The sequence below is a fragment of the Streptomyces lasalocidi genome (genome assembly GCF_005280215.1).
GTDB classification, from domain to species: domain Bacteria; phylum Actinomycetota; class Actinomycetes; order Streptomycetales; family Streptomycetaceae; genus Streptomyces; species Streptomyces longwoodensis.
Genome location: NZ_SZNQ01000001.1, coordinates 7,302,002 through 7,359,467, shown reverse-complemented (window position 1 = coordinate 7,359,467; position 57,466 = coordinate 7,302,002). Strand labels below are relative to the sequence as shown.

48 protein-coding genes and 2 pseudogenes (2 of these 50 cut by a window edge) are annotated in these 57,466 nt (G+C 73.9%); 22 read left to right on the top strand and 28 right to left on the bottom strand.

Going from position 1 to position 57,466, the window contains the following annotated elements; genetic code table 11:
- Positions 1–903: the start of a SpoIIE family protein phosphatase gene (locus E4U91_RS33225; RefSeq protein ID WP_137310240.1), read on the bottom strand. It extends 1,560 nt beyond the left edge of the window; only the first 903 of its 2,463 coding nucleotides appear in the window; the start codon lies at positions 901–903; the stop codon falls past the left edge of the window.
- Between the two features lie 224 nt (positions 904–1,127).
- On the opposite strand from E4U91_RS33225, the gene E4U91_RS33220 reads away from it, so the two are divergent.
- Together E4U91_RS33220 and E4U91_RS33215 are read left to right on the top strand one after the other, a co-directional pair.
- A complete protein-coding gene (locus E4U91_RS33220) occupies positions 1,128–3,197 on the top strand; it encodes a SpoIIE family protein phosphatase (RefSeq protein ID WP_137310239.1) in 2,070 nt (689 codons plus the stop codon).
- A gap of 174 nt (positions 3,198–3,371) precedes the next feature.
- Positions 3,372–4,583: a spore photoproduct lyase family protein gene (locus E4U91_RS33215; protein WP_137310238.1), complete on the top strand. Its 1,212-nt coding sequence runs from the start codon at positions 3,372–3,374 to the stop codon at positions 4,581–4,583.
- Between the two features lie 39 nt (positions 4,584–4,622).
- Here the strand turns inward: E4U91_RS33215 and E4U91_RS33210 are convergent, their stop codons facing one another.
- Positions 4,623–4,829 carry a hypothetical protein gene (locus E4U91_RS33210; protein WP_137310237.1) on the bottom strand — a complete coding sequence of 69 codons (207 nt, stop codon included), beginning with the start codon at positions 4,827–4,829 and terminating at the stop codon, positions 4,623–4,625.
- Between the two features lie 168 nt (positions 4,830–4,997).
- On the opposite strand from E4U91_RS33210, the gene ctaD reads away from it, so the two are divergent.
- Positions 4,998–6,716 carry an aa3-type cytochrome oxidase subunit I gene (ctaD, locus tag E4U91_RS33205; RefSeq protein ID WP_137310236.1) on the top strand — a complete coding sequence of 573 codons (1,719 nt, stop codon included), beginning with the start codon at positions 4,998–5,000 and terminating at the stop codon, positions 6,714–6,716.
- 93 nt (positions 6,717–6,809) lie between these two features.
- Here ctaD and E4U91_RS33200 read toward each other — a convergent pair whose 3' ends face one another.
- Entirely contained in the window at positions 6,810–7,751 is a 942-nt protein-coding gene (locus tag E4U91_RS33200; protein ID WP_137311133.1) for a Rieske (2Fe-2S) protein, read from the bottom strand.
- Positions 7,752–7,892: 141 nt separating this feature from the next.
- Between E4U91_RS33200 and E4U91_RS33195 the strand changes: the two genes are divergently transcribed.
- On the top strand, positions 7,893–9,149 hold the full coding sequence (locus tag E4U91_RS33195) for a cytochrome P450 (RefSeq protein WP_137310235.1): 1,257 nt from the start codon (positions 7,893–7,895) through the stop codon (positions 9,147–9,149).
- A 118-nt stretch (positions 9,150–9,267) separates the two neighbouring features.
- Positions 9,268–9,639: an STAS domain-containing protein gene (locus E4U91_RS33190; RefSeq protein ID WP_137310234.1), complete on the top strand. Its 372-nt coding sequence runs from the start codon at positions 9,268–9,270 to the stop codon at positions 9,637–9,639.
- Here the strand turns inward: E4U91_RS33190 and E4U91_RS33185 are convergent.
- The 4 genes from E4U91_RS33185 to E4U91_RS33170 all read right to left on the bottom strand — a co-directional run bounded on the left by E4U91_RS33185 (position 9,606) and on the right by E4U91_RS33170 (position 12,166).
- Positions 9,606–10,433 carry a cytochrome c oxidase assembly protein gene (locus E4U91_RS33185; RefSeq protein WP_137310233.1) on the bottom strand — a complete coding sequence of 276 codons (828 nt, stop codon included), beginning with the start codon at positions 10,431–10,433 and terminating at the stop codon, positions 9,606–9,608. The genes E4U91_RS33190 and E4U91_RS33185 overlap by 34 nt on opposite strands.
- A complete protein-coding gene (locus E4U91_RS33180) occupies positions 10,430–10,831 on the bottom strand; it encodes a DUF2243 domain-containing protein (RefSeq protein ID WP_137311132.1) in 402 nt (133 codons plus the stop codon). Before E4U91_RS33180 ends, E4U91_RS33185 begins: the two co-directional genes overlap by 4 nt.
- A 184-nt stretch (positions 10,832–11,015) precedes the next feature.
- On the bottom strand, positions 11,016–11,684 hold the full coding sequence (locus E4U91_RS33175) for a hemerythrin domain-containing protein (RefSeq protein ID WP_137310232.1): 669 nt from the start codon (positions 11,682–11,684) through the stop codon (positions 11,016–11,018).
- 11 nt (positions 11,685–11,695) lie between these two features.
- Positions 11,696–12,166, bottom strand: a complete 471-nt coding sequence (locus E4U91_RS33170) for a hypothetical protein (protein ID WP_241678769.1) — start codon at positions 12,164–12,166, stop codon at positions 11,696–11,698.
- Between the two features lie 484 nt (positions 12,167–12,650).
- Between E4U91_RS33170 and E4U91_RS33165 the strand changes: the two genes are divergently transcribed.
- Positions 12,651–13,001 (top strand): hypothetical protein, encoded by a 351-nt coding sequence (locus E4U91_RS33165; RefSeq protein WP_137310231.1) that lies wholly within the window; start codon positions 12,651–12,653, stop codon positions 12,999–13,001.
- A 38-nt stretch (positions 13,002–13,039) separates the two neighbouring features.
- Here E4U91_RS33165 and E4U91_RS33160 read toward each other — a convergent pair whose 3' ends face one another.
- Entirely contained in the window at positions 13,040–14,236 is a 1,197-nt protein-coding gene (locus E4U91_RS33160; protein ID WP_137310230.1) for a cytochrome P450 family protein, read from the bottom strand.
- Between the two features lie 384 nt (positions 14,237–14,620).
- Here E4U91_RS33160 and E4U91_RS33155 point away from each other — a divergent pair, with 384 nt between their 5' ends.
- A complete protein-coding gene (locus tag E4U91_RS33155; RefSeq protein WP_241678768.1) occupies positions 14,621–15,793 on the top strand; it encodes a peptidoglycan recognition protein family protein in 1,173 nt (390 codons plus the stop codon).
- A 13-nt stretch (positions 15,794–15,806) separates the two neighbouring features.
- Entirely contained in the window at positions 15,807–16,004 is a 198-nt protein-coding gene (locus E4U91_RS38480) for a hypothetical protein (protein ID WP_174867896.1), read from the top strand.
- 371 nt (positions 16,005–16,375) lie between these two features.
- On the opposite strand, the gene E4U91_RS33145 is transcribed toward E4U91_RS38480, so the two are convergent.
- The 3 genes from E4U91_RS33145 to E4U91_RS33135 all read right to left on the bottom strand — a co-directional run bounded on the left by E4U91_RS33145 (position 16,376) and on the right by E4U91_RS33135 (position 19,422).
- Complete coding sequence (locus tag E4U91_RS33145; protein ID WP_137310228.1) at positions 16,376–17,179, bottom strand: SDR family NAD(P)-dependent oxidoreductase; 804 nt, start codon at positions 17,177–17,179, stop codon at positions 16,376–16,378.
- Positions 17,180–17,234: 55 nt separating this feature from the next.
- Positions 17,235–18,893 (bottom strand): catalase, encoded by a 1,659-nt coding sequence (locus tag E4U91_RS33140; protein ID WP_137310227.1) that lies wholly within the window; start codon positions 18,891–18,893, stop codon positions 17,235–17,237.
- Positions 18,894–19,056: 163 nt separating this feature from the next.
- Positions 19,057–19,422, bottom strand: coding sequence for an STAS domain-containing protein (locus tag E4U91_RS33135; RefSeq protein ID WP_241678767.1), 366 nt, complete (start codon positions 19,420–19,422; stop codon positions 19,057–19,059).
- A 170-nt stretch (positions 19,423–19,592) separates the two neighbouring features.
- Here E4U91_RS33135 and E4U91_RS33130 point away from each other — a divergent pair, with 170 nt between their 5' ends.
- From E4U91_RS33130 to E4U91_RS38275, 3 genes are all read left to right on the top strand, one after another.
- Positions 19,593–20,069, top strand: a complete 477-nt coding sequence (locus tag E4U91_RS33130; RefSeq protein WP_137310226.1) for an ATP-binding protein — start codon at positions 19,593–19,595, stop codon at positions 20,067–20,069.
- A gap of 220 nt (positions 20,070–20,289) precedes the next feature.
- Positions 20,290–20,820 (top strand): hypothetical protein, encoded by a 531-nt coding sequence (locus tag E4U91_RS33125; RefSeq protein ID WP_174867895.1) that lies wholly within the window; start codon positions 20,290–20,292, stop codon positions 20,818–20,820.
- Between the two features lie 120 nt (positions 20,821–20,940).
- Positions 20,941–21,108: a hypothetical protein gene (locus tag E4U91_RS38275; protein ID WP_168218214.1), complete on the top strand. Its 168-nt coding sequence runs from the start codon at positions 20,941–20,943 to the stop codon at positions 21,106–21,108.
- A gap of 82 nt (positions 21,109–21,190) precedes the next feature.
- On the opposite strand, the gene E4U91_RS33120 is transcribed toward E4U91_RS38275, so the two are convergent.
- Both E4U91_RS33120 and E4U91_RS33115 read right to left on the bottom strand, forming a co-directional pair.
- A complete protein-coding gene (locus tag E4U91_RS33120) occupies positions 21,191–22,681 on the bottom strand; it encodes an MFS transporter (protein WP_241678766.1) in 1,491 nt (496 codons plus the stop codon).
- Between the two features lie 216 nt (positions 22,682–22,897).
- Positions 22,898–25,180 (bottom strand): catalase, encoded by a 2,283-nt coding sequence (locus tag E4U91_RS33115; protein WP_137310225.1) that lies wholly within the window; start codon positions 25,178–25,180, stop codon positions 22,898–22,900.
- A 256-nt stretch (positions 25,181–25,436) separates the two neighbouring features.
- On the opposite strand from E4U91_RS33115, the gene E4U91_RS33110 reads away from it, so the two are divergent.
- On the top strand, positions 25,437–26,348 hold the full coding sequence (locus E4U91_RS33110; protein ID WP_137310224.1) for an SGNH/GDSL hydrolase family protein: 912 nt from the start codon (positions 25,437–25,439) through the stop codon (positions 26,346–26,348).
- 128 nt (positions 26,349–26,476) lie between these two features.
- A complete protein-coding gene (locus E4U91_RS33105; protein WP_137310223.1) occupies positions 26,477–26,968 on the top strand; it encodes a peptidylprolyl isomerase in 492 nt (163 codons plus the stop codon).
- 29 nt (positions 26,969–26,997) lie between these two features.
- Here the strand turns inward: E4U91_RS33105 and E4U91_RS33100 are convergent, their stop codons facing one another.
- Positions 26,998–30,123 (bottom strand): AfsR/SARP family transcriptional regulator, encoded by a 3,126-nt coding sequence (locus E4U91_RS33100; protein ID WP_137310222.1) that lies wholly within the window; start codon positions 30,121–30,123, stop codon positions 26,998–27,000.
- Positions 30,124–30,671: 548 nt separating this feature from the next.
- Here E4U91_RS33100 and E4U91_RS33095 point away from each other — a divergent pair.
- Positions 30,672–31,286: an RNA polymerase sigma factor gene (locus E4U91_RS33095; protein ID WP_422070925.1), complete on the top strand. Its 615-nt coding sequence runs from the start codon at positions 30,672–30,674 to the stop codon at positions 31,284–31,286.
- A 43-nt stretch (positions 31,287–31,329) separates the two neighbouring features.
- Here the strand turns inward: E4U91_RS33095 and E4U91_RS33090 are convergent, their stop codons facing one another.
- On the bottom strand, positions 31,330–32,793 hold the full coding sequence (locus tag E4U91_RS33090) for an aminotransferase class I/II-fold pyridoxal phosphate-dependent enzyme (protein WP_137310221.1): 1,464 nt from the start codon (positions 32,791–32,793) through the stop codon (positions 31,330–31,332).
- Positions 32,794–33,008: 215 nt separating this feature from the next.
- Between E4U91_RS33090 and E4U91_RS33085 the strand changes: the two genes are divergently transcribed.
- The 4 genes from E4U91_RS33085 (at position 33,009) to E4U91_RS33070 (ending at position 37,031) form a co-directional block, all read left to right on the top strand.
- On the top strand, positions 33,009–34,199 hold the full coding sequence (locus E4U91_RS33085) for an amidohydrolase (protein WP_137310220.1): 1,191 nt from the start codon (positions 33,009–33,011) through the stop codon (positions 34,197–34,199).
- Positions 34,200–34,277: 78 nt separating this feature from the next.
- Positions 34,278–34,547, top strand: a complete 270-nt coding sequence (locus E4U91_RS33080; RefSeq protein WP_137310219.1) for a dsRBD fold-containing protein — start codon at positions 34,278–34,280, stop codon at positions 34,545–34,547.
- A gap of 133 nt (positions 34,548–34,680) precedes the next feature.
- Positions 34,681–36,339: a serine/threonine protein kinase gene (locus E4U91_RS33075; RefSeq protein ID WP_137310218.1), complete on the top strand. Its 1,659-nt coding sequence runs from the start codon at positions 34,681–34,683 to the stop codon at positions 36,337–36,339.
- A complete protein-coding gene (locus tag E4U91_RS33070; RefSeq protein WP_137310217.1) occupies positions 36,336–37,031 on the top strand; it encodes a hypothetical protein in 696 nt (231 codons plus the stop codon). Before E4U91_RS33075 ends, E4U91_RS33070 begins: the two co-directional genes overlap by 4 nt.
- Here E4U91_RS33070 and E4U91_RS33065 read toward each other — a convergent pair.
- From E4U91_RS33065 to E4U91_RS33055, 3 genes and pseudogenes are all read right to left on the bottom strand, one after another.
- Entirely contained in the window at positions 37,016–38,569 is a 1,554-nt protein-coding gene (locus E4U91_RS33065) for an MFS transporter (RefSeq protein WP_137310216.1), read from the bottom strand. The genes E4U91_RS33070 and E4U91_RS33065 overlap by 16 nt on opposite strands.
- A gap of 153 nt (positions 38,570–38,722) precedes the next feature.
- Positions 38,723–39,826, bottom strand: a complete 1,104-nt coding sequence (locus E4U91_RS33060; RefSeq protein WP_137310215.1) for an MASE1 domain-containing protein — start codon at positions 39,824–39,826, stop codon at positions 38,723–38,725.
- Between the two features lie 333 nt (positions 39,827–40,159).
- A pseudogene (locus E4U91_RS33055) lies at positions 40,160–40,972 on the bottom strand (PP2C family protein-serine/threonine phosphatase); the annotation flags it as partial.
- Positions 40,973–41,124: 152 nt separating this feature from the next.
- On the opposite strand from E4U91_RS33055, the gene E4U91_RS33050 reads away from it, so the two are divergent.
- A complete protein-coding gene (locus tag E4U91_RS33050) occupies positions 41,125–42,570 on the top strand; it encodes a glyceraldehyde-3-phosphate dehydrogenase (RefSeq protein ID WP_137310213.1) in 1,446 nt (481 codons plus the stop codon).
- A gap of 201 nt (positions 42,571–42,771) precedes the next feature.
- Entirely contained in the window at positions 42,772–43,395 is a 624-nt protein-coding gene (locus E4U91_RS33045) for a GNAT family N-acetyltransferase (RefSeq protein ID WP_137310212.1), read from the top strand.
- A 50-nt stretch (positions 43,396–43,445) separates the two neighbouring features.
- On the opposite strand, the gene E4U91_RS33040 is transcribed toward E4U91_RS33045, so the two are convergent.
- From E4U91_RS33040 to E4U91_RS33000, 10 genes and pseudogenes are all read right to left on the bottom strand, one after another.
- Positions 43,446–46,244: a DUF5682 family protein gene (locus E4U91_RS33040; RefSeq protein ID WP_137310211.1), complete on the bottom strand. Its 2,799-nt coding sequence runs from the start codon at positions 46,242–46,244 to the stop codon at positions 43,446–43,448.
- The gene (locus E4U91_RS33035; RefSeq protein ID WP_137310210.1) at positions 46,241–47,359 is read right to left on the bottom strand and encodes an ATP-binding protein; all 1,119 of its coding nucleotides are present in this window, start codon (positions 47,357–47,359) and stop codon (positions 46,241–46,243) included. Before E4U91_RS33035 ends, E4U91_RS33040 begins: the two co-directional genes overlap by 4 nt.
- 57 nt (positions 47,360–47,416) lie before the next feature.
- Positions 47,417–49,039 carry a VWA domain-containing protein gene (locus E4U91_RS33030; protein ID WP_137310209.1) on the bottom strand — a complete coding sequence of 541 codons (1,623 nt, stop codon included), beginning with the start codon at positions 49,037–49,039 and terminating at the stop codon, positions 47,417–47,419.
- Positions 49,036–50,376 carry a hypothetical protein gene (locus E4U91_RS33025; RefSeq protein WP_241678919.1) on the bottom strand — a complete coding sequence of 447 codons (1,341 nt, stop codon included), beginning with the start codon at positions 50,374–50,376 and terminating at the stop codon, positions 49,036–49,038. Before E4U91_RS33025 ends, E4U91_RS33030 begins: the two co-directional genes overlap by 4 nt.
- Positions 50,377–50,541: 165 nt before the next feature.
- A pseudogene (locus E4U91_RS39290) lies at positions 50,542–51,000 on the bottom strand (hypothetical protein); the annotation flags it as partial.
- Between the two features lie 322 nt (positions 51,001–51,322).
- On the bottom strand, positions 51,323–51,712 hold the full coding sequence (locus tag E4U91_RS33020) for a hypothetical protein (RefSeq protein WP_404766392.1): 390 nt from the start codon (positions 51,710–51,712) through the stop codon (positions 51,323–51,325).
- Positions 51,713–51,756: 44 nt separating this feature from the next.
- Positions 51,757–53,403 (bottom strand): serine/threonine-protein kinase, encoded by a 1,647-nt coding sequence (locus E4U91_RS33015; RefSeq protein WP_137310207.1) that lies wholly within the window; start codon positions 53,401–53,403, stop codon positions 51,757–51,759.
- Between the two features lie 102 nt (positions 53,404–53,505).
- Positions 53,506–53,946, bottom strand: a complete 441-nt coding sequence (locus E4U91_RS33010; RefSeq protein ID WP_137310206.1) for an Lrp/AsnC family transcriptional regulator — start codon at positions 53,944–53,946, stop codon at positions 53,506–53,508.
- Between the two features lie 19 nt (positions 53,947–53,965).
- Positions 53,966–55,315 (bottom strand): transaminase, encoded by a 1,350-nt coding sequence (locus E4U91_RS33005; protein ID WP_137310205.1) that lies wholly within the window; start codon positions 55,313–55,315, stop codon positions 53,966–53,968.
- A 251-nt stretch (positions 55,316–55,566) separates the two neighbouring features.
- Positions 55,567–56,223 (bottom strand): ANTAR domain-containing protein, encoded by a 657-nt coding sequence (locus E4U91_RS33000; RefSeq protein ID WP_241678765.1) that lies wholly within the window; start codon positions 56,221–56,223, stop codon positions 55,567–55,569.
- Between the two features lie 175 nt (positions 56,224–56,398).
- Between E4U91_RS33000 and E4U91_RS32995 the strand changes: the two genes are divergently transcribed.
- Together E4U91_RS32995 and E4U91_RS39680 are read left to right on the top strand one after the other, a co-directional pair.
- Positions 56,399–56,755: a helix-turn-helix transcriptional regulator gene (locus E4U91_RS32995; RefSeq protein ID WP_168218213.1), complete on the top strand. Its 357-nt coding sequence runs from the start codon at positions 56,399–56,401 to the stop codon at positions 56,753–56,755.
- A 286-nt stretch (positions 56,756–57,041) separates the two neighbouring features.
- Positions 57,042–57,466, top strand: the 5' end (the start) of a protein-coding gene (locus tag E4U91_RS39680) for a C40 family peptidase (RefSeq protein WP_277755352.1). 1,438 nt of this gene lie beyond the right edge of the window; the window shows 425 of its 1,863 coding nt (coding positions 1–425); the start codon lies at positions 57,042–57,044; the stop codon falls past the right edge of the window.

The following is a 57,466-nucleotide window of genomic DNA, read 5'->3' as shown; positions in this document are numbered from 1 at the left end:
CAGGACGTGTTCCAGGAGGTCCACGACGACGAAGTCGGCGAAGCGGGGCACCGCGAAGTCGGCCAGCTCCTGGGCCGTGCGCATCACGTCCAGGGTGGTGCCGACGCGGGTCCCGGCCTCGTTGACGAGGGACAGCAGCTGGCGGGCGTTCCACCGCTCGGTGACGTCCAGGACCATGTAACAGACGCCGGTGACGGTGCCGTCGGCGTCGACGAGCGGGAAGAACGACGTCGACCAGGCGTGCCGGCGGTACGGGTCGGCCCAGCTCCAGCCGCCGTACTCGTAGTCCGTGACCGGTGCGCCCGTCTCCAGGACCTTGCGCATCATGCCCTCCAGCGGCTCGGCTTCCAGGCCGGGCAGCACTTCGCTGAGCCGCCGGCCCAGCCGCTGTTCGCGGGGCACGCCGCCGAGGCGTTCGAGGGTGTCGTTGAGCCAGACGAAGCGCAGGTCGCGGTCGACGACGGCCATGCCGACCGGGGAGCGGACCAGGAAGCCGTCCAGGACGGACCGGTCCATCGTCCAGCGCTCGCGCCGCTCCCGGGCCGAGAGCAGGAAGCACTCGCCGCCGCCCATGCCGAACGAGGCCGACACGCGCAGGTCGACGTCGAGCCGGCGGCCGTCGCGGTGGCGCAGCGCGGCCACGCCGCTCCAGCCCACACCGGACCGGCACCGCTCGGCGACGCCCGCGGCGCGCAGCGGCTCCACGGGTGCGTCGAGCAGCCGCGCGGCGGGCCGGCCGACGACCTCGGCGGCCGGGCGGCCGAGGAGCGCCTCGGCGGCCACGCTCCAGCCCAGCACCACGCCGGCCGTGTCCACCACGGCGGCCGCGTCGCTGGACGCGTCGAAGGGCTCGTGCGGTCCGGCGGACGCCGGCGGGTCGCAGCGTTGTCGCGGAGCATCCATGGGCGCCGTCCCTCGCAGGACTGGTACAGGACCATGTTCCTGCCTGGCCGCCCGATCCGCACGGTTCGCCGCCCGTCGGGGTTCCCCAAGCCGCCGGCCCGGCCCCTGACTGGGCAGGGCGCGGCGGCGGGGGCAGCATGGAAGGACCGGCGGGCGGCCCCGGCCCGCGCGCGGCACGACGGACGCGGGCGGCACGGGCCCCGAGCCGGTACGGGAGGTCGTCCATGACAGCCGAATCGTTCGAGTACGGCGACGACGCTCCCGGTGCGCTCCAGGCGTCCCGGCCGACGGGGCTGCTGGACGTCCTCAGCGTCGCGGCGGTCGTGCTGGACAGCGAGGGGCGCATCGTGTTCTGGACCCCGCAGGCGGAGGACCTGTTCGGCTACACCGCGCAGGAGGCGCTGGGCACGTACGCGGCCCGGCTGTTCGTCCACCCCGAGCACCTGCAGTCGGTGGTGAGCCTGTTCGCGGAGGTGCTGGAGACCGGCCGCAGCTGGGCCGGGACGTTCCCGATCCGGCACAAGGACGGCAGCACCCGGCTGACGGAGTTCCGCAACATGCGGCTGCAGGACGACCTCGGGGACATGTACGCGCTGGGCATCGCCGCCGACCACGCGCTGCTGCAGCGCGTGGAGACCGACCTGGCCCTGTGCGAGCGGCTGATCAACCAGTCCCCCATCGGGCTTGCGCTGCTGGACCCGGACCTGCGCTACCTGCTGGTCAACCCCGCGCTGGAACGCATCGACGGGATCCCCGCCGAGGACCACGTCGGCCGTCACCTGCGGGATACGCTGCGGTTCCCCGACGTCGACACGATCGAGTCCGCGCTGCGCCAGGTGATCACCACCGGGACGCCGTTGCTGGACCAGTACCACGTGGGCCGGCCGGCCGCCGATCCCGACCAGGAGCGGGCCTGGTCGCTGTCGTTCTACCGGCTGGAGGACCCCGGTGGCCGGGTGCTGGGTGCGGCCGCGTCGGTGGTGGACGTCACCGAGCGGCACCGCGCGGCCGCCGAGGCCGACCGGGCGCGGCGCCGGCTGGCCCTGATCGCGGACGCCTCCACGCGGGTGGGCACCACCCTGGAGGTCGACCGGACCGCGCACGAACTGGCCGAGATCGCCGCCGCGGAACTCGCCGACGTGGTCGCCGTGGACATCCTCGACTCGGCCCTGGCGTGCCGGACCACCCGTCGGCCGGACAACGGGCCCGAGCTGTTCCGGGCACTCGCCCTGACGGCGGCCCACCCGACGGTCGCGCTGGAGGCCGCCGACGCGCCCGGCGACCTCACCGCCTACGACGGGGACCGGCTGGTGACGCTGTGCGTGCACACGGGCCGGCCGGTGCTGGTGCGGCACGTCGGCGACCGGGACCTGGCCCGCATCGGGCGCGACGAGGAGGCGTCCGGTCTGCTCGCCCGGGCGGGCGTGCACTCCTACCTGGCGGTGCCGTTGATCGCGCACGGCGAGGTGCTGGGCGCCCTGGACCTGAAGCGCACCCGCAATCCGCTGCCGTTCGACCAGGACGACGTGGTGCTGGCCGGGGAGCTGGCCAGCCGGGCCGCCGTCGCCATCGACAACGCCCGCTGGTTCCAGAGCGTGCGCAACACCGCGCTGACGCTGCAGCGCAGCCTGCTGCCCGAGCACGCCCAGCACCGGACCGGCCTGGAACTGGCCTCGCGCTACCAGCCCGCGCAGGCCACCAGCGAGGTGGGCGGCGACTGGTACGACGTCATCCCGCTCACGGGCGACAAGACGGCGCTGGTCGTCGGCGACGTGATGGGCAACGGCATCGACGCCGCCGCCACCATGGGCAGGCTGCGCACCGCCACCTGCGCCTACGCCGACCTGGACCTCGACCCGGGCGCCGTGCTGGAGCACCTGGACCACATCACCTGCGACCTGGAGCACTACATCGTCACGTGCCTGTACGCCGTGTACGACCCGCACACCCGGCAGTGCTGCATCGCCAACGCCGGCCACATGCCGCCCGCACTCGTCGGTCCCGGCCGTCCGCCGAGGCTCCTGCGGCTGCCCTCCGGGGCGCCGCTCGGGGTGGGCGGCGTCACCTTCGAGGCGACGACGGTGACGCTGGAACCCGAGGACCTGCTGGTCCTGTACACCGACGGCCTCGTGGAGACCCGGCAGCACTCGATCGACGACCGGCTGGACGTCATGCTGAGCTTCCTCGACGAACCGCGGCGGCCGTTGGAGGAGACGTGTGACCTGCTGCTGCACGGCCTGCGGCACCCGGACGACCACGACGACGTGGCGCTGCTGATCGCGCGGGCGCGGTAGGACCCCGGGTGCGGTGGGAGGTTCCCGGACGAAGTCCGCGCCGGAGGGGTTTCCGGGCGCCGGCGAGTACGGTGGAAGGACCCGCACCCGTCGGCGCCCCCGCGTCGGTGCCCGGGTGCGTTCCTCGCCGGGCCGCACGGTCACGGCCCCCGCACACCCTTCGACGGAGCAGACATGCCGTACCCCTCCGTGGGGCCGGACAGCAGCGGATCCGACACCCTGTTCGACCTGGACGCCCTAGGGCACCCCGTCCCGGCCGAGGGCGGCGGCGGTCCGTCCCCGCGGCCCGCGGCCACGGAGGGCGACCCGTTCCGGGACAGTGCCGCCGCGCGCCGTCTGCTGCCCGTGCGGACCGTCTACGCCGAGCCGGCGGCCGCCGCGTCACCGCGCGGCCGTGAGGTCCTCGCCCGCTTCCCGGAGGCGGAGGTCATCGAGGTCGACTCGCACTGGCGCATCCCGGGGCTGTACGGCAACGAGGGCAACCTCGAACGCTGGGTGCGCGTCAAGGGCGAGACGCTGGTGCTGGGCGAGCGGAAGTCCCTGGCCACGCGGCCCAACGGCCGCTCCGCGGACTGGATCGCCCCCGGCCCGTCCAACGGCTGCGCCCTGGCCTGCGCCTACTGCTACGTGCCGCGCCGCAAGGGCTACGCCAACCCGATCACCGTGTTCACCAACATCGACCGGATCATCGGGCACCTCGGCCGGCACCTCGCGCGCCTGGGACCCAAGCCCGAGGCCAACCAGTGCGACCCGTCGGCCTGGGTGTACGACATCGGTGAGAACGGCGACTGCTCGGTGGACGCGCTGGTCTGCGACAACACCGCGGACCTCGTCCGGGCCTTCCGCCGGTGGCCCACCGCCAAGGCGTCCTTCGCGACCAAGTTCGTCAACCCCGACCTGCTCGCGCTGGATCCGCGCGGCCGCACGCGCGTCCGCTTCTCGCTGATGCCGCCGCAGGACTCCCGCCTGCTCGACCTGCGCACCTCCCCCGTCGACGAGCGGATCGCCGCCGCGGCGGACTTCCTGGACGCGGGCTACGAGGTGCACTTCAACCTCTCCCCCGTCGTCCTGCGCCCCGGCTGGGAGGAGGACTGGGCCGAGCTGCTGCGCCGGCTCGACGACGTGCTGCCGGAGCGGGTCAAGCGGCAGGCGGCCGCCGAGGTCATCATGCTGACGCACAACCGGGAGCTGCACGAGGTCAACCTGGGCTGGCACCCGCGCGCCGAGGAGCTGCTGTGGCAGCCCGCCCTCCAGCAGGGCAAGCGCTCGGAGAACGGCGCCCTGAACGTCCGCTACCGCAACCAGGTCAAGGCCGACGCCGTGCGGCGCCTGCGCGAGCTGGTCGCGGCCCACTCCCCGTGGCTGCGCATCCGGTACGCCTTCTGACGCACCCGCGACCTGAGACCGAGCGAGACCCAGCGGGGCTCAGCGGGCCCAGGACTCCGGGCCGCCGCCGCGCCACTCGATCCACTCGGCGTCGACGACGTCCCGCGGCTCCACGTCCTCCAGACCGGCCGAGCGGAGGAACTCGACGACGTCGAGCGTCGTGTACGCCATGCCGACGAAGTGCTCGCCGACCCGGACCCGACGGCCCCCGTCGGCTGCGGGGGGATGCACGACCACCTGGGGCATGACGCCCACCCTCGCCCGGGCCGTAGCCCCACGCACCCGGGAGGCGCCCGTACGGGTCGGGACGGGCGGTCCCGCGCCGTGTGCCCCGCCGGATCGCGACGCGGAGGACTAACCTGCCCGGAGTTGGATACGCACTGGCCACCACTGCCCCGCCGCGTGAGGACACCGATGGCCACACACACTGAACCGGCTGCCCCGGTACCCGCGGCCGCGCGCCCCTCGGGCGGCCCGGGCCGCATCGTCATCAGCTGGCTGACCACCACCGATCACAAGAAGATCGGGCACCTCTACCTGATCACCTCGTTCTGCTTCTTCCTGGTGGGCGGGGTGCTCGCCATGGCGATCAGGGCCGAACTCGCCCGGCCCGGACTGCAGTTGCTGTCGCAGGAGCAGTACAACCAGGCGTTCACCATGCACGGCACGATCATGCTGCTGCTGTTCGCGACGCCCACGTTCGCGGGGTTCGCCAACGCGGTCATGCCGTTGCAGATCGGCTCCCCCGACGTCGCCTTCCCGCGGCTGAACATGTTCTCGTACTGGCTGTTCCTGTTCGGCGGCCTGCTCGTGCTGACGAGCTTCCTCACCCCGCAGGGCGCGGCCGACTTCGGCTGGACCGCGTACACCCCGCTCAGCGGCGGGGAGCGCACCGCGTACGTCGGCGGCGACCTGTGGATCATGGGGCTTGCGCTGGCGGGCTTCGGCACCATTCTCGGCGCGGTCAACTTCATCACCACGATCATCTGCATGCGCGCGCCCGGCATGACCATGTTCCGCATGCCGATTTTCACCTGGAACGTGCTGCTCACCTCGGTGCTGGTGCTGCTCGCCTTCCCGGTGCTGGCCGCGGCCCTGTTCGCGCTGGAGGCGGACCGCAAGTTCGGCGCGCACGTCTTCGACCCGGAGAACGGCGGTGCGCTCCTGTGGCAGCACCTGTTCTGGTTCTTCGGGCACCCCGAGGTGTACATCCTGGCCCTGCCGTTCTTCGGGGTGATCACGGAGATCATCCCGGTGTTCTCCCGCAAGCCGATCTTCGGCTACATGGGGCTGGTCGGCGCGACCATCACCATCACCGGTCTGTCCGTCATGGTGTGGGCCCACCACATGTTCGCCACGCAGGCCGTGCTACTGCCGTTCTTCTCCCTGCTGAGCTTCCTGATCGCGGTGCCGACGGGGGTGAAGTTCTTCAACTGGATCGGCACCATGTGGAAGGGCTCCGTGTCCTTCGAACCGCCCATGCTGTGGGCGGCCGGCTTCCTGGTGACCTTCCTGTTCGGCGGGCTCACCGGTGTGCTGCTGGCGTCCCCGCCGATGGACTTCCACGTCACCGACAGCTACTTCGTCGTCGCCCACTTCCACTACGTGCTGTTCGGCACGATCGTCTTCGCCATGTTCGGCGGCTTCAGCTTCTGGTGGCCCAAGATGACGGGCACCATGCTGGACCCGCGCGTGGAGAAGGTCCACTTCTGGACGCTGTTCGTGGGCTTCCACACGACGTTCCTCGTGCAGCACTGGCTGGGCGCCGAGGGGATGCCGCGCCGGTACGCCGACTACCTGGCCGCGGACGGGTTCACCGCGCTCAACACGGTGTCCTCCATCGGCGCGTTCCTGCTGGGGCTGTCCACGCTGCCGTTCCTGTACAACGTCTGGAAGACGGCCCGGCACGGGGAGCGGATCGAGGTCGACGACCCCTGGGGGTACGGCCGTTCGCTGGAGTGGGCGACCTCCTGCCCGCCGCCCCGGCACAACTTCACCGCGCTGCCGCGCATCCGTTCCGAGTCGCCGGCCTTCGACCTGCACCACCCGGAGATCGCGGAAGCCGAGTACGGGGAGCACGGCGGCCGCCGGGACGCGGTGGACGCCGAGGGACACCGGGGCAGGCCGCGGTGAGTCCCTGAGGCGACGGACGGCCCACGGGCATGACGGCATGCCGAAGGCCCCGGCGGGAACTCCCGCCGGGGCCTTCGGCATGCCGTCGCGGGGTCAGGAGGAGCTGCCGTGCGCCCGGTGCGCGCCGGTGCTGCGGCCCTTGAAGTGGGGCATCCAGCCGTTGGCCGACCGCGGGTCGTCGCGGCGGAGGCTGATTTCCACGTGACCGTCGACCTCCCGGGCGTCGAAGGCGGGCTGCGGGGCCGTCGCCGGGCCGCGGACGTTCCAGCCGTCGGAGAGGCGGAAGACGCTGCCGTGCCAGGGGCAGGTGACACAGCCGTCGGCGACGGTCCCCTCGGCCAGCGGACCGGCCAGGTGGCTGCACCGCTCGGCCAGCGCGTGGATGGTTCCGCCCGCCTCCCGCACCAGCAGGACGGGCACGTCATCGACGACGCGGCGCACGGGACGGCCGACGGGGAGGTCGGCGACGGCCCCGACCCGGTGCCAGCCCTCGCGCACGACGTGCGGGACCTCTTCGGCGTGGTTGGCGCCGGACGCCTGCCGGTAGGCCAGGTGGCCGCCGAGCAGGCCGCCGAGCGACACCGCGGTCATACCGAGGAAGCCGAGGGTGCGACCGGCGGCGTCCCGTCCCCGCAGCCGGCAGGTGAGCGAGGCGGCGTACAGGCCGACGCCCGCGACGTTCGCCAGAGCGTGCACCAGTCCGACGCGGGCCTGCTCGGGGCGCAGCTCCGCCCAGTCCACCGCGCCCGCCGCGGCGGCGGGGGCCGCCGCGGCCAGGCCGACGCCCACCAGCAGCGTCGCCTCGCGCGACCGGCCCGGTTTCATGTCCAGCACCGCCGCCGACAACCAGCTGCCGATCGGCACCTGCACCATCAGCGGGTGGACGGGGTGCCCGAGCCACCGGCCGTGGAGCAGGTCCCGGCCGGCGCCGAGCGGCAGCTTGTGGACGCCCGACCGCAGCGCGTCGATGAACGGGTCGGCGCGCGGCTGCCGTTCCAGGCGGTCCAACAGCCACAGCATGCGGTTCTGCTTCATCCGGCGGCGACGTACCGATGCGCTCATGCGCCCCTGTGTTCCCCGCCCGACCTGTACAAAACGGGCGGGGTGGGAGGCGTGCGTCCGGCGGTGTCGGAGCGCCCGGAGTGTCCGCCGGGACGAGGGGGGCACTCGGCGGCCATGCTGACTCCCCGTCGCCCCTGGGCGGATCACACGCTGCCCCTGCTCGCCGAGGGCTACGCCTGGTTGCCCAACCGCATGCGGGAGAGCCCGGACCACGTGGTCCGCACCCGTCTCATGGGGCGTCCCGCCCTGGCCGTGCGCGGTCCCGAGGCGGTGCGGTTCTTCTACGACGAGCGGCACGTGCACCGGCACGGCGCCCTTCCGGAACCGGTGCGGGGCACGCTCTTCGGCAAGGGCGCGGTGCACACGCTCGACGGGGACGCCCACCGGGCCCGCAAGTCGCTCTTCCTGCCCCTGCTGCAGGTGGAACGGATCGCCGGGCTGGTGGAGGAGGTCACCGCGGCGTGGGACGAGGCGGTGACCTCCTGGGCCGGGCGTCCCGGTGTCGTCCTCTTCGACGAGGCCGCCGTGGTGCTCACCCGCGGCGTGTGCCGCTGGGCCGGGGTGCCCCTGCGCGACGACGAGGCGGAGCCCCTGGCCGGCGACCTGGTCGCGCTGGTCGACGGCTTCGCCACCGCGGGCCCCCGCCACTGGCGGGCCCGGCGCGCCCGCGGCCGGCAGGAGGCGCGGCTGGCGCGGCTGGTGGAGGACGTCCGCTCTGGCGCCGTGACCGCCCCGGCGGACTCGGTGCTCGACCGGGTGGCCCGGCACCGCGAGGCCTCGGGTGAACTCCTCGAGCCGGGTACGGCGGCCGTGGAGCTGCTCAACGTCATCCGTCCCACCGTCGCCGTGAGCTGGTTCGTCGCCTTCGCGGCGCACGCGCTGCACCGGTGGCCGCTGCACCGGGAGCGGCTGCGGGCCGGCGACGCCGCCTACGCCGCCGCGTTCGTGCACGAGGTGCGGCGGTTCTACCCCTTCGCCCCGTTCCTCGGCGGCCTGGCCGTGACCGACCTGACCTGGAACGGCGCGGAGCTGCCCCGGGGCGGGCTGGTGCTGCTGGACGTCTACGGGCAGAACCACGACGAGAAGCTGTGGGGCGACCCGTACATCTTCCGCCCCCAGCGGTTCCTGGAGCGTCCGGTCGGGGCCGACGAGCTGATCCCGCAGGGCGGCGGCGACCCGCGCACCGGGCACCGCTGCCCCGGCGAGGGACTCACCATCGGGCTGCTGGAGGCCCTGGCGGTCCGGCTGGCCCGCCTGGAGTACACGGTGCCCGCCCAGGACCTCACCATCTCCCTGCGCCGCATCCCGACACGGCCGCGCAGCGGCTTCGAGATCACCTGCGTCCGTGCCCCGGCGCCCGTGGGCGACTGAGAGGGCCGGTCGCGCGTCCCGCGTCCGCCGCTGGGTACGCGGAAGGCGTCCGGTCACCAGCAGGAGCTCGCCCACGAGCCCCCTGAGCGCCCTGAGCCCCCGTGGGGAGGCCGCCGCCATGACCAGCCACCGTCCAGGCCTGGAAGGTCACACGGGGCTGGACGTGCGCACGGGCCGGCCCACCCCCGACAGCCGTCTGATCACCGTGTCCGGGGAACTGGACCGGGGTACGAGGGACCGCTTCGACCGGGTCGCCCGCGCCGTGCTCGCCGAGCGGCCCGCCACGGTGCTGGTGGAGCTGTCCGGCACCGGCTTCATCGACTCGTCGGGGCTGACGAGCCTGATCAACGCCTACCGCACGGCCCGGCGGACGGGTGTGCGGCTGGCGCTGGTCGCGCCGTCCGAGCCGGTCGCCCGGATCCTGGCGCTGACCGGGATCGACCAGGTCATCGACAGCTACCCCACCTCCGAGGCGGCACTGCGCGCGTGAGCGGCGGGGAGTCGCCGTCCCCGCGCGGCGTCGCCGGTCCGTCGCGGGCGGCGGCCGGCGGCCGTGTACCAGCCCACGGCCAGCACCAGCGCGAGGGCGACCTCCACGGCGTCGCCGCCGTAGTACATGACCTGCGCTCCCGCCCGCAGGTCGGCGGCGGCGAAGGCCGTGCCGGGCGGCCCCGTCGCGTACAGCGTCTTGGCCAGCACCGCGTGCGCCGTCCCGGCGACGAGCAGGGTGGTCGCGCGCAGAGCGGTGCTCCGGCGCCGTCGTACCGGGTCCAGCTGGCAGATCGCCGTGCTGAACAGCAGTCCCGCGGCGGCCAGGTGCAGGTGGAGGGCGCCGTCCAGCCAGGGGCGGTGGTGGGCGGCGGCCATCAGGCCGGTCCGGTACAGCGCCCAGAGACCACCGACGTCCACCACGGCGGCGACGGGCGGGAGCAGCAGCCAGGCGGCGGGCGGGGAATGCGCGGCCCGCAGCAGTCCGCGCCGGACGCCGCCCGGCGGCAGGAGGCGCAGCGCCAGCGTGAGCGGCCGGGCCAGGACCAGCAGGGCCGGGCCCGCCATGCCGACGCACACGTGGCGCAGCGCGTGCCCGGTGAACGGCCCGCCCGGCAGTGGGCCGGCCAGTCCCCAGGCGAGCACCGCGGCACCGGCCGTGACCGCGCAGTCCCGCGGCCACGGCCAGGCGTCGCCCCGGCGCCGCAGTCGGAGGGCGCCCGACAGGTACGCGGCGCATGCCAGGGCGCAGGCGAGGACCGCCGCCGGCCCGAAGGGCGGGTCGGCGGCGGTCACGGGAGCCGCTCCCCCGGCGCACCGGCCCGCCCGGCCCGGACGGCCAGTACCGCGCCGACCAGCAGCAGGGCGACCCCGGCGAGGTTCCACGCCCAGTCGTACGGCGTCACGTCGACGCCGTAGCGGATCTGGTGCACCCGCAGCACCTTGTGGTCGACGAGCCCGTCGACCACCTGGAAGGCGCCCAGGCCGAGGAACAGGCCGCTCCACGCGTGGGCCGGCGACAGGGCGCGGCGCCGCCGCAGGTCGGCGAACAGGAAGAACCCGGCGACCAGCGCGAGCAGTTCGGCGGTGTGCAGCAGGCCGTCCGACACCAGGCCCGCGGCGGTCGTGGAACGGTCGTAGAAGTGGTGCCAGTGCAGGATCTGGTGGAAGACGATCTCGTCGAGGGCGGCCATGACGGCGGCCCCCAGCAGGGCGCACACCAGCAGCGACCGCCGTGCCTCGGGGTGCTGCGGGTCCGCGCCCCGCTCGGGTGTGCCCACGGTCGCCGCCCCCTCAGCCGTTCTTCATGGCCTTGCGGACGGCGTCCTTGGTGCGGTCCATGAGGGCGGCGACGGGGCCTAGGGGGTGTCTCGTCGATCAGGCCGGGCTCGCGGCGCCTGGCACCGCGCCTCGCCGCGTTGTCGTCGGTTGGCGATGCTCCGCATCGCCGCCCTCCTCCGCCTTGCGATGCACGGCACCAGACGCCGCTCTCTGATCCGGCCTGATCGACGAGACACCCCCTAGGGCCACGTTGGCGGTGGCGGACTCGACGCCGGGGTGGGGCCGGGTGGGTGCCATGGCCTCGGCGGCCTTCACCGCCTTGGCCATGGTGGCGAGGTTGGTGACGTCGGTGCTGCGGCGGATGTGCGTGAACTCGTAGCGCTCCTCCGCACGGGCGTGCTCCTGCACGTCCGTGCGCAGCGCCCGCAGCTTCGGCAGGAACTCCGGGTCGTCGGTGTCCAGGTCGTCCAGCGCGGAGAGGGTCTCCTTGGCCGCCCGCTCCTCGGCGAGTCGGTCCTCGACGACCTGCTCACCGCCCTCGAACGCGCGCCGGGCGAAGGGGTGGACGACCTCCTCCTCGGCGGTCTCGTGCACGGCCAGCAGCCGCACCAGGCGGTGGAAGGCGTCGCGGCGCTCGTCGCCCTTGCTCTGCTCGACCTCGTCGAAGAGGTTGCGGATGTCGCCGTGCTGGCGCATCAGGAGGCCCACGACGTCGAGATCCGGGGCGTGGTCGTCGCCGGCCTGGGGGGTGTGGAGTTCGGACATGGTCGGCGGCCTCACTTCTCGCGCATCGCGGGGTCGGGGTGCTCGCCCTCGAACTGCACGCGGTACTCGCGGCCGAACATCTCGTCGTGCTCGGCCATGACCCGGTCGCTGGGCGGTTCCTCGCCGCCGTGGATCTGCTCCTGCATCTTCTCGAACCGCTCGTGGGCCTCGCGGACGTAGCCGGCGCCCAGCGTGGTCAGGTCCATCTGGGTGTCCAGCAGGTGGCGCAGGTACTGCTTGTTGGGCTCGAACGTGAGCACGTCGGGCAGCTCCGGCGCCAGGACCTCCTGCGGCTCGCGCCCGTCGTGACGGCGCATCAGGTCGCAGGCGATGTGCAGGTGCTCCAGCTCCATGTTCAGGTGCAGCTCCCAGACGGCCTTCACCTTCGGGTCGCTCTCCTGCTCCATGAAGGAGTAGTAGAGGTAGCACTCGTTGTACTCGTGGTTGACGAGCTGCTCCCACCAGGTCTCCCCCGGGTCCACCAGGGACTCGTAGTGGCATCGTGATGATGCGGCATCGGGTGTACGGGTCGCAGCGGTCGGGGTCGATCGGCAAGACGTTGAGCTCGCGCCAGCTGCGGAGCTGGCGGTCCAGCGGGATGCCCCGTTGCTCAAGGGGGTTGAACGTCATGGGCGGTGCCTCCTGGGGGTGTGGAACTCGCGCGTCCGCGGAGTACCCCGCCGAGGACGACGAGCACAGGTCCGACACCGCAGTCTGTGCCGCTACGGCGGTTCCCAGCCACCGCACGGGGCGGCGGGCGGCAGGTTTCCCCCGGTCGGCCCGTCCGGCGTGACAGTGCGCTCGGCATGGGGCATGGCCCGAAGACGCCCCCCTTCGTCGCCCTTTCGTGTCCTGCTGCGCACACCCGTGCGCACCCGGTACGGGCAGCTACGGGAACGTATGACGCATTCCGGACCGGGTACCCGTCGGCCAGGCGGGTGACCGCACAGGTGATCGGAGGCCGCGATGCTGTCCCACACACTCGACCGGGACGTCCTCGTCCTGACGGTGCACGACGACGCGGACGTCGGCGGTCGGGGCACGCTGTACACGCGCATCAGCGGCCTGGTCGAGGGGTGCAGGCCGTCCGCCGTCGTCATCGTCCTCGACGCGCGGACCGCGCTGGGCGCGACCGCCGGCGTGGTCCTGCGCGTGCAGCGCCTGTGCTGCCGGCTCGGCATCCTCCTCTCCGTGGCCGCGGCCAGCGCACCCGTCCGGCGCCTGCTGGAGGCGAACGCCGAGGCGTGCGGCATCCACCTGGTGATCCACGCGCGCACCGCCACCGCCGTGGCGACCGCGTACACGGCGGTGGCGTGACGCCGTGACCGGCCGGGGGCGCCCGGCGCGGCCACCGGCTATCCGGCGAACCGCACCGGCAGGCTCTGCGGGCCGCGGATCATCATCCCCTGCCGCCAGGTGAGCGCGGCCGGGTGGACGTCGAGGGTGAGGTCGGGGCAGCGCTCCAGCAGGGTCCGCACGACGATGCGGGCCTCCAGACGGGCGAGGGGTGCTCCCAGGCAGTAGTGGATGCCGTGACCGAAGGCCAGGTGGCCGCGGGCGTCGCGGGTGATGTCGAAACGGTCCGGGGCCGCGAAGCGCGTCGTGTCCCGGTTCGCGTCGGCCAGTGCGACCAGGACGAGTTCGCCCCCGCCGGGGATCTCGGTGCCGCTGAGGGTGACGGGGCCGGTGGTGAAGCGGTAGGTGGGGGTCTCCAGGGGGCCCTCGTAGCGCAGCATCTCCTCGACGGCCTGCTCGGTCAGGTCCAGGTCGGCACGCAGCGCGGCGAGTTGGTCGGGGTGGGTGAGCAGGGCCAGGACGCCGCCCGCGATCAGGTTGACCGTGGTCTCGTGGCCGGCGACCAGCAACAGCCAGGCCATGCCCACCAGTTCGTCCTGCGACAGGCCGTCCGGGTCGTTGCGCGAGCCCTCGATCAGCGCGCTCATCAGGTCGTCGCCCGGGTGCCGGCCCTTCTCCTCCACCAACTCCCGCATGTACTGGGCCATCGCCTCGGCGGCGCTCCTGCGCACCTCGCGGTCGGTGGCGCTGAGCGCGTCGTTCGACCAGGCGCGGAACGGTGCCCGGTCCAGGTCGGGCACCCCGAGGAGGTCGCAGATCACCGTGATGGGCAGCGGGAAGGCCAGCGCCTCCACGAGGTCGGCCCGCCCGTCGGGCGAGGCGAGCATGCGGTCCAGGAGCAGGTCGGTGGTCTTCTGGATGCGCGGGGCGAGGTCGTCGACGCGGCGCGGGGTGAACTCGCGCGCGACGACCTTGCGCAGGCGCGTGTGGTCCGGCGGGTCCACCCGGAGCATGTGCCGGCCCGCCGAGACCGTCCCCAGTCCGAGGTGCGGGGACGCCTTGTCCCAGTCCTTGGACAGCCGGGGGTCGGTGAGCGCCGCGCGGCCGGCCTCGTGGCCGACGACGAGCCAGGCCTCGGTGCCCCCCTCGGGCATCCGGATGCGGTGCACGGGGCCCTGGGCCCGTAAGCGGGCGTAGACGGGGAACGGGTCGCGGGTGAAGGACTCACCGAGTGCGGCGAGATCGACGATGCTCATGCGCGCAATCACCTCTCGGGCGGGAACCTCCGCCCATGGTGCCTTTGCCCCGGCGCCGGTCCCGCACGAACGGCGCACATCGGCCGACTCGGGACGAGGAGTTGGCCGATCGGTGCCGGGCACGGCCGATCGCGGCACGGCACGGCACGGCCGGCCTGCGCGGGCCCGGCCGCAGGGCAGCGGCAGGCGACAGGCGGCAGGCGGCAGGCGGCAGGCGGAGCCGCGCACCGTCTCCCGTGCTCCGTCCGGCCGATCCCGCTCCCCCCTTCGAGGCACGCGGCAGGGCCTCCCCCTGCCGACCCAGGCCGATGATCAGACGATCGTCAAGCAGCAGCCGTACCTGCCGCCCGGCGCCACGGCGTTCCTCGACGGGAGAGTCCATACGTGAACTGGGTACAGATGGCCGCCGCGGCCGTCACCGGGGTCTTCGCCCTGCACGGAGCCCCCGGGCCGGCCGTGCCGTCCGACGGTCCCCGCCCCGTCGCCGCGCACAGCCAGACACGTGCGGTGCCCGTCGCCCTCGACCAGCGCGACGCCGACGTCCGGCTGTCCGAGACGCGCCCCTTCAGCCTGCTCGGCGTGACCTGGGACGACCCGCGGGCGCGGCTCACCGGCACGGCGGAGTTCCGTACGCGCAGCGCCGTCTCGGGCCAGTGGTCCGGCTGGTCGGTACTCGACGCGGACGACGGCCCCGGGGACGCCTCGGCCCGCCGGGGCGGTACGTCGGCGGTGTGGGCCGGCCCGTCCGACGGCGCGGAGGTCCGCATCGTGGCCGACCCGGACGCGACGGCCGTGCTGCCGGCCGGGCTACGGCTGGACCTGATCGACCCCGGCCAGGGTGCCCCGGGCACCCCGGGCGCCCCGGGCGCCCCCGTCCCTCCGGCCGCCGGCAGCCCGGCGGAGCCCGCCGACGGCGGCACGGGGACGCTGGGCGCCGTGCGGCCGGCCATCATCTCGCGGGCCGGATGGGGCGCCGACGAGTCGATCAGCCCGGCGGCTCCGCAGTACCTCCCCGGCGGCAAGGTCAAGGCGGTCGTGGTCCACCACACCGCCGGCAGCAACGCCTACGCCTGCGCCGACGCCCCCGCCGTCGTACGGGGCATCTACGCCTACCACGTACAGCAGTTGGGCTGGCGGGACATCGGCTACAACTTCCTGGTCGACAAGTGCGGCACGCTCTACGAGGGCCGCAAGGGCGGTGTCGACCGGCCGGTGCTCGGCGCCCACGCGTACGGCTTCAACACCGAGACGTCCGGGATCGCGGTGCTCGGCACGTACACCACCGCGGCGCCGGGCGAGGCCGTGACGTCGGCGGTGGCCCGCCTCGCCGCCTGGAAGCTCGGCCAGTACGGCGTCAGCCCGACCGGCACCACCACGCTCACCGCGGGCGCCGACGGCACCAACTACTTCGGCAAGGCGTGGACCCTGGGCACCCGGATCAGCCTGCCGACCATCCACGGCCACCGCGACGGCTACAACACCCAGTGCCCCGGCGACGCGCTCTACGCCGAGCTCACCCGCATCCGCACCCTGGCCGCGCAGGCGGCGGCGGGCTGACCCGATCCCTCAGGTGCTGCTGCCGCAGGACGACGAACTCCCGCAGGACGAGGAGCTGCTGCCGCACGAGGACGGGCCGCCGCCGCAGGACGACGCACTGCCGCACGACGACGGGCTGCTGCCGCAGGACGAGGAGCCGGAGCCGCACGAGGAGTGGTGCGAGGAATGGTGCGAGGAATGGTGCGGGTGGTGCCCGTGGTGGGACCCGTAGAAGGAGCCGCCCCCGTGCGTCTCCGCCACGTACCAGGACGTCCCGAGGACCGCTCCCGTGTCCCCGCCCGTCCCGGGCGTTCCCCCCACCCGTGGCGCGTCCGACGGCCAGCCCCGGCCGCTGCGGAAGGCGCTCCCGGCGCCCGCCGGCCCGGCGTGCCGGCCGGGGTCCGTCCAGGCCCGCCGCCGGGCCCTGCGCACCAGCCGAACGGTCCAGACGACGGCCAGGACCGCGGCCGTTCCCACCAGTACGAGCGTGACCACCATGACGTCTCCCCCCTCCGCCGGGCGTCCGCACCGGCTGCTCCGAGGGTGCCCGCCCCGGTGACCGCCCCAAGCCCATCTTGAGCAAGCCCAGAGGTTCGGGAGCGCTCAGGCGTCGTCGCCGCCGCTGCCCGTCCCCGGCTCCGCCTGATTGCGGTGCATCGCCGCCTTGGCGCTGTCCGGGAGGACCCGGCCGGCCAGGCCCTGGGCCTTGGTCTTCAGGGAGCCGGTGACGATCTTCTTGCGGCCCTTCATGACGGCGTCGAACGCCTGCCGCGCCACCTGGGCCGGGTCGTCCTTGTCCATGGTCCCGATCTGCGTGTCCTGGTCCATGTCGGCCCGGCGGAAGAAGTCGGTGTCGGTGGGCCCCGGCATGAAGGACGTCACGGAGACGCCGGTGTCCTTCAGCTCGTTCTGCAGGGCTTCGGCGAAGGACTGCACGAAGGACTTGGAGGCGTTGTAGATCGGCTGGAAGGGGCCCGGCATGGTGGACGCGACCGACGAGGTGAACACCAGGTGTCCCGCGTCGCGGGCGACCATGTCGCGCAGCAGCGGCTTGGCGAGCCGGACCGTGGCGGTCACGTTCAGGTCGATGACCGACTGGTCGTCGGCGAGGTCGGTGTCCACGAAGGCGCCGCCCTGGCCGACCCCGGCGTTCAGCGCGGCCACGTCGAGGCGCAGGCCGGTGGTGGCGGCGACGAGCCGGTCCACCTCGGCGGGGACCCGCAGGTCCGCCCGTACGGCCCGCACGGCGACGCCCGTCTCGCGCAGTCGCCCGGCGGCGAGCTCGAGACGGGCGTCCTCGGCGTTGATCACCAGGTCGTAGCCGTGCTCCGCGAACTGCCTGGCCAGTTCGTACCCGATACCGCTGGATGCCCCGGTCACCAGGGCGAGGGGCCTGTTGTCGTCCATGGGACCGGGGTAACCACGAGGGGCGGGCCCAACCGCCCGGCGGGGCGGCGCCGGCCTACCGCGTGACGACGTGCCGTTCGTCGGGGACGCAGTGGGTCATGGTCAGGCCCTCGACGTCGCGCGGCGGGTTCTCACCCAGGTTGGCGAGCCGCTTGCGGTCCTCCTCGGAGAGGTCCTGGCTGGCCAGCGGCTCCAGGTGGGCGACGTCGGACGGGGCGATGCCCAGGCCGTCGCCGACCCTGCGGCCCAGGTCGTTCTCGACCAGCAGGAAGTGCCAGACCATGCGCTCCTGCACCGGCCGGTCGCACTGGGACAGCATGGCCGTGAGGTTCTTGACCAGGTCGTCGCGCTCCCAGTCCTCCATCAGCAGGTAGCGCTGGCCGGCCTGGAGGTAGTCGTTGGTCAGCGGGATCCGCTTGCGGGTCAGCCGGCCCCGGATCTCCGGGCCCTGCTCGTCGTGCGTGGGGTACTGGGCCTCACGCAGCCCGCCGGTGATCGACGGCTCGTAGTTGACGATCGGGTTCTCCCCGGCGCCGTCGACGTGGTAGGTCATCTGGCCGTCGCGCTGGTTGGTGCGCACCTCGGCGTTCTTGGCCTGGTTGACGGGCAGCTGGAGGTAGTTCGGGCCGACCCGGTAGCGCTGGGTGTCGCTGTAGGAGAAGGTGCGGCCGACCAGCATCTTGTCGTCGGAGAAGTCCAGGCCGTCGACGAGGACGCCGGTGCCGAAGGAGATCTGCTCGTTCTCGGCGAAGAAGTTCTCCGGCATCCGGTCCAGCACCATCCGGCCCACGGCCTTGGGCGGGAAGTCCTGCTCGGGCCAGGTCTTGGTGTCGTCCAGCGGGTCGAAGTCCAGCTCCGGGTGCTCGCCGTCGTCCATCACCTGCACGAGCAGTTCCCACTCGGGGAAGTCGCCGCGGGCCACGGCCTCGTACAGGTCCTTGGTGGCGTGGCCGAGGGAGTCGGCCTGCACGTTGGCGGCGTCCTCCTCGGTCATGCTGCGCACGCCCTGCTTGGGCATCCAGTGGTACTTCACGAGCTTGGTGTCGCCCTGCTCGTTGACCCACTTGTACGTGTTGACGCCGAAGCCCTGCATGTGGCGGTAGTCGGCGGGGATGCCGCGCGGGCTGAACAGGTTGACCAGCATGTGCATCGACTCGGGGGTCTGCGACATGAAGTCGAAGATGCGCCGGGGCTGCTGCTCGAAGGTCACCGGGTCGGGCTTCAGGGCGTGGATGACGTCCGGGAACTTGATCGCGTCCCGGATGAAGAAGACGCCCAGGTTGTTGCCGACCAGGTCCCAGTTGCCGTCCTCGGTGTAGAACTTCACCGCGAAGCCCCGGGGGTCACGGGCGGCCTCGGAGGAGTCCCGGCCGCCGATCACGGTGGAGAAGCGGACGGCGAGGTCGGTGCGCTTGCCCCGCTCCTGGAACAGCTTGGCGCGCGTGTAGCGGGCGATGGGCTCGTCGCCCCAGGCGCCGTACGCCTCGAAGTAGCCGTAGGCGGTGACGCCGCGGGCGTGGACCACCCGCTCGGGGATGCGCTCGCGGTCGAAGTGGCTGATCTTCTCCAGGAACTGGTAGTTCTCCAGGGTGGCGGGGCCCCGGGCGCCGACGGTGCGCTGGTTCTGGTTGTCGTAGACGGGGTGTCCCTGCCGGTTGGTGAGCACCTCGCGGTCGTCGCCGGGGGCGGGACCCTGGCTCGATACGTCCGTCATGACTGCGGACTCCTTCGGCTCGTCCCCACGGGCACGCGGGGTGCGGGGCCACTGGGGCAGTGGCCGCCGCCTGGTCACAGAGGGAGTCACGGGTACCCGATCGCCACGGGCGAGTCACCTCGATCGGCATATTCCACGCGTTCGGCGGGCGGGCCGGGTCGCGTCACGCCTCCAGCGCCTCGCCGAGGGTGGGGTAGCTGGGGATGATCATGTCCAGGCCGACGAGCTGCATGGTCCGCAGGACCGCCTCGGTGGGGGCGGCCAGGCGCAGCCAGCCCTGGGCGCCGCGGGCCGCCTGGTCCGCGCCGATGAGGAGGTTGATGCCGGTGGAGTCCATGAACGTGACGCCGCTGAGGTCAATCACGGTCCGGGGGGCCGTCACCTCGCGGGGCACCACCAGGGCCCGCGCCAGCGGTGCGCAGCTGTTGAGGTCGATCTCACCGCGGGCGGCGACGATCAGCACGCCGTCGCGGCTGCGGCGGGAGACGGTCAGACCGTTCGCGTCCGCCCATTCGTGGTTGTCTGCCACACTTTCCTCGTCAACGACACTCGGTGAATCCCCGGCCGGCACGTGCCGGTCGTAAGACTGCCCCCATCGGGGCGGAGATGCACCTGGGTGGCCGCGCCTTTTGCGCGGGACGCGACAGGGAACGTGCGCGGCACGTCGGCGGCAGGGAACGGGGTGACGAGGCGGTGGGGATGGAGCCGGTTCTGCTCGGAGGGGACAGGGCCCCGGAACCCGGTCCGCCGCGGCTGACGGCCGACCTGGAACCGGGCGGCGGCCGCATCGCCCACGCCCGGCACCTCACCGCCGGGTTCCTCGACCGGGTGCGGGACGAGCACGGCGTCCCCGTGTCCCCGCGCGTCGCGCAGACCGCGGTGCTGGTGGTCAGCGAACTCGTCACCAACGCGCACAAGTACGCGCCCGGACCCGTCCTGCTGGACCTGCGGGTCACCGGTGACACGGTGGACGTGGCGGTGTGGGACAGCGACCCGGTGCTCCCGGTGGCCCGCGCCGCCGATCCCGGCCGGGTGGGCCAGCACGGGCTGGAGATCGTACGGGCCGTCGCGGACGACTTCGAGGCGCGGCGCGAGGGGGCCGGCAAGCGCGTGGTCGCCCGGATCCGCCTGGCCGAGGACGCCGACGGGGGCGGGGACGGCGGCACCGCGCGGTGACGCACCGCGCTCGTACGGCTCGTGCGGTGACGGCGGTCCGCGGGCCGTGCGGCGTCGCGCGGGACGACGGACCGCGGCCGTGCGGCCCCTGCCGCGTCGCGCGGGACGATGGACCGCGGCCGCCCGTACGGCCCGTGCGGCGCCCCGCGCGGCGGGTACCCGGGGCGTGAGCCCGGGGCCGGGACCGGCCCCGTGGTCCGCCACGACGAAGGGGCACGCGATGACGGCCGAGCAGTCCTCCCGTACCGCCCACTCGGACCGCACGCACGACGGTGGTCCCGCACTCCTGAGCATCTACCTCAACGACCACCTCATGGGCGCCACCGGCGGCGTGGAGCGCATCCGCCGGCTGGCCCGCACGGCGCGCGGAACGGACCTGGGCGCCGCCCTGGAGCCGGTCGCCGCGGAGATCGCCGAGGACCGGGCGGCGCTCCTCGCGATCATGCGGGACCTCGGCCTCCCCGTACGGCGCTACAAGGTCGTGGCGGGCTGGGCGGCCGAGAAGGCGGGCCTGCTGAAGACGAACGGCCGTCTGGTCAGCCGGTCCCCGCTCAGCACGGTCGTGGAACTGGAGGTGCTGGGCGCGGCGGTCGAGGGGAAGGCGGCCGGCTGGCAGGTCCTGCGCCGGCTGGCCGAGACCGACGGCCGCCTGGACGCACACCGTCTGGACACCCTCCTGGAGCGCGCGGCGCGCCAGCGGAAGACCCTGGAGGACTGGCGCGTCCGCCGCGCCGTGGAGGTCTTCGGCTAGGACGCCGACCCAAGTCGCCCTCCCCCGCGAAGACTTCTGTCTGCGGACGCGTCCGCTGGGCATACGGGTCTCACATGAACGACCTGTAGTCCCCTACCGCTCGTCCGAAAGGAGCCCGTGATGCTCGGCATCGTGGCCGCAGTCCTGTTCTTCGTCAGCTTCCTGATCAACGCCGCGGACATCAGCACCAACGACACCTTCTCTTCCGTGAACATCATGCTGCTGGGGCTGACCGCGCTCGCCCTGCACGTCGCGGGGATCGGCTCCGGCTGGGCCCGCAGACGGTGATCCGACGTGGAACGGCGGCCCGGATGGTGCACATCCGGGCCGCCGTTCCACGTCGTGCCGCGCCTCCTTGCGGCGCGCGGTGTCAGCGTCGTCCGGACGCCGTCTCGCTCGCCCGGTACAGGCGCCCGGAGGTGGTGATGAGCTCCTGGCGCTCCTGCTTCGAGCCGACCATCGGCGGCGAGCCCTTCAGCGGCACCTGGGCGCTCTCCGGGAGGAAGCGGACCGTCACCAGACCGATGATCCCGGCCGCGATCAGGTAGTACGCGGGCACCAGGTCGTTGCCGGTGACGTCGACCAGGGCCGCCGTGACCAGCGGGGTGGTGCCGCCGAACGCGGCGACCGCGATGTTGAAGCCGATGCCCATGGCGGCGTAGCGCACCGCCGTGGGGAACAGCGCCGGCAGCGTCGCGGCGCTCGGCGCGGCGAAGCCGGCCAGCAGCGTGGCGAGGATCAGCACGCCGAGGATCGGCAGCCACGTCCCGTGCGCCTTGAGCAGCAGGAACGACGGGACGGCGAGGAGGATCATGCCGATCGCCGAGACCGCGTACACCGGGCGCCGTCCGACGCGGTCGCTGAGCCGGCCCACGAAGGTGATCAGCACCACGATCCAGACCATCGCCACCAGCACCAGCACGTCGGCGGAGCCGCTGGAGCGGCCCAGGGTCTCCGTCTGGTAGGTGGGCAGGTAGCCGGTGACCATGTAGTTGGTGACGTTGTAGAGCAGCACCAGCCCCATGCAGACCAGCAGGGGCCGCCAGTGGTCCTTGACGATCGACCGCAGCTCGCTGCCCGCGGACGCCTGGGCGAGGCTCTTCTCGTGCGTGTCGAGCTGCTGCTGGAAGGCCGGCGACTCCTCCAGCTTGAGCCGCATGTAGAGGCCGATCACGCCCAGCGGACCAGCGATGAGGAAGGGCACGCGCCAGCCCCAGGCCAGCATCTGGTCGTCGGTGAGCGCGGCGTTCAGCGCGGTGACCAGGGCCGAGCCGAGCGCGTAGCCGACGAACGTGCCGAAGTCGAGCCAGCTGGAGAGGAAGCCGCGCCGCCGGTCCGGCGAGTACTCGGCGACGAAGGTGGTCGCGCCGCCGTACTCGCCGCCGGTGGAGAAGCCCTGCACCATGCGGGCGACCAGCAGCAGGATCGGCGCGGCCACGCCGATGGTGGCGTAGCTGGGGATCAGGCCGATGGCGAAGGTGCCGGCCGCCATCAGGATCATGGTGGTGGCGAGCACCTTCTGGCGGCCCAGCTTGTCGCCGAGCGGCCCGAAGACCAGACCGCCGAGCGGACGCACCACGAACGCCGCGGCGAACGTGGCGAAGGACGAGATCACCTGCGCCGCGGGGGACGCCCCGGGGAAGAACACCTTGCCGAGGGTGGCGGCCAGGTAGCTGTACACGCCGAAGTCGAACCACTCCATGCAGTTGCCGAGCGCCGAGGCGCCGACCGCACGGCGCAGCAGGGGGCGCTCCACGACCTGCACGTCGTCCTCGCGGAAGGCGCGCTTGTGGCGCCTCAGCCTGCGCAGGAGGTCGGTGCGTACCTGTTCGGGGAGTTCCGCCGGATGTGCGTCGGCCACAGCATGGTGCCTTTCGTGTGGGGTCAGGGGCGCGTCGGCGCGGGCCGTGGCACCGGCGGGGGGCCGGTCAGGGCCGCGGGGCACGCGAGACCGCGTGCGAGCCGACGACAACGGGGGCGGCGCAGACCTCCCCAGGCAGCGCCGCCCCCATCTCCGTTCGTGCGTGTGCCCACGCGTGACCGGACCACACCTGTGTCGGTGATCACATGACCCGGGTCACCCCTGGACGGCTGCCGGGAAGCGTTCCCAGACACGGTGGGCGCCGAGCAGGCCCACCACCTGCCGGAGCGTGTCCGTGCCGCTGCCGGCCAGGACCACACCGGGAGCGTCGGCGGGCACGCCCGCCGCCTCCAGGACCGCCTCGGCCCCCTGCCAGGCGCCGATCGCCTTGCCATGCCGGAAGGCCTCCGACAGCAGCAGCCCCACCCGCGGGTCGGTCACGCCGGGCGCGCCGACGCCGAAGCCCGCCTTGGCGTCCCGCGCGCCGTACGCGTCGGCGCCCGCGCCGGGCACGCCCGCGACCAGCAGCGCGTCGAACTCCACGGACCGCGCCGTGGCGTAGGTGCGCTGCACGGTCAGGGCCTCCTCGCCCGAGCCGAGCTTGCCGCCGGCCGGGGCGATGACCAGCGGCACCATGTCCGCGGCCAGGACGGCCTCCCGCACGGCGCGCACTCCCTCCAGGTCGCCGTCGGGGCCGGCGACGATGCCCACGATCCGGCCGTCGACCGGCCAGGTCTGCCCGACCTGCGACAGCGCCGGGCTCGGCTCGACGTCGACGAGCGGCACGGTGGGCTCGGGCGCCGGCAGGCCGAGGCCCGCGGCGACCTCCGAGCACAGCACCGGGTCGATGTTGGCGAGGACCTGCAGCGTGCGCTCCTTGACGGCCTGCTCGTAGCACTTGCCCAGCTCGAAGGTGTACGCGGCGATGATGTGCTCGCGCTCGACCGGGGTCATGCTGAGCCAGAACCGGCGCGGCTGGCTGAAGTGGTCCGCGAACGACTCCGGCGCCGCGCGGACCTTGGTCGCCTCCGGCACGCGGACCGGCGTCTCGACGTACGCGCCCATGTCGGCGCCGGCGGTGAACGGGCAGCCGCCGTCGAGGGAGTTGGGCCGGTAGGGCGCGACTCCCCGGTGGACGGCGGTCTGGTGCATCCCGTCGCGCAGCATGTCGTTGACGGGCGCGTGCGGGCGGTTGATCGGCAGCTGCGGGAAGTTGGGGCCGCCGAGCCGGGTGATCTGCGTGTCGAGGTAGGAGAAGAGCCGGCCGGCCAGCAGCGGGTCGTCGGTGACGTCGATGCCGGGCACCAGGTGGCCGACGTGGAAGGCGACCTGCTCGGTCTCGGCGAAGAAGTTCGACGGGTTGCGGTTCAGGGTGAGCAGGCCCACCGGCTGCACCGGCGCCAGCTCCTCCGGCACCAGGTTGGTGGGGTCGAGCAGGTCGATGCCCTCGAACGTCTGGTCGGGCGTGTCGGGGAACGTCTGGATGCCGAGCTCCCACTGCGGGTAGGCCCCGGCCTCGATGGCGTCCGCGAGGTCACGGCGGTGGAAGTCGGGGTCCACGCCGTTGATGATCTGCGCTTCCTCCCACACCAGGGAGTGCACGCCCAGCTTGGGCTTCCAGTGGAACTTCACCAGCGTGGTCCCGCCCTCGGCGTCCACCAGCCGGAAGGTGTGGACGCCGAAGCCCTCCATCGTGCGGTACGAGCGGGGGATGCCCCGGTCGGACATGTTCCACAGCGTGTGGTGGGTGGCCTCGGTGTGCAGGCTGACGAAGTCCCAGAACGTGTCGTGGGCGCTCTGCGCCTGCGGGATCTCCCGGTCGGGGTGCGGCTTGCCGGCGTGCACGATGTCCGGGAACTTGATCGCGTCCTGGACGAAGAACACCGGGATGTTGTTGCCGACCAGGTCGAAGACGCCCTCGGTGGTGTAGAACTTCGTGGCGAACCCACGGGTGTCACGGACGGTGTCGGACGAGCCGCGCGAGCCGAGGACCGTGGAGAACCGGACGAACACCGGCGTCTCGGCGTCGGGGGCCAGGAACGCCGCCCGGGTGACGGTGGCGGCCGTGCCGTAGCTCTGGAAGACGCCGTGCGCGGCGGCGCCCCGGGCGTGGACGACCCGCTCCGGGATGCGCTCGTGGTCGAAGTGCATGACCTTCTCGCGCAGGTGGTGGTCCTGGAGCAGCACCGGGCCGCGCGGTCCCGCCTTCAGCGAGTGGTCGGTGTCGTACAGGCGGGCGCCCTGGGCGGTGGTGAGCCGGCTGCCGGACTGGGCGACGTCGGCCTGGTCGGCGCCGGTCGGGTGGCCGGTGGGCGACATGGTGGCCGGGCCGCTCTGGTCGGGCTTGGGCGGCAGCGGGTCGCGCGGTTCGGTGGGCTCCGCCACCGGCGGCGACTGCGGTCCCGGCTTGCCGGGGATCCCCTCCTCGGGCCCTGCCATGCCCTGCAGGGTGTCCGAGACCTTCCGTACGGCTCGCTTGAGCGGGTTCTCTTCGGTCATGGCCGTGGTTACCTCACATCACATGCGCTGGGGGGACCCGCGACGCGTACCCGAGTCGCGTTGATCGAAGCATCGCGAGGGCACAATCACCCGACCGCCCGCCCCGGCTTGCGCAGTCGGCCCGCCATATTCGGCCGTGCCGACCCCTGGCTCTCACTACATACCGGCCGGTATACATGCGCAGTCGACGTGCGTGAGCCGCCCCCGCGTCCCGGGGGCGTGCCGCGCCGTGACCCGATCGAGGGGGAGGACTGCAATGGCGTACGGCACAGCGGACGCGGGCGGGCGCGGACGGGGCCGACGGGCCGCCACCTGGGCGGCGGCGCTGGGGGGCTGCGCCCTCGTGGCGGCCTCGACCGCACCGGCGGCGGCCCACGGCTCCGGCCGGACCACCGACTACGCCGCCCTCGGCGACTCCTACACCTCCGGGCCGCTCATCCCCCGGCAGGTCGACGCGAACTGCGCGCGCTCGGACCACAACTACCCGTCGCTGGTGGCCGCGACGCTGCCCGGCGTGGTGTTCAAGGACGTCAGCTGCGCCGGCGCCACCACCGAGCACATGTGGAAGGCGCAGGGCACCAACGGCCCCCAGCTCGACGCCGTGCGGCGCGACACCGACCTGGTGACGGTGCAGATCGGCGGCAACGACATGGGGTTCGGCTCCATCATCGCCACCTGTGCCCAGGTCGCCGCCCAGGACCCGGCCGGTGCCCCCTGCCGGCAGCACTACGGCGCCGACGGCGTCGACGAGCTGACCGTCGCCATCGCCCGGACCGCGCCCAAGGTCGCCCGCGTCCTGCGGGCGGTCCATGCCCGCGCGCCGCACGCCCGGGTGCTGCTCGTGGGCTACCCGGACCTGCTGCCCGACGACGGCAGCGGCTGCGCCCCCACGGTGCCGTTCGCCACCGGCGACTTCCCCTACCTGCGCGACACCGGCAGGCGCCTGAACCTGATGCTCCAGCTGGTGGCGCGCTGGAACGGCGCCGAGTACGTCGACACCTACGGCCCCACGGTCGGCCACGACATGTGCAAGGCCCCCGGGGACCGCTGGATCGAGCCGCTGCGGCCCACCTCGCCCGCCGCTCCCGCCCACCCGAACGCCCGGGGCGAGGAGGCGATGGCGGGCGCCGTGCTGGACCGCCTGCGCACGGGCCGCGGACACCACTGACCGGGCCGTCCGCACGCCGGGGCCGACCGCCGCGCCCCGGCACCGGCTCACCCTGCCGGGTGGTGGGCACGTCCCCCTGACGTGCCCCTCCCGTCACGCCGGCACCGCACGACGGTAGGTTGAACGGCATGAGCGAGAACGTCTACTTCGACATCACCATCAACGACGAGCCGGCCGGCCGGATCACCTTCAAGCTGTTCGACGACGTGGTGCCCAAGACCACCAGGAACTTCCGCGAGCTGGCCACCGGCCAGCACGGCTTCGGCTACGCCGGCTCCTCGTTCCACCGGATCATCCCCCAGTTCATGCTCCAGGGCGGCGACTTCACCGCGGGCAACGGCACCGGCGGCAAGAGCATCTACGGCGAGAAGTTCGCGGACGAGAACTTCACCCTCAAGCACGACCGCCCCTACCTGCTGAGCATGGCCAACGCGGGCCGCAACACCAACGGCTCGCAGTTCTTCATCACCACGGTCGTGACCAGCTGGCTGGACGGCAAGCACGTGGTCTTCGGCGAGGTCGTCGAGGGGTCGGACATCGTCGACCGCATCGAGTCCCTCGGCTCCAGCAGCGGCTCCCCGAAGGCGAAGGTCACCATCGCGGCCAGCGGCACGGTCTGAGCAACGGTCACCGGGGGGCGTGACGGGGGCTACCGCTCCTCGTCCGCCTCCCGGCACCCCAGCGCGCGGAAGAGGCGCAGGGCCTCCTCGCGCAGCGCGCGGCCGGTGCGGGTCGCGCCCCGGCGCAGTTCCGCGGTGCCCAGGTCGTGCAGGGTGCGGGCGCGCCACTGCGGCAGCTCCAGCTCCTCCCACAGGCCGAGCGCCCGGCGCAGGTCCTCGATGGCGGACTCCTCGTCCCGGACCGCCAGGTGCCACTCCCCGCGGGTGCGCAGCACCAGGGCCTCACCGAACAGGTCCCGGCGCTCCCGGGTCACCGCCAGGCAGCGGTCGAGGCGGGCGCGTGCCGGCGCCGTGCGGCCCCGGCGCAGCTCCACCTTGGCGAGCGCCTGCTCGGCGTACACGACCCCGAAGGCGTCGTCGGCCTCCTCGAACAGGTCCAGCGCCTGCCGCAGCACCCGTTCCGCGGCCTGCAGGTCGCCGCGCGCCCGGTGGCACAGGCCCAGCCCGCGCAGGGTGAGCGCCTCGCCGTGCCGATCACCGGCGGCCACGTACAGCCGGTGGGCGCGGGTCAGGGTGTCCCACGCCTCCTGGTGGCGCCCCTGGTCCCGGTACACGCTCCCGACGCCGTACAGCGCGTACGCCGTCGCGGCGCCGTCCTCCGGCTCCCGGTACAGGGCGAGGGCGGACTCCAGCAGGGTCAGGGCCTCGTCGAAGGAGGCCTGCTCACGGCGGGCGGAGCCCATCCCGGCCAGCGCCTGCGCCCGGCCCGGCCGTACGTCCCGCTCCTCGAACAGCCGCAGCGCCGCGGCGAAGAAGGCGTGGGCCTCGTCGAACCGGTCCTGCTCCAGCCGGAGTTGACCGAGCCCGTGCAGCAGCCACGCCTCGCCCTCCACGTCGCCGCCGCGGCGGACCGCGGCCAGGGCCACCTCGTGGGAACGGGACCAGGCCTCGAACTCGTTGTAGAGCGTGGCGGAGGCGGCCATGAGGGCGGCGGCCAGGTCGCGGGCGGCCTCGAACAGGCCGCGTTCCGCGCAGTGGGCCACCGCGGCGAGCAGGCAGCCCTGTTCGGCGGCGAACCAGGCGGTCGGATCGTCCTCCAGCGCGCAGGGCCCGTCGGTGCCGACGGCCGGCAGCAGGCGGGACGCACCGCCGGGGCCCCGGGCGGCGGCGGAACGGGCCATCGCGCGCCAGCGGTCGACCAGCCGCAGTATCGCCGCGTGCCGCTCGTCGCGGACCTCGTCGGCGAGGCCGCGCTCACGGGCGTACTCGCGGGCCAGGTCGTGGATGCGGTAGCGGGTGCGGCCGGTCTCGTCGGTGCGCACGACCTCGAGGAAGTGGTAGTCGACGAGTCGTTCCACGGCCTCCTCCGCCTCCTCGGAGGTGACGTCGAGGAGCGGGGCGGCCACCCAGGCGGCGAAGTCGGGCAGGTCCATCAGGGCCAGGCGCCGCAGGGCGCACTGCTCCTGCGCGCCGAGGTCCGCGTAACCGAGCCGCAGGCTGGCCCGCACCTCCAGGTCGCCGGCCTGGAGTTCGTCGAGGCGGCGGCGCTCGTCGCGCAGCCGTGCGGCCAGGCGGGAGGGGGTCCAGTGGGGGCGGGCGGCGAGGCGCGCGCCGGCGATGCGCACGGCGAGCGGGAGCCGTCCGCACAGGGTGACGATCTCGGCGGCCTGGGCGGGCTCGTCGGAGGGGCGGGCCGGTCCGGCCACCCGCGCCAGCAGGTCCAGCGCCTCGGTGGGGGACGGGACGTCCAGGTCGAGGTGGGCGGCGCCCTCCAACGCGACGAGCCGGCGGCGGCTGGTGACCAGGGCCGCCGAGCCGCCGCCCGGGGGCAGCAGGGGGCGCAGCAGGGCCTCGTTGACAGCGTTATCGAGGATCAGCAGGACGCGGCGGCGGGCGATGTGGGTGCGGTAGAGGCCGAGCAGGTCCTCCTCGTCGCGGGGCGACGGGTCGGGGTCCACGCCGAGGGCGCGCAGCAGCCGGGCGAGGGCGTCGGCGGTGCGCACCGGGGCGGAGTCGGAGGCACGCAGGTCCACGAAGAGGCGGCCGTCGGGGAACAGGCCGGCGGTGCGGTGGGCGACGTGGACGGCGAGCTCGGTCTTACCGGTGCCGGAGCGGCCGGAGATCACGCCGATGGGCGGCGCCGTGCGCCGCGGGTCGCGGACCTCCCCCAGCAGGGCGGTGGCCCAGTCGATCTGCTCGGCGCGTCCGACGAAGTCGGCCACGTCGGGCGGGAGGTGGGAGGGAGCGGGAGGGTGGGTGGTCAGGTTCGGCGGGTGCTCGGTCGCCCTGCGCGGCGAGGGCAGCAGCGGGACCGCTCCCCCGCCGCGCCCGGGAGCGGATCCCCGGGGCGGGTCCGCGGGTCCGGCGGCGGGGCGCGGCGCGGAGGGCGGGCCGCCCGGGGTGCCGAGCACGGCGGTGTCGGACCGCAGCAGGGCCAGGTGCAGGGCGCGCAGTTCGGGGCCCGGGTCGACCCCGAGCTCCGTGCGCAGCAGCCGGCGGCCCTCTTCGTAGCACCGCAGGGCCTCGGCGACCCGGCCGGTGCGGAACAGCGCGGTCATCAGCTGGCCGCGCGGGCGTTCGCGCAGGGGGTGGGCGGCGACGTGGGCGAGGAGTTCGGCGACGAGGTCCGCGCGGCGGTCCAGGTCCAGTTCGGCGGCGAAGCGGAACTCCTGCGCCTCCAGGCGCAGTTCGGCGAGGCGCAACGCCTCGACCCGGGCGAAGGACTGGCCGAGGCCCTCCAGGGCGCCGCGTCCGCGCCACAGGCCAAGCGCCGTGTCCAGGACGGTCACGGCGTCCTCGGCGCGTCCGGCGAGCACCGCGTCGCGCCCGGCCGTGAACGCCTCCTCGAAGCGCCGGGCGTCGACGGCGGACGGGGGCAGGTCCGCGACGTAGCCCGGGGAGCGGGTGCGGACCAGGTGCTCGGCCCCCGTGCCCGCGAGGGCGCGGCGCAACCCGGACACGTGCGAGGCGACGAGCGCGCGGGCGGTGGCCGGGGGCTCCTCCTCCCACACCAGGTCCACCAGGCGGTCCACGGACAGCACTTCCCCGAGGTGCACCACGAGGGCCGCGAGGATCGCCGTCGGCCGGGCGCCGTTCAGCGGGAGTCGGCGGCCCGCGCTCGACACCTCGACCGGTCCCAGAAGGCGAACGTCCACCGTGTCCCCCCGCAAGTCGCGTTGCCGCACGTCGGGGACAACATACCGGCGGCCGTGGACCGGCACGCCCGGCTCCGGACCGCCCTTCCGTACGGCGGTCCGGTGGGCGTGGCGGGGTGGCCGGAACGCGTCGGGTGTCCGGTGGACGGTCCGCCGTTCGACGCAGCGGGCGCACGCCTCCCGCCCCGGGACGGGGCGTGGCGGGTCGCCGTACGAGCGGGGTGCGGACGGCGTCGCCGTGCGCCGTCACCCGTTCGAGTACCGGGAAGAATGGCGCGAAAGGCCGTCACCGGGAAGGGTGAACGGCCCTCTCCCCGGCAGGCGGCCGTTCTGCAGGACGGCCGGGTCGCGCCTGCAGAGGATCTGCGTCGTTCCTGCAGGAGTCCGGTCCACGCTGTCGGGGGTGGCGGACGTCACCACGGCGGCGGGCTTCGTCACCTGCCGACCCGGAGGAACCGCACGGCGGGTGCGTCCGGCAGCGGGCGGAGCCGCCACGACGAGTCGCCGGCGCGACCACGCCGCGCGACGGAGCAACGGGGGAACACACCGTGGAGAGCACCTGCGCCGCGGCGACCACGACCACGTCGCCGACGGCTGGACCCACCTTCCCGACCGGACGGGGCGCGTCGTCGGCCGGGCACGCCGACCTGACCGCCGACGAGTTCGACGCCGCGTTCACCGCCCTCATGCCGAGGCTGCGGCTCCGGCTGATCGCCCTGACCGGCAATCCGCACGACGCCGACGACCTCCTCCAGGAGACCTACCTCCGGCTGTCCCGGCGCGCCCGCGCCCGCACGCTCGCCCGGCAGCAGCAGCCGTACGCCTACGCCTGCGCGACCGCGCTGAACCTGCTGCGGGACCACTGGCGCCGGCCCGCGCGCCGGGAGCGCTGCACCGACCGGCTGCCCGAGCCGAGCTGGGACGGCGGCTTCGCACGCAAGGAGGCCGAGGCGGTGGCGACCGCGCTGCTGAGGGCGCTGTCGCCCAAGGAGGCCGCCGCGGTGATCCTCGTCGACCTCGAGGGGCTCACCCACGACCTGGCGGCGGCACGGCTCGGCGCCCACCGCGGCACCGTGCAGCGCAACCGCATGCGTGGCCTCGCCAAGATCCGGGCGGCGGTCGGCGCACACGGGGACCGTCCCGCCGCCGTCTCCCCCACGTGACCAGGGCTCACAGGGGGCACCTGACGACGCGCTTGACGAGGTGTCAGTCGCGGGCCACCACGCGCAGCGTCTTCACCGTCGGGTCGGCCGCGTCCGAGATGAGGAAGCCGTGGTCGACGCCGCTGCGCAGGTAGTCCACCACCTCGGCGGTGATCACCTCGCCCGGGGCCACCACGGGCACGCCGGGCGGGTAGGGGCTGATCGTCTCCGCCGCGATGCGCCCCACGGCCTGTTCGGCGGACACGTGTTCCACCGTCGCGAAGAAGGCGTCCCGGGGCCGCATGGCCTGCTCCAGTTCGAGGACGCCCGGCTGCGGCAGGCGCACCTCGGGCAGCTTCTCCATCTCGTCCGCGTGCTCGGTCAGCGTGCGCAGGGCGTCGGTCAGCCGCTTCTCGGTGATGTCGTCGTCGGCGTAGGTGATCGACGCGCTGATCCGGCAGGTGTCCGAACCGCCCACGTCGATGTGGCAGTTGGCGCGCAGCCACTCCGCGGCCTGCATGCCGCTCACACCGAGCTCGCGGACGTCGATGACGATCTTCAACGGGTCGAAGGAGGCGGCGAGGCCCTCGTCCACGATCTCCTGCCCCATCACGCGCAGCCCGGGCAGCCCGTCGGCCAGCTCGCGGACCCGCTTCGCCCGCACGATGGCCCCGTCCAGCAGGTCGTGGCCCTGCTCGACCATCTGGCGCCGCCAGCCGTCGAGCGACGCGTAGACCAGCGAGGAGGCGCTGGTGGTGCCGAGCAGGTCCTCGCGCTGCTTGAGCACCTCGGGCGCCACCCGGTCGTACTGGAGGTGGAAGACGGAGCTCTGCTCGACGGCCCCGCCCATCTTGTGGACGCTGGTGACCACGAGGTCCGCGCCCGCGTACATGCCCCAGGGCGGCAGGCCGGGGTGAAAGGGCAGGTGGGCGCCCCACGCCTCGTCCACGATGAGGGGCACGTCGAAGGCGTGGCACGCCTCGGCCACCCCGGCGACGTCCGCGCACGTGCCCCAGTCGGTGGGGGTGATCAGCAACATGCCCTTGGCGTCGGGGTGTTCCCGCAGCCGCCGGCGAACGTCGTCCGGCTCGGGCGGGTGGGCCAGGTGCCGTTCGCCGTCGAACTTGGGGTGGACCCAGACCGGTTCGACGCCGTTGATGATGACCGCCGCGATCACCGCCTTGTGGGCGTTGCGCGACAGCAGCAGCTTCTCCCCCGGCCCGGCCACCGACAGCATCGCCGTCTTGACCGAGAGGGAGCTGCCGCAGGTGGAGAAGAACGCCTGGTCGGCGCCGACCGCGTCGGCCATCAGCTCCTGCGCCTGGGCGAGCACCCCCTGCGACTGGCGCCGGTCGTCCAGGCCGTTCAGGCTGAGCACGTCGGAGCGGAAGACGTCGATGCCGAGGACCTCGGCCACGCGGGGGTCCGTGCCCCGGCCCTGCTTGTGTCCCGGCGGCCCGTAGGCGATGTCGCCCCGGCGCCGGAACTCCTCCAGGGCCTCGAGTACGGGTACGCGTGAATGATCCATGGTGCCTCCCGGGCGGACTCCGTCGTGGGCCGCACCGCCCCCGCGGGGACGGTGCGGCCCAGCCACCGTGTTGCACCGGGCGCCCGGTCCAAACCCCGGGGCGGTGTCGGCGCCGCGTCGTGTCGGCGCCGCGTCGTGTCGGCGCCGCGTCGTGTCGTTGCGACGTTCGGTGGAACCCGGACGGTGCCGAAAGCCGCCGACCCGAGGAGGCCCGTGTGTCGTCCACGCCCGATGCCGTGCACCACCGCGTCCGCCAGGAGGTGGCCGCCCGGACGGACCTGCTGTGGGAGGTCGCGAGCGCGCTGCACGCCGACCCCGAGTGCGCCTTCGCCGAGCACCGCGCGGCGGCCCTGCTGACCGGCGAGCTGCGCCGGGCCGGGTTCGACGTGCGCCAGGACGTGCCCGGACTGCCGACCGCGTTCACCGCCCGCGCGGGCGGTGGCCGGCCCACCGTGGCGCTGCTCCTCGAATACGACGCCCTGCCCGGCCTCGGGCACGCCTGCGGCCACCACCTCATCGCCGCCGCCGGGCTGGGCGCCGCGCTCGCCGCCCACGCGGCTCGGGGCGACGCCCCCGGGACGGTGCTGGCGGTGGGCACCCCCGCGGAGGAGGGCGGCGGTGGCAAGGCCCTGGAGGCGGAGGCGGGCGTCTTCGACGAGGTGGACGCCGCGCTGATGTTCCACCCGGGCGTGCACGACTGGGTCCGCGCGCCGCTCACGGCCCAGGAGCAGTACCGGGTCGGCTTCCACGGCCGGGCCGCGCACCCGACGGGCAACCCCACCGAGGGCATCGACGCGCTCGCGGCCCTGATCGAGCTGTTCAACGTGCTGGCGGGCCTCACCCACCGGCTGCCGGAGGCGTCCCACGTGCAGGGCATCATCACCCACGGCGGCACGGCCACCAACATCGTCCCGGAGTACGCCGAGGGCGTGTTCGGGCTGCGGGCGGCGACGACCGGGGCGCTGGACGACCTCGCCGGGCGGCTGCGCACGGCGGCCGCCGGGGTCGCCCAGGCCACCGGCACCACGGTGACCGTCGAGCGGGCGACCGTCCGCTACGAGCACTTCCGCGACAGCGAGCCGCTGTCCGCCCGTTTCGCGGCGCACCTCTCGCGCGCCGGGATCGACCTGACCCCGCCCACGCCCGGCGTGTACCTGGGCTCCTCGGACATCGGGAACGTCAGCGGGCTGGTGCCGGCCATCCACCCGTTCGTCGCCATCATGGACGCCGACGGCTCCGACCACACACCCGAGTTCGCCGAGGCCGGCCTGTCGGAGCGGGCCCGGGGCGTGCTGGCCTCGGTCACCGAGGCGCTGGCCTGCACGGCCGTCGACGTCCTCGCCGACGACCCGCTGCGCACCGCCGCGTGGCGGGCGCACGGCCCCGCGCCCGTGGCCGTGCGCTGAGCGGTCCGCGTGGACCGGCCGCCGTCCCGGCCGCAGTCTGGAGGAGGAGCGGGACGGCCCGACCCGGAGGTGAACACCGTGGAAGGCAAGCAGTGGACCGTGCGGGTCCACATCACCGAGGACGGCGACGAGACGCGGGCGCGGGCCGTGCTGTCGGGCCGGGACACGTCGGGTGTCACGGGGACCGGCGTCGCGCACCGCAACCCGGACGATCCGCCCGCGCCCGAGATCGGCGACGAACTCGCCGTCTGCCGCGCCCTGGAGGACCTCGCGGCCCGGCTGCGCGCCCTGGCCGCCGACGGCGCCGCGCGTCCCCCCGCGCCCGCCCGGGCGTGGAGCGTCGACTGACCCGCACCGCGGGGCCGGGCCCACGAGCGGGTGCGTGTCTGCAACCGCTCCGGCCGAAAGCGTGTCTTCCTCCCCGTGGTCCACCGCGCCACGCACCACGCGGCGGTGACGCGCCACGGCAGGGGGGACGGCTGTGAACGCATGGGCGGTACCGGGGTACTCCGAGTCGCTGGAACTCGGCTTCGGGGCGAGCGGGCGGGTGGTGCTCGCCGTGCACGAGGAGACCGGTGTGCCGGTCGCCGTGAAGTACCTGAGCGAGGCGCTGCGCACCCGGCCCGGCTTCGTGCACGGCTTCCGCGCCGAGGCGGAACTCCTGGGCGGCCTGGAGAGCCCGTACGTGGCCGGATTCTACGAGTACGTCGAGGCGCCCCGGGGCGCGGCGATCGTGATGGAGCTGGTCGACGGCGTCTCCCTGCGCACGCTGCTGACCCGGCAGGGCCCGCTGGCGCCGGAGGCGGCCCTGGTCGTGCTGAAGGGGTCGCTGCTCGGGCTGGCCGACGCGCACCGGCTGGGCGTCGTGCACCGCGACTACAAGCCGGACAACGTGCTGGTCACCACGGACGGCCTGTCCAAGCTGGTCGACTTCGGCATCGCCGTCGACTCCGGCGTCGACGCGGGGATCGCCGGGACGCCCGCCTACATGGCGCCCGAGCAGTGGACCGGCGCGCCCGCCTCGCCCGCCGGAGACGTGTACGCCGCGACGGCCACCTTCTTCGAGTGCCTCACGGGACGCAAGCCCTACCCGGGCGGCAACCTCGCCGAGCTCGCGCTCCAGCACCTCGAACACCCAGTCCCGGCCGACGAGGTGCCCCCGGCGCTCCGGCCGCTGCTGCGCCGGGGGCTGGCCAAGGCACCCGGGGAACGGCCCGCGGACGCCGCCGCGTTCGTCGCCGACCTGGAGCGGGCCGCCGTCGGCCGCTACGGGCCCGACTGGGAGACGCGCGGCCGCGCCCGGCTGGCCTCGCTCGTCGCGCTGCTGCTGTTCCTGCGGCCCCCGCGGCACCAGCGGACGGCACGCACCACCACCGACACCGCCCGCACCGTCCTGGGTTCGGGGCACGGGCGGCTCACCGCGTGGCGGCCCACCTGGCCGGGTCTCGCGGTGGCCGCGGCCGCGCTGCTCCTGGCGGTCCTCGCGACCCAGGGCATCGGTCCGATCGCCGGTGCGGACACCGCCGGGCGGGTGACGGACGTCCTCGCCACCACCAGCGCCGACCCGGCCGTCACCGGCGCGGACGCGGGTCCGACGCCGAGCGGACCGGCCACCCCGACGGCGACCCCGTCCGGCACGGCCGCGGCCACGCCCTCGCCGGCCGAGTCGGTCCCCGGCCCCTCCCCGTCCCCCGCGGCCTCCGGCCCGGACACCGCGTCCCCGGCCGCGCCCACCACGAGCCCGGGCACCGGCACGACCTCCGCGCCGGGCTCCCCCGGCCCGTCCGCCGACACGTCCTCCCCGCCGGCCGCGCCCGCGGTGAAGGACGTCTCCGTCAGCGCGTTCCGGCAGACCGGTCCCACCACGGCGACCGCGACGCTGACCGTGACCACCGACGGCACCGGACCGGTCACCCTGACCGCCGCCTGGTTCGGGGGCGACGCCGCCGGACAGCCCGGGGCGGCCGACGGGGCCGCCACCTCGTTCCGGCGCAGCGGTGCCACGCAGTACATGGTCACCGTCGACCACACCTTTTCGTCCACCGGCTGCTACTGGACCGTCCAGGCCACGACGAGCCCCGCCTCCGCCGACGGCGGTGCCACGCAGCAGCTCCTGATCCGGCAGTGCGAGATCCGATGAGCGCCCCCCAGGACCCCCGCGCCCTGCCCGGCCCCACGGCGCCGGACGACGACTACAGCGCGACCGTGCTGGCCAGCCACTGGATCCAGCGGCCGGTGGGCGACCCGCCGCCGGAGGACGCCACACCGGTCGACACCACGCTGGTCGACACCACGCTGGTCGACCCCACGGTGCCGGTCGGGCCGGCCGGGCCCGGCGAGGAGACCGTGCTGCGGTTCGGGCCGGGGGTCACCACGGCCCTGGCCCACCGGGTCGACGTCCCGGCGGCCGTCGGGGCGGCTCCCGCGCCGCGGCGGCGCGGACGGTGGCGCCGGCACGTCGTACCGGTGTGCGTGCTGGCCGTCGTGCTGGTGTTCCTGTGGTGGCGGGACCACTCCTCGGCGCCGCTGTCGGTGCGCGGGGTCGCGGTGCGGGCCGACCGGACGCACCTGGTCTGCGACGGCACGGCGGACGTCGTCGGCGTCGTGCGGACCGACGGGCACGAGGGCACCGTCACCTACCGGTGGGTGCGCGGCGGGGGATCCACCTCACCGGTGCGGCACGCCTCGCTGGACCAGGGTCAGCGCACCGTGCGCGTGCACCTGCGGTGGACGTTCCAGGGGCACGGCCGGCAGAGCACCACCGCCACGCTGCGCGTCCTGTCCCCCGCCCCGCACACGGCGAGCCTGCGCCTGGCCTACGACTGCCCCTGAACGGCGCCGCCCTGGAGCCGCTCCAGGTCCGACGGGCGCACCTGGATGACGAGCAGCGCGATCACCGCGGCGACCGCGGCGAGCACGGCGGCCGTGACGAAGGCGCCGGAGACCCCGGCCGTCAGGACCTCGTCCGACCAGGGCGGGGGCAGCACGCCGGTGCGCTGGAAGCGCAGCCGTTCCAGCGGGGTCGCCTGGGACAGGAACGCCGGGATCTGGCGGTGGGCCTCGTTGGTGCTGGCCGTACCGAACACGGTGACCAGGATGGACAGACCGAGCGAACCGCCCACCTGCTGGGTGGCGTTGAGCAGCCCCGAGGCCGCACCCGACTCGTGGACGGGCACGTTGGACAGGGCCATCAGCGTCAGCGACACGAACTCCATGCCCATGCCGAAGCTGAACACCAGCATCGGGCCGAGGATGCTGCCCGCGTAGGTGGAGTGGACGTCGGTGAGCGTGAGCCAGGCGAGGCCGGCCGCCGCCAGCAGCGCCCCGACGACCATGAAGGGCTTCGGGCCGTACACCGGCAGGAAGCGGGAGGCGAGGCCCGCGCCGACCGCGATCACCGCGCTCACCGGGAGGAACGCGAAGCCCGCCTTCAGCGGGCTGAAGTTCAGCACGTCCTGCACGAACAGGGTCAGGAAGAAGAACATCCCGAACATGGCGGCGGCCAGGCAGAGCATCATGCCGTAGGTGCCGGCGCGGTTGCGGTCGGCGAACATGTGCAGCGGTGTGATGGGTTGCTTGGAGCGCCGTTCGGTCAGTACGAACAGGCCGAGCAGGACGATCGCGGCCGCGAACGACGCCAGGGTCCAGGCGTCCCGCCAGCCCTCCTGGGCGGCGCGGATGAAGCCGTAGACGAGCAGGACCATGCCGGCCGTCGAGGTCAGGGCGCCCGCGATGTCGAAGTGGCCCGGGTGGCGTTCGGACTCCTTGATCCAGCGGGGCGTGGCCAGGGCGATGAGGATGCCGATGGGGACGTTGACGAAGAGCACCCACCGCCAGTTCAGCCACTCGACGAGCATCCCGCCGGCCATCAGTCCGATCGCCCCGCCGCCCGCCGAGACGGCCGCGAACACCCCGAACGCCCGGTTGCGCGCCGGGCCTTCGCGGAACGTGGTGCTGATCAGCGCGAGGGACGTGGGTGACGCGATGGCCCCGCCGACGCCCTGGAGGGCGCGGGCGGCGAGGAGCTGGCCGCTGTTCTGCGCGAGCCCGCCGAGCAGGGAGGCGACGACGAACAGCAGCACGCCGAACACGAAGACGCGGCGTCGGCCGAGGATGTCACCGGCCCGGCCGCCGAGCAGCAACAGGCCGCCGAAGGTCAGAGTGTAGGCGTTGACCACCCACGACAGGCTGGTGGTGGAGAAGTCCAGCGAGCGCTGGATGTGCGGCAGCGCGATGTTCACGATGGTGATGTCGAGGACCACCATCAGCTGGCACGAGGCGATGACGAGCAGCGCCATCGCGTTCCCGCCACCGCCTGGTGCCGGGGCGGTGGTCGTGGGGGCGGACGTGGGCTGCGGGCTGCTGCTCATATCGGTTCCACGCTCGGGGACGGGCGTCGGGGCGGACCGGGAACCGGGGCGCCCACCGGCGCGTACACCGTTCGACCGTACGCCGGTCGTGGAGGGGTCACCACTCGGGTGCGGGAAGGCTCCGCGGGCTGCCGGAAGGGGCGGGGGGCGGGGTCAGCGGGTCTCGCGCGGGCGGTGCGCGCCGTGGTCCGGGCCGTCGTCGGCGTCGAGGAGGGGCGCATCGGGGCCGGCGCGTCCAGGGTGGGGACCGCGGCCGTCCCCCTGGTCGGCGTCGTACGTCTCCTCGGCGGGGCGGGGTGGTGGGGGTTCGCCCGCCGTGAGGTGCTCCAGGACCTCGACCAGTTCCTGGCAGGCCCGCTCCACCGAGCGCCTGGTGTTGCGCTGCTCCGTGATCACCGCCGACAGCAGCAGCGCGGTGAGGGCCATCGCGCCGTTGAAGGCCTGGAGCTTCGCCATCACCTCGATGCGGCTCAGGCCCGCGAAGGGCCCGGTGCCGTCGGTGGCAGCGAGGGTGGCCAGCACGGAGGCGAGCAGGGCGCACAGCATCGTCCCGGCGAGCTGGAAGCGCAGGGCGCCCCAGATCAGCAGCGGGTAGACGAGGAACAGCAGGCTGACGCTGCTGTAGGTGGCCAGCGGCACCAGGGCGGCGACGGCGATGACGAGCGCGGTGGCCTCCTTCCAGCGCCACCGGGCGGGGTGCGGGTGCCACCGGGCGTTGTACAGCAGCAGCAGGACCGGCGTGACGATCAGGACGCCCATCGCGTCGCCCACCCACCAGGCGAGCCACACCGGCCAGAAGTCCCCCGCGGCGAGCCGGCCGGTCAGGACGGGGATCCCCACCCCGGTCGTCGCGCTGATCGTCATGGCCGCCAGCGCGCCGAGGAAGACCAGGGCGAGGCCGTCCCGGAGCCGGCTGAGCTCGGTGCGGAAGCCGACGCGGTTCAGCAGCAGGTACGCGCACAGGGGCGCAAGGGTGCTGCCGGCCAGGGTGCCGATGACGGCCGGGGTCAGCGAGGTGGTGATCGACAGGATGACGAGGAAGGCCCCGAGGGCGATACCGGGCCAGCAGCTCAGCCCGAAGACCAGCAGCGCGGCCACGGCCACGCCGGTGGGCGGCCAGATGGGGCTGAACACCGCTCCCTCGACCACCAGGTGCCGCAGCAGGCCGAGGCGTCCGGCGCCGTAGTAGCAGGCGGTGACGGCCAGCGTCCGCAGCAAGAAGACGGCTGGTCGGCGCAGCTGCTCGGTACCCACCACAGAGCCATCAGACACCGTCGCGCCGGGGACGGCGAGGCGAGGACGGCCCTCGTCCGGCCCTCCGGCTGAACACCCGCCCGGCTCCCCGGCTCCACGACGGGGGTCCGGGCTCCGGGTGCCGCCCGGCGGGAGCGCGCGCGTCCGGCGTTACGGCCGTGGTCGCCCGTCGGGGCCGTACACGTCGCCGCTGTCGTCGCTGCGGCGGCCGTCGGGCCGACCAGGGCGGTCGCGACCGCCGTGGCCGCCGTCGCCGTCGCCGTCGCCGTCGCCGCCCAGCGTGGCCTGACCACCGTCCCGATCGTCGTCGCCGTCCCGATCGTCATCGTCGTCATGACCGTCGTGGCCGATGACCAGGACGGCCGCGTCGTCCTCGTGGCCGACGCGTGCGGCGCCCTTGATCACGGCCGCGGCCAGGGAGGACGCCTCGAGGCCGGCGACGGCGGCGATGCCGGCGAGCCGCACGACCTGGTCCAGGCCCTCGTCGAGGTTCATGGAGGGCCCCTCCACGACGCCGTCCGTGAGGAGGACGAACACACCCCCCGTGGTGAGGCGGAAGCGGGTGACCGGGTACTCCATGCCCGCCACGACGCCGAGCGGCGGCCCGCCCTCGTCGTCGGCGATGCCGGACTTGCCGTCGGCCGTGGCCCACACGCACGGTATGTGCCCGGCGCGGGCGCTCTCCAGGACGCCGGTGACGGGGTCCAGGCGCAGGAAGGTGCAGGTGGCGAAGAGGTCGCCGCCCAGGGACAGCAGCAGGTCGTTGGTCCGTGAGAGGAGTTCCCCGGGGTGGCTGGTGACCGAGGCGAGGGCGCGCAGGCCGACGCGGACCTGGCCCATGAAGGCCGCCGCCTCGATGTTGTGGCCCTGGACGTCGCCGATGGACAGGCCGATGCCGCCGTCGGGCAGCACGAAGGCGTCGTACCAGTCGCCGCCCACGTTCAGGCCGTGGAAGGCGGGCGCGTACTGGACGGCCAGGTGCAGGCGGGGGGCGACGGGCAGGTCGCGGGGCAGCATGCCCCGCTGCAGGGCGATGGCCAGTTCCACCTGCGTGCGCTGCAGCTCCGCCCGATGGCGGGCCTGGGCGGTGAGCGAGCCGAGTCTGGCGAGCAGCTCGTCACCGTCGTCCGTGGGGCGCTTGCGGGGCATCGGTCACTCCGGCCAGGGCTGTCACCCGTTTCGGGACAAATCGCTCGATTTTATCGCGTTACCGGCCATACCGGTTGTGATCACACCGGCTGCGGACCCCGAGCGAGGGTGTGGTTAGCATATGAGCGCCACCTAGCTCGAAAGATGGATCCGTGACTGTCAACGACGACTCGTTCACCAACTGGAAGAACCGCGAGGAAACCGCGGAGGCGATGATCCCGATCATCGGGAAGCTGCACCGGGAGCGGGACGTCACCGTCCTCCTGCACAGCCGCTCCCTGGTGAACAAGTCGGTGGTCAGCATCCTCAAGACCCACCGCTTCGCCCGGCAGATCGCCGGCGAGGAGCTCTCGGTCACCGAGACGATGCCGTTCCTGCGGGCGCTCACCACGCTCGACCTCGGCCCCTCGCAGATCGACATCGGCATGCTCGCCGCGACCCACAAGGCGGACGACCAAGGCCTGTCGGTCGAGGAGTTCACCGCGCAGGCGGTGGCGGGCGCCACCGGCAGCAACAAGATCGAGCGCCGCGAGGGCCGCGACGTCGTCCTCTACGGCTTCGGCCGCATCGGCCGCCTCGTCGCCCGCCTGCTCATCGAGAAGGCCGGCTCCGGCAACGGCCTGCGCCTGCGCGCCATCGTGGTGCGCGGCGGCGGCGAGCAGGACATCGTCAAGCGGGCCTCGCTGCTGCGCCGCGACTCGATCCACGGCCAGTTCCAGGGCACCATCACCGTCGACGAGGCGAACAGCACGATCGTCGCCAACGGCAACGCGATCCGGGTCATCTACGCGAACGACCCCAGCGAGGTCGACTACACGGCGTACGGCATCAAGAACGCCATCCTGATCGACAACACCGGCAAGTGGCGCGACCGCGCGGGGCTGTCGCTGCACCTGCGCCCGGGCATCGACAAGGTCGTGCTGACCGCGCCCGGCAAGGGCGACGTCCCGAACATCGTGCACGGCGTCAACCACGACACCGTCAAGCCGGACGAGCGGATCCTGTCCTGCGCGTCCTGCACCACGAACGCGATCGTGCCGCCGCTGAAGGCGATGGACGACGAGTACGGCGTCCTGCGCGGGCACGTGGAGACGGTCCACTCGTTCACCAACGACCAGAACCTGCTGGACAACTACCACAAGTCCGAGCGGCGGGGCCGGTCCGCGCCGCTCAACATGGTCATCACGGAGACCGGCGCGGCCTCCGCGGTCGCCAAGGCGCTGCCGGACCTGAAGGCGCGCATCACCGGCAGCTCGATCCGGGTCCCGGTGCCGGACGTGTCGATCGCCATCCTGAACCTCCAGCTCGCCCGCGAGGCGTCTCGCGAGGAGGTCCTGGACTACCTGCGCGACGTGTCGCTTACCTCGCCGCTGCGCCGCCAGATCGACTTCATCAGCGCGCCGGACGCCGTCTCCAGCGACTTCATCGGCTCCCGCCACGCCTCGATCGTCGACGCGGGCGCGCTGAAGGTCGAGGGTGACAACGCGATCCTCTACCTCTGGTACGACAACGAGTTCGGCTACTCGTGCCAGGTCATCCGGGTCGTCCAGCACGCCTCGGGCGTCGAGTACCCGACGTTCCCGGCCCCGGCCGCCTGACCCGTACGGCGCCCGTACGGCATCCGTTCCGCACACGCCCGTCGCCCCGGTGAGCCAAGTGCCGCCGGGGCGGCCGGCGTTCGCGGTTCGGACGGCGGCGTTCGCGCTTCCGGACGGCGGGCGTGCGCGGTGCCCGGCGGCGGTCGGGAAGGTGCCCGCCGTCGCTTGTGGGAGCGCTCCCCCGGCGGGATGATCGGGGGCATGAAGCCGATGCCCTTCGTGCGGCCGTACCGGGTGTCCGATCGTCCGGCGCTCGGGGAGGTCTGCGTCCTGACCGCCCACAACGGGCAGGACTCCTCGGGGATCTACCCCGACCGGGAGTTGATGCCCACGCTGTTCGCCTACCCGTACGTCGACCACGAGCCGGAGCTGACCCGGGTGCTCGACGACGGATACGGGCGGGCCGTGGGGTACATCGTGGGGACGGCCGACACACCCCGGTTCGTGCAGTGGTTCCGCGACGCGTGGCTGCCCGCGGTCGCCGACCGGTACCCCCGGCCCGGCGGGGCGCCCCGCACGCCGACCGACGAGATGACCGGCCTGCTGCACGACCCGGAGCGGATGGTGCAGCCCCAGCTCGCGCCCTTCCCGGCCCACCTGCACATCGACCTGCTGCCGCCGTGGCAGGGCCGGGGGTACGGGCGCGCCCTGATGGAGGCGTTCCTCGACGCGCTGCACGAGAAGGGGGTGCCCGCGGTGCACCTGTGCATGGCGCGGGCGAACACCCCGGCGCGCGCCTTCTACGACCGGCTGGGGTTCCGGGAGATCGACGTCCCGCAGGAGCAGGGGCCGGTCTGGTACCTGGGACGGCCGACCACGCGGTGACGGCGTCCCCGGTCCGCGGCGAGGCGCGGACCGGGGCGGCCGTCGGCCGGTCAGCCGGTGGTGAGCAGCGCCGCCAGGGCCTCCCCCGTGGCAGGGTGCTCGCTCAGCAGCACGGCGCCCCGGGTCGTGGCCGCCGGTGCCGGCCGCCAGGGGTCGTCGCAGCCCAGCAGCCCGGCCAGCGCGTCGCAGGCCGCGGGGTGCGCGGCGAGGAGCGCGACGCCCTGCCCGGCGTGCGGGCCCGCGGCCCCCTGCTCCCCCACCGGTGACGGTGGTGCCTCCCACGGCGGCGTCCAGGAGTCCAGTGCCGCGAGCCGCCCGGGGAACAGCCGGTCGGCCTCGCGGATGAGCAGCGGGGCCAGCTCCGTGCCGCCGGAGCGCAGGGAGGTGATCAGGCTCGGCAGCCACGGCAGCAGCACCTGGTCGGGCAGGCGGGCGAACGCCTGCGAGACGGCCTCCACCACGAAGTCGGCCAGCGCCGGCACCGGTTCCAGCGCGTGCAGGAAACCACTGAGGTAGCGGGGGTACGACGGCACGACCAGCGGGTTGCCGAGCAGGTCGGCGCAGCGGGCGCGCAGCTCCGTGCGCGAGAGCGTGCCCAGGTGGGTCCGGGCCGCCCAGAGCAGGGCGGTCTTCGCCGGGTCCTCGGGCCGCGACTGGGCGACGGCGAGCTCCAGTTGGGTGCGGTCGCAGCCCAGGGACAGGGCCAGGCCCTCCATGCTGAACAGGAAGCCCAGCATCGCCCCGACCTGGCGGACGGTGGCGTCCTCGTCGGTGAACGCCGTCGGCAACAGCGTGCAGTAGTGCGCGTACCCGGTGGTGACGAAGGACTCGATCCACGCGGGCAGCGCGGGCTCGTGCGTGCGGTGGTACGCGAGCAGCCGGCGCACCCGGCGCAGCACCTCGGGGGCGCCGTCGACGCTGCGCTCGCGGGAGAGGACCTCCAGGGCGCGGGTGCCGAGCTCGTCGGCGAGGCGCCGGCTGCGCAGGTGGAGCAGGGCGTCCTCGACGGTCTCCAGGACGGCGCCGGTGGTCGCCCGGGGGTCGTAGGCGGTGCGGCGCAGGCGCTGCTCCAGCACCTGCTCGATGCTGACGCCCTCGTAGCCGAGCTCGATCAGGGCCCGCTGGTGGGTGCCCAGGGCCAGGTCCCAGGACTCCTGGATGGGGCGTTCGCCGAGCCGCCGCTCACCCATGATCGGCCGGGCGGCGCCCTGGGGCAGCAGGCGGCGCAGGATCCACAGGACGTCGGAGCAGGCCTCCAGCTCCGGGCGGGAGGCGACGTCCAGCAGGGCGCGCTGGACGCCGCGCTGCTGGAGCCTGAGGGCCAGCGGGGCGAGCCGGTCGTGGACGTCGCGGGCCAGGGGCGGCAGCGCGTCGTAGCCGACCTGGCCGACGCGGTCGCCGCCCATCATGCTCTCGACGAGCCGCCGCACGTCCCGCCGGCCCGGTACGACGTCCTTCTCGATGCAGGTGACGGCCGCGTCCTGGAAGTCGTACGGCGTCGGCTTGGCGCGGTCGCGCATCCCCGCGAGGAGGATGGACGTCTCGAACACGGCGATGGCGTCCGCGGTGGAGGCGAGGTAGCCGTTGCGGCGGGCGGCGCGCACGATGTCCACGGACCAGCCCAGCAGTTCGGCCTCGTCGAGGCGGTCCAGGGCGGGCGGGCGGCCCAGGAACCCCGAGAGCTTGTCGGCGGGCGCCCCGGACGGTGCAGGTGACGGCAGTCGAGCCTTGCGGCCCTGCTTCTTGGTGCCGGCCTGGCCCTGGAGCCGGAACGGCTTCACGCCGGTGCGCCGGACGTTCTTGGCCCATTCGGCGGCGGCGATCGACACCGAGCCGCCGGCCAGGCCGAACTGGGCCTCGATGGCCGCGTGGCTGGAGGGGATCAGGCCGTGGCGCCACCGGGTGCCGCTGGGCGGGGTGATGGTGAAGGTGTCGGTGCCGTGGACGCCGAACTCCTCGACGCGGCTGGCCGCGTGGAAGGCGCCGCACACGTAGAGGCAGTCGCCGGGGTCGGTGCCGGTGGCGGTGAGGTGGCCACGGATGCGGGTCCACATGTACCGCTCGCGGTCCTCGTCCACGCGGACCCGGCGCGGGTCGCCGGGGGCCAGGCGGCGGAAGAGGCTGCCGATGAGCAGCATCACCTGGCGGTAGGTGTCGTGGTCGCCGTCACCGAGGGGCACCTCGACGTACTGGTGCCACCACTCCGACCAGTGCCGCACCCGGCCGTGGCGCAGCAGGTGCTCCTCCAGCTCGGCGAACCGCGGGCGCAGGTCGCCGATCTCCACGCCGACCGCGTCGCCGTGCAGCGCGGCACCGTCCTCGCCGTGCGGAGCGTCGGGGTCGGCGGGCTCACCGGGGGCGGGCGGGTGCGCGTCGCGGGCCTCCCACTGGAAGACGTGGTCGGAGGAGCGGTCGACGAGGACCAGCTCGACGCCGGGGGTGTCCAGGGCGTAGGCGATGGCCTGGTACTCGGCGGACGCCTCGGTGATCGGGGCGACCACCGAGAGCGGCGACCAGTCGGCGGGGAAGCCCACGACCTCGCCCGCGAACGCCTGCACCGCCACCGGCAGGCGGCAGTTGCGCAGCTCGGTGAGCAACGGGGCCATGTCCTCGCACAGTTCGAGGTAGACCACCTTCGGCTGCTTCGCGCGCAGCCGCCGGGCCATGGCGAGGGCGGAGGCCGGCGAGTGGTGGCAGACGGGGAAGATCTCCAGGGGTTCGCCCAGGGCGCGGTCGACGTCGTCGACGATGCCGCGCAGGATGCCCTCCAGCGCACCGGGGCCGTCGGCGAACGCGGTGGCCGCCTCGTGGAGTTGGCCGCGCAGGGCCTCGAAGGTGCCGGCGCTCACGACAGGGTCGCGATCGCGTCGCGGCCGCCCTCCAGGAACTCCGGCCAGGAGCCCCCCTCCTCCTTGCTGCGCGGCTCGACCACGCCGTGCAGATACTTGTTCAGCAGGGCCAGGTCCTCCGGGTCGCGGCGGGCGAGCGAGCCCACGAGGGAGGAGGCGAGGGTGTGGGCGCTCAGGGTGCGCTCGCCGAAGAAGGTGCTGTGCAGGACCGCGTCCTCCAGCACGCCGATCTGCTCGGCGGTGGACAGGGCCGACTCCAGCTTCTCGTCGTCGCTGGTGGCGGCGGCCGCGGAGGCCCGCAGGTCGGCGAAGCTCTGCAGCAGCACGTCGAGCAGGGTGGGCGGCACCTCCAGCTCGATGCGGTGCCGCCGCAGCAGCTCCTCGGTGCGGAAGCGGACGATCTCCGCCTCGCTCTTCTTGTTCGTCACCACCGGGATGCGCACGAAGTTGAAGCGGCGCTTGAGCGCCGAGGACAGGTCGTTGACACCCCGGTCGCGGCTGTTGGCGGTGGCGATGACGGAGAAGCCCGGCTGCGCGAACACGATGTTGTCGCTGTCGCTGTCGAGTTCGGGCACCGAGATGTACTTCTCGGACAGGATGGAGATCAGCGCGTCCTGGACGTCGCTGGTGGCGCGGGTCAGCTCCTCGAAGCGGCCGATGGCGCCGCGCTCCATCGCGGTCATGATCGGCGAGGGGATCATCGACGCCCGGGACTGGCCCTTGGCGATGACCATGGAGACGTTCCACGAGTACTTGATGTGGTCCTCGGTGGTGCCGGCCGTGCCCTGCACGACGAGCGTTGAGTTGCGGCAGATGGCGGCCGACAGCAGCTCCGCGAGCCAGCTCTTGCCGGTGCCGGGGTCGCCGATCAGCAGCAGGCCGCGGTCGGAGGCGAGGGTGACGATGGACCGCTCGACGAAGCTGCGGTCGCCGAACCACTTCTGGGAGATCTCCCGGTCGAGCCCGTCGGCGCGCTCGGAGCCGAGGACGAACAGCCGGACCATCTTGGGCGACAGCCTCCAGGAGAAGGGCTTGGGGCCGTCGTCGACCGACTCCAGCCAGTCCAGCTCCTCGGCGTACTTGATCTCGGCGGGGGCGCGCAGCAGGTCGGACATGCGGGGGCCTTTCTGAGGTACGGGTGAGGTCGGTACGTGCGTGCTCGTGCGGTCCCGCTACGAGGCGAGGAACGTCTTCAGTTCGTGGACGAGCTTGCGGATGTGGCCGGAGAGCACCGGTGTGCCGAGGTCCTTGAAGCGCTCCCGGAACCACGGGTTGACGCTGCCGCGGCCGGAGCTGGTCACCGAGCCGACCGGGATGAACCGGGTGCCCGAGCGGTGCAGGGCGGCCATGCTGTCGAACAGCGGCTGGCTCTGCCACTCGTAGAAGTCGGAGATCCACACCACGACCGTGTTGCGCGGCTCGGCGATCTTCGGCTGGGCGAGGGCCATGGCGACCGTGCCGTCGGTGCCGCCGCCGAGGTTCGTGCGCAGCAGCGTCTCGAACGGGTCGTGCACCCACGGCGTGAGGTCCAGCGCCTGCGTGTCGTACGCGATGAGGTGGACGTCGACCCGGGGCAGCCCGGCGAAGATGGACGCCAGGATGGTGCAGTTGACCATGGAGTCGACCATCGAGCCCGACTGGTCCACCACGACGATCAGCCGCTGCGGTGTGGTCTTGCGCGCGGTGTGGCGGTAGTAGAGGCGGTCGACGTAGAGCCGTTCCTCCTCGGGGCTGTAGTTGGTGAGGTTCTTCCAGATGGTGCGGTCCAGGTCGAGGTTGCGGAAGACCCGCTTGGGCGGGACGGAGCGGTCGATCGCGCCGACCGACGTCTTCTCCACCTGGGTGCGCAGCACCTGGGCGACCTCGTCGACGAAGCGGCGGATCAGCGCCTTGGCGTTGGCGAGGGCCACTCCGGAGAGGTTGTTCTTGTCGCGCAGGAGCTGCTCGATCAGCGACATGCTGGGGGTGAGGCGCGCGGCCAGCTGCGGGTCGGCCAGCACCTCGCGCAGCCGCATCCGCTTGACCAGGTCCGCTTCCAGCGCGCCCAGTTCGGGCCCGATCTGCGGGATCAGCCGGCTCAGGTCCGGTGTGGCGCCGCCGAGGCCGGTGCCGGTCGGGGCGACACCGCCCGGGACGCTCGTCCGGCCGCCGCGCAGGTCGCCGGGGGCGCAGCCGAGGGCGCGCTCCAGCCAGCCGGCGTCGGACTGCCAGCGCGCCAACTGCCCGGCGCTGACGGCTCCGGAGCCGGTGGCGAAGACGTTGAGCAGCACCTTGGAGACGAGGGCGGCACGACGGACCTCGGCGGCACGGTCGCGGCGGTCGCCGTCGGTGGTGGTGTCGTGGGGGGCGGGGCGGCCGGGGCTGTCGCCGTCGGCGGTGTCGCCCTGCCGGCCGGTGCGGTCGTCGCCCTCGCCGGTGTCGCCCTGTCGGTCGGTGCGGTCGTCGCCGTCGGCGGTGTCGTCCTGCCGGCCGGTGCGGTCGTCGCCCTCGCCGGTGTCGCCCTGTCGGTCGGTGCGGTCGTCGCTGTCGGCCGTGTCGTGCTGGGGGTCGGCGCCGTCCGGGGTCATCAGGCCGTCGAGTTCGGCCGCCAGGTCCGGGTGGCGCTGCACGATCGAGTCGATCGAGACCTGCGGGTCGAGCAGCGTGGCCGGCAGGCTGATGTCCTCGACGACGGCGAGGCTCGCGGCTTCCAGGGAGGCCCGCTCCTCGGGGTCGAAGAGGCGGGCGAGCAGGCGCCAGTAGAGGACCTGGCGGCGGTGGTCGTGGGCGTCCGGGGCGGGTGTGGTCTCGGTCATTTCCGCAGCAGCCTTCCGGCGCGCTCGCGCAGCACGGTCACGGCGTCCGTGGCGGCCTTCTCCGCCTTGACGGCCGCCTTGTCGGTGGTGCCGCCGGCCCACGCACCCGCGTGCACGGACACCGTCCTGCGGCGCACGGTGCTCTCCACGGCGAGCGGCTGCAGGCGGTGCGTCCCGGCGTCCCAGCGCAGCAGCGCGATGCAGGCGGCGGACGCGGCGACCGTGTCGGGAGTGAGGGGACCGGCCGCGGGTGCCCGGTCGGTGTCGACGGCCAGGGTGTGTCCGGCGACGGTGAACGCCACGGTGTCCTCGTGCCGTTGGACGGTGTAGCCCTCCAGGAACACGGGGACGGCGAGGCCCGCCGGGTGCCGGTCGAGCGGTGCCGTCACGGCGGCGGTGGCGGTCGGCAGGGCGACGCGGGCCGTCGCGAACGGGTCGGCCGGTTCGCCCGGGCGGGCGTGCGCGTCGTCCCAGAGGAGGTCGCCGTCGCTGGTGGCCGGCATGTCGGTCAGCTCCATCGCACGGCCCTCCCCGGCGGCGGCGAGGAGCGTCATGTGCGGGCGCAGCAGCTGCCAGACGCCGGCGCCGACCACGGTGTCCGGCTTGGGGGCGGACACACTGGCGCGCACCAGGCGGGACGGGCCGCCGTCGGCCGGCTCGAACACGGCGTGCACCTGGGCCTGGACGGCGGTCGCGTGTTCGTGCAGGTCCGTGCCCAGGGGCAGCAGGCGGCCGGTGAGCCGGTCGGGGGCGGCGGTGCCGAGCGCGCCCGGCAGGGTGAGCAGCAGGGCCCGTGACCACAGGTCGCCCCAGCGGCGGGCCGGTATGCGCTCCAGCGTCGCTCCGGGGCAGGAGGCGGCGAGCTCGGCGGCGAAGCCGTCGAGGAGGACCGCGGGGCGGCGCAGCGCGGGGTCGGGCAGCAGCGCAGAGACGATGGGCGCGGCCCCGGCGACCAGTTCGTGGTCGATGCCCTGCCAGCCGCTGCGTGCCAGGTCGCACAGCCAGGAGCGGGCGGCGGCGAGGACGTTCGCCGCGTCCGGCGCGTCGGCCGCCGACGGCTCCCGCTCGGCGGGCGTACGGCCGGTGAACTCCTGGACGCGGTCGGAGAGGGCGTCGTGGACGGCGCCGAAGAGCGCGGCGCGGGCGGCGGCGAGCGCGACGAAGTGCTCCTCCCCGGCGGCTCCGGCCGACGCCTTGTCGGCGGCCTCGGCGACCCGGGAGGCGAGCGGGGACGCGGCGGCGGCGTGCGCGAGGTGCGTGAGGTCGGCGGCCTGCTCGGGCCCGGGGCGCAGGAGGCCGCCGGTGAGGGCACGGTCGAGTGCGTCGACGGCGGCCAGGGCGTCGTCGAGGCCGTCGACGGGCTGGGCGAGGGGGTGCGCGGACGCCGCCTCGTCCGGGGCGGGCCCGGTCCCTGCCGCGTCCGCTCCGGCCGCGGCCCCTTCCGTCTCCGTCTCCGTATGCGTCTGCGCCTGTGTCTGTGTCTCGGGTGCGGCCTCGCCCTGCCGGGAGGGCGGGAACCAGTGCATCTCGGGCAACGGTGCGGTGGCCGGGGCGAGTTCGAGGTAGGCCAGGTGGCGCAGGAAGCGGCTGAAGACGGCGGCGGCCGCCGTGCGGTCGGCCTGGGGCGGGTGGCCGGCGGTCATCGCGCCGGTCAGGGCGGGTGCGTCCGCCGCCGTGTCACCGGTGTCCACGCGCAGGTAGCGGGCGACGCGCAGGCCGCCGTACTGGAGGACCGCCTCGGTGATCAGCGCGCGGATGTGGTTGCAGAACCCGCCGCGGGCGCCGCCGCAGGGGCGGTTGTTGTTGGTGCTGCACGCGAAGGCGAAGGTGCCCGCGGCGACCGACGAGACGTAGACCCGCTCGATGTCCGAGCCGCTGGACACGACGCCCTGCAGGCGTCCGTCGGCCAGTTCGACGAACGGGACCTTGGCGAGCTTGCGGGGCCGTGCGGGTGGGACCACCCGCGCGGCGCTCGACTTCTCCCAGAGCGACAACGCACCAGCTCCTTTGCAGCAGCACGAGGGAATGCCGTCGCCGGATCGGCGAGACGTGATCGAACTTAGTGGCGACCACTGACAACGCCGTGCGGAGCGGGTGCGCGGGCCGGGCGGGTTGACTCACCCACTGTGCCGTGGCGTCCAGAAGGGCGCGCACGTACATCCTCGACGCCTCGGCCGCCGTCGACCCGGTGGGGCGGTCCTGGGTGAACACGACGTAGCGGCCGGAGCCGCTGATCCGGGCGCCGGACGGGCAACCCCCGGCGAAGCCACCGGGGTCGAGGTCCTACGGCTTACGGGAGACGTAGGCGTACAGCACGCCAAGGCCGGTGACCGTCACCGCAGTTGCCGCCACGACGGCGGCGGCGCGGGTGCGGTGGTGGGTGCGCCAGGACAGGGCCGCGCCCGACGAACGGGCGGACAGCGCCGAGCCCGTGCTCAGCCAGCTGCCCACCGAGGCGAAGGACGCGGCGGAGCCGACGGAGCCCACGGACAGGAAGCTGCCGACCGAGGCGACCGACAGGGCACTGCCGACGGAGCCGATCGACAGGAACGAGTCCACCGAGCCGATCGACAGGGCCGAGCCCTTCGACCACAGCGAACGCCACGAGCTGTGCGAGCCGTGGGGAACGGACGGAAGGCGCATCAGGCCGGAGGGGAGACGCTGGACGCTCATGCGCCGATCCTGCCAGAGCGCGCCGCGCTCCTGGGGGCGCGGCGTCAGGAAGTCGGCGTGCGGCGCAGGGCGGAGGGGGCTCCCGCCGCCTGGGCGCCCTCCTCGCCGAGCGTCATGGTGTCGTCGCCCGTGAGCCGGACGACGTACACGTTGCCCGTCGGGCACGAGAGTCCCGGGGCCGAGCGGTCGGTGGGATGGCTGGTCACCGCCTCGAACGTGGCGGTGGAGCCGTGGACCTCCCGCACTTCCAGCGCCTCGGTGCAGCCGACCTCCCGGCCGGTGCCGACCTCGCTGACGTTGCTGACCTGTTTCCCGGCGAGCTCTCCCCGGGCCGCCGTGTGCAGGGTCAGGGTGACGCGGAAGGAGCTGGTGCGGGGCTGCAGCCGGCCGTCGGCGTCCGGGTTCCCGGTGCCCTCGCCGGTCCAGGTGCCGGCCCAGGCCGTGGAGAGGGCGGCGGACGCGGACCCGGGCGTCGAGCCGGACGCGGGCGCGGAGGTGACGTCGTCGTTCCGGGCGTCGTCGCCGTCGTCCGGGCCCAGGAGGTTCACCCACAGGACCGTCGCCACGGCGACCGCCGTGACGACTCCCGCGGCGCTCCACAGCAGGGCGCCACGGGAGCGCCGGGCGGGGGGCGGCCCGGCGGGCGGCACCGGCGTGGGGGGCCACGTACCCGAGGGGGCCGGGGAGGTGGCGAACGACGGGGCCGTGTGGGTCGGGGGCAACGGCGGGGCCGCGTGCGCCGGGGGCAGCGGCGGGACCGCGCGTGCCGGGGGCGACGGCGGCGCGCACAGCCGGGCCACCTCGGCCGCGCGGGCGTCCAGGTCGGCGGTGAGGCCGGGCGGCAGGGCGTCCTCCCAGCCGGCTCCGGTGCCGCGTCCGGGGCGGGGCCACAGCGCGGTCAGTTCCGCAGTGGTGGGCCGCTGCCCGGGGTCCTTGGCGAGACACCGTCGTACGACCGGCAGCAGGTCCTCGGGTACGCCGTCCAGGCGGGGTTCCTCGTGCACGATCCGGTAGAGCAGCGAGGCCGCCGAGACCTGCTCACCGGGGTGTTCGAACGGGCCACGGCCGGTGGCGGCGTACGCCAGCACGGCGCCCAGCGAGAACAGGTCGCCTGACGGGCCGGCCGCCCCGTGGGACGCCTGCTCGGGGGCGAGGTAGCCCGGGGATCCGACGACCCCTCCGGTGCGGGTGTGCCGGGACTCGTCGGCGGCGCGGGCGATGCCGAAGTCGATCAGGACGGGGCGTTCCCGGGCCGGGAGCACGTTCGAGGGCTTGACGTCGCGGTGGGCGAGGTCGCACGCGTGCACCGCGGCCAGGGCGGCGGCGAGTTCGGCGGCCAGGGCGCGGACCGCCGCGGGCGGCAGGGGGCCGTACGCGGTGACCCAGTCGGCGAGGGAGGGCGCGGTGACGTACTCGACGGCCAGCCACTGCGGGTGTCCGCCGGGCGGGCTGAAGTCGACGACGGAGGCGGTCCACGGGGTGCGGACGCGGTCGCTGTTGCGGATCTCGCGGGCGAAGCGCGGCCCGAAGTCCGGGTCGGCCGCGAGGTCGGGCCGGATCGTCTTCAGCGCCAGGGGCCGCCCGGCGGGCGTGCGCGAGAGGTAGACCTGTCCCATGCCGCCGGCGCCGAGCCGGGCCAGCAGGGGGTAGCCGCCGACCGCGTGCGGGTCGCCGGGTTCCAGTGGTCGCACGTACGGTCTCCCCCTCGTCGCCAACTCCCCCACGGCCCCGGCCCGTCGGCCCGCGGGGGCGCCAGCAGGATACGTCCCGGCCGGTGTGCCCGGCGCGGCTGCTCAGCCGACGTCCCACAGGAAGCGGTGGGTGTGGATGCCGAAGTAGGGGAAGGACTGGACGCCGCTCACGCCCTCGACGGTGCGGACGACGTCGTTGACGAAGTCCAGCAGGTCCTTGGCGCCGGGCGCGACGACCTCGGCGAACAGGTCGAAGCCGCCGGAGGTCAGCACCGAGTACACCACCTCGGGGTGGGTCGCCAGGGCGTCGGCGACCGGGCGGGGGTCGCCGTCGACGGTGATGCCGAGCAGCGCCATGGCCTGGCCGCCCATCGCCATCGGGTCGGTCACTCCGACGACCTGCACGGCCCGGGAGTCCAGCAGGCGTTGCAGGCGCTGGCGGGCGGCCGAGGCGGACAGGCCGACCTTCGGGCCGAGGTCGGCGTACGCGATGCGTCCGTCGGTCTGGAGCTCCCGCAGGATGGCCCGGTCGATCTCGTCCACGGGTGGTCCTCTCCGCCGGTCAGCCGGCCAGTGCCGCCAGGGCGGCGGCGAACAGCTCGGTGTGCCGGTCCACGTCCTGCTCGGTGGTGTCGGGGCACATCAGCGCCATGTTGTGGAAGGGGGTGAGCAGGATGCCACGGTTGGCGAGGTAGAGGTGGAGGAAGTCCTCCAGTTCCGTGTCGCCCGCGGCCGCCGCCTCGGTCCCGGTGCGGGGCGCCGGGGAGCTGAACCGGTACTCGGTACGGGCCCCCAGCCGGCTCACCGACCAGGGCAGCGCGTGCTTCTCGATGCCCGCGCCGACGCCCGCCTCGAAGCGCTCGGCGAGCTGGTGCATGTGGGCGAACGCGCCGTCGGTCAGGACGTGTTCGAGCGTGGCGCGCATGGCGGCGACGGACAGGGCGTTGCCCGCGAGGGTGCCGCCGACGCCGCCCATGTCGACCAGGTCGAGGTCGTCGCGGCCGAGCAGCCGGTCGGCGAGCTCGGCGGACAGTCCGTAGGCGCCGGCGGGGATGCCGCCGCCGATCGCCTTGCCGATGGTCAGGACGTCCGGCTCGAGGCCCCAGGCCGCGGTGCAGCCGCCGGGTCCGGCGGAGAAGGTGTGCGTCTCGTCGTTGATCAGCAAGGTGCCGTGCCGGCGGGTCAGTTCGCGGACGCCGTCGAGGTAGCCGGGCTCGGGCAGGACGATCCCGATGTTGGTGAGGGCGGGCTCCATGAGGACGGCGGCCACGTCGCCGTGGGCGAGTTCGCGCTCCAGCTGGTCCAGGTCGTTGAACTCGGCGACGCGGCTGGTGAGGGTGACGTCGTAGGGCGCGCCGACATTGCCCGGGCGGGCGGTGCCCGCACCGTCGGGGCCGGTCACGATCAGGGACTCGTCGACGCTGCCGTGGTAGCAGTAGCTGTTCACGAGGATCTTCGGCCGGCCGGTGACCGCGCGGGCGAGGCGGATGGCCCAGCGGTTGGCGTCGGTCGCGGTGAGCGAGAAGCTCCAGCGGGTGAGGCCGAACCGGCAGGTGAGCTCGGCGCCGACCCACTCGGCGTCCTCGGTCGGCAGCATGGCCGTCGCTCCGCCCAGCTCGGCGAACCGGTGCTGCACGGCGGCGGTGACCGCGGCCGGCGAGTGTCCCGTCATGGCGCCGGTGTCACCGAGGCAGAAGTCGACGTACTCGTGCCCGTCGATGTCGGTCACCCGCGCGCCGCGCGCGGTGGCCAGGTAGCGCGGGAAGGCCCCGGCCGTCTTGTTCATCCAGGTCATCGGCACGCGGCCGAAGAGGTGGTCGGCGCGGGCGTAGGCGGCCTGCGAACGGGGGTTGCGCGCCTCGGCCTCCGCGCTCTCGCGGGCCAGCAGGTGACGCAGTCGGGCTCGGTCCATGGCGCACCCCGATCGGAGGGAAGGAGAAAGCGGAGAGGAATGAGGGAAACGTACGATCGGATGCGTGATGGAAGCAAGAGTGGACGCTCGATTCGGTTGTGAGGACGCGTGAATCGAGCGAGGCGTTCCATGTCCGGCCGACGGCCGTCCGAGTGACCCTCGGGCCTCAGTGGGCTCTCCGGGTGCGGCCGCCGGAGCAGGCGTCGTGCCTCAGCGGCTGCCCGTGCGGCCGTCCGAGTGCGCCTCGGGCCTCAGGGGCTCTCCGTGCGGACGCGGGTGACCGCCGCGGCGAGCTGGTCCCGGACCTGTTCGCGGGGCTCACCGCCCTCCGCGGTCGAGACGATGTCCCGGGCCAGGTGGTGGAGCTTGGTGTTGGCGTGCTGGGAGGCGGTGACGAGGACCCGCCACGCCTCCTCGGAGCTCAGCCCGAACGACGCCATCAGGATGCCCCGGGCGAGGTCGATCACTGGACGGGTCTGCATGGCGCGCCGCAGCTGGACCACCTCGACGCGCAGCTCCCGCAGGGCCTCCCCGTCGGCGCCCTGCTCCGTCGCGCCGTCGGGGTCCGCGAACAGGGACCGGGTGCCGGTGAGGTCGAGGACCCGGTCGACGGTCGGGGCGGTCGCCCTCAGGTCCAGCGTCTTGCCTTCCGCCAGGGCCCGCCGACGGGCCGCGAGCAGGACGTTGAGCGCGGAGCAGTCGCAGAAGCCGACCTCCGACAGGTCCAGGTCGACACCGTGGGCCGACGAGACGAGGGCGGTGCGCAGGCCTCTCTCCAGCGGCCGTGTCGCATCCAGGTCCAGGTCACCGCGCACCCTGACGACGGCACGGTCACCCTCGGGGCGGACGTCGATCACCGGTCCGGGCGCGGCCCGCACCGCCGACACACCATCCACCTCTGCCCGCACGGCGGCCTCCCTGCTCCGGGGGTCGTGTCGTGCGCAGGCTCTGGCATGACCGCCTCCCCCGGTCTCTTCCGTTCTCAGCTCAAGCGTGGCTCGGTTACCCACAACACGTCAATCAATACATGAACAGTAGTTCCGTCTTTTGAGTTCATGAACAAGAGGCCATAGAATCCCCTCCATGGAGGGAGTGCCCGAGTCGCACACAGGATGGACGTTCCTCACCAACCACGCGCGCGTCCTGGCGGCCATCGCAGACAATCGCACCGCCCGGATCCGTGACATCGCCGCGCACTGCCGGCTCACGGAACGCGCCGTTCAGAAGATCATCGCCGACCTGGAGCAGGACGGCTACCTGTCCCACACCCGCACCGGGCGCGGCAACACCTACATCATCGAGCCCGCCAAGGTCCTGCGCCATCCGGCGGAGGCCGGGCTGACCGTGGCCGCACTGCTGTCCCTGCTCGTCCACGACGAGGCGGCCCGCCGACAGGTACTGGACGCCCACCCCAAGGGGCCCGACCCGCTCGCCACTTGAAACCGCACGAGACGAAGGTCACGAAAACGTATCGGACATTCGAGGCGTGAATCTTCACACCAGTCACACAAGTTGGCTAGGTTGACGCCCGGGCCGCACGACCGACTCCGGCGAACCCCGCCGGACCGCGCGACCCCCACCGAGTCCGCGGCACCCTGACGGGTGCGGGTACCGCTGGTACCGCCTTGCGCTGCCGGCACCACCCGCACCGCCGGCACTGCGGGGACGTCTCCCCCGCACCGCGCCGAACGCTCGACCGGTGGAGCACGGAAGGAGCACGTCCGCCATGCCGACGGACCGCAGCCAGGACCTCATGGGCACCGACCTCGTCGGCCTGAGCGGCTCCGCCCCCGCCGTGACGACCCTCCCCTCCGTGCCGGCCCAGCCCACCGGCTCCACCCTCCTCGAGGAGCTCGTACCGCCCAGCCGGGCCGAGGTCCAGCAGAGGGTCAACGCCCTGTACGACCGCGCCGAGTCCGACACCGGCACCTTCAACGCCACCCGCGCCATGGCGTCCGGCGCGCGCCGCGGCTCCCCTGCCGGGCGCACGAGCGACGCCGACGTCAGCGCCGTGGCCCGGCAGTGGTTCGACTCGGCCCGCAGCGCGTTCGGGCCGATCGTGCCGGCCGTCCTGCCCCGCGACCGCACACCCGAACGCCCCGCGGTGGCGCCGCGTCCGCCACGGGCCGTGGAGCCCGCGGGCGCACGGGC

Bases quoted from the DNA above. Each gene is read 5' to 3' on its own strand.
- E4U91_RS33195 (WP_137310235.1), top strand. From the start codon at position 7,893: ATGCTGACTCCCCGTCGCCCCTGGGCGGATCACACGCTGCCCCTGCTC.
- E4U91_RS33145 (WP_137310228.1), bottom strand. From the start codon at position 17,179: ATGGACGACAACAGGCCCCTCGCCCTGGTGACCGGGGCATCCAGCGGT.
- E4U91_RS33130 (WP_137310226.1), top strand. From the start codon at position 19,593: ATGGAGCCGGTTCTGCTCGGAGGGGACAGGGCCCCGGAACCCGGTCCG.
- E4U91_RS33005 (WP_137310205.1), bottom strand. From the start codon at position 55,315: ATGGACCGAGCCCGACTGCGTCACCTGCTGGCCCGCGAGAGCGCGGAG.
- E4U91_RS33160 (WP_137310230.1), bottom strand. From the start codon at position 14,236: ATGAGCATCGTCGATCTCGCCGCACTCGGTGAGTCCTTCACCCGCGAC.
- E4U91_RS33215 (WP_137310238.1), top strand. From the start codon at position 3,372: ATGCCGTACCCCTCCGTGGGGCCGGACAGCAGCGGATCCGACACCCTG.
- E4U91_RS33210 (WP_137310237.1), bottom strand. From the start codon at position 4,829: ATGCCCCAGGTGGTCGTGCATCCCCCCGCAGCCGACGGGGGCCGTCGG.
- E4U91_RS33035 (WP_137310210.1), bottom strand. From the start codon at position 47,359: ATGTCCGACCTGCTGCGCGCCCCCGCCGAGATCAAGTACGCCGAGGAG.
- E4U91_RS32995 (WP_168218213.1), top strand. From the start codon at position 56,399: ATGGAGGGAGTGCCCGAGTCGCACACAGGATGGACGTTCCTCACCAAC.
- E4U91_RS33175 (WP_137310232.1), bottom strand. From the start codon at position 11,684: ATGTCCGAACTCCACACCCCCCAGGCCGGCGACGACCACGCCCCGGAT.
- E4U91_RS33045 (WP_137310212.1), top strand. From the start codon at position 42,772: ATGAAGCCGATGCCCTTCGTGCGGCCGTACCGGGTGTCCGATCGTCCG.
- E4U91_RS33110 (WP_137310224.1), top strand. From the start codon at position 25,437: ATGGCGTACGGCACAGCGGACGCGGGCGGGCGCGGACGGGGCCGACGG.
- E4U91_RS33200 (WP_137311133.1), bottom strand. From the start codon at position 7,751: ATGAAGCAGAACCGCATGCTGTGGCTGTTGGACCGCCTGGAACGGCAG.
- E4U91_RS33090 (WP_137310221.1), bottom strand. From the start codon at position 32,793: ATGGATCATTCACGCGTACCCGTACTCGAGGCCCTGGAGGAGTTCCGG.
- E4U91_RS33115 (WP_137310225.1), bottom strand. From the start codon at position 25,180: ATGACCGAAGAGAACCCGCTCAAGCGAGCCGTACGGAAGGTCTCGGAC.
- E4U91_RS33070 (WP_137310217.1), top strand. From the start codon at position 36,336: ATGAGCGCCCCCCAGGACCCCCGCGCCCTGCCCGGCCCCACGGCGCCG.
- E4U91_RS33105 (WP_137310223.1), top strand. From the start codon at position 26,477: ATGAGCGAGAACGTCTACTTCGACATCACCATCAACGACGAGCCGGCC.
- E4U91_RS33125 (WP_174867895.1), top strand. From the start codon at position 20,290: ATGACGGCCGAGCAGTCCTCCCGTACCGCCCACTCGGACCGCACGCAC.
- E4U91_RS33020 (WP_404766392.1), bottom strand. From the start codon at position 51,712: ATGAGCGTCCAGCGTCTCCCCTCCGGCCTGATGCGCCTTCCGTCCGTT.
- E4U91_RS33190 (WP_137310234.1), top strand. From the start codon at position 9,268: ATGACCAGCCACCGTCCAGGCCTGGAAGGTCACACGGGGCTGGACGTG.
- E4U91_RS33180 (WP_137311132.1), bottom strand. From the start codon at position 10,831: ATGGCCGCCCTCGACGAGATCGTCTTCCACCAGATCCTGCACTGGCAC.
- E4U91_RS33220 (WP_137310239.1), top strand. From the start codon at position 1,128: ATGACAGCCGAATCGTTCGAGTACGGCGACGACGCTCCCGGTGCGCTC.
- E4U91_RS33165 (WP_137310231.1), top strand. From the start codon at position 12,651: ATGCTGTCCCACACACTCGACCGGGACGTCCTCGTCCTGACGGTGCAC.
- E4U91_RS33030 (WP_137310209.1), bottom strand. From the start codon at position 49,039: ATGACCGAGACCACACCCGCCCCGGACGCCCACGACCACCGCCGCCAG.
- E4U91_RS38275 (WP_168218214.1), top strand. From the start codon at position 20,941: ATGCTCGGCATCGTGGCCGCAGTCCTGTTCTTCGTCAGCTTCCTGATC.
- E4U91_RS33140 (WP_137310227.1), bottom strand. From the start codon at position 18,893: ATGACGGACGTATCGAGCCAGGGTCCCGCCCCCGGCGACGACCGCGAG.
- E4U91_RS33065 (WP_137310216.1), bottom strand. From the start codon at position 38,569: ATGAGCAGCAGCCCGCAGCCCACGTCCGCCCCCACGACCACCGCCCCG.
- ctaD (WP_137310236.1), top strand. From the start codon at position 4,998: ATGGCCACACACACTGAACCGGCTGCCCCGGTACCCGCGGCCGCGCGC.